This is a genomic window from Cryobacterium luteum, assembly GCF_900110125.1.
In the GTDB taxonomy this organism is placed as follows: Bacteria; Actinomycetota; Actinomycetes; order Actinomycetales; family Microbacteriaceae; genus Cryobacterium; species Cryobacterium luteum.
The window spans coordinates 1-57671 of sequence record NZ_FOCN01000017.1; the positions used below are offsets into that span (position 1 = coordinate 1).

The window sequence follows — 57671 nt, forward strand, 5'->3', positions numbered from 1 at the left end:
GACTTGCATGTGTTAAGCACGCCGCCAGCGTTCGTCCTGAGCCAGGATCAAACTCTCCGTAAATGTTTGAATAGCTACCCAGCAAGCTGAGCGCCCATCTAGTGCACCCACCAACCGGAATAGGCTGGACAGATGCAAGTTTGAAACTGACAAGAACAAATCATTACTGACTTGCTTTGTTTAGTTGCCTAACCGAAGCTAGGACTTGTTCAATATTATTTCCAAAGGAATCTCTTAGCTGCACCCCGCTAGAAACGGGCCACAACCACGAGGTTTTTGGCATTTGACATTGTGCACGCTGTTGAGTTCTCAAGGATCGGACACACCCAGCCGCCGGCCACGAAGGCCATTGCACTGGAGTACTTCTCTTATTTCTTGTCGCTCAGCCGAAAAACAGTTTCTTGTTCTTCAGGTGAACTTCATCAAGTCACTGTCACGCGGAAGATTCCGGGATATTTTGACTTGGGATTGGTCCCGCTTGAGGCCGGAAGCACTTGGCTTTTTCCGAACCTGTGGGGTGACTTAGATGACATTACGGTGAATCCTGATACCCCGCAACTCACGGTTACATCCCGGGCGTGTCGGGGGCGGACATCCGCTCGAAACCTGCCGGAAACACCGATCAAGCCTCGGGGGCGAACGCCACGAAGAGTTCGCTCACGGAGTTGTAGTACTGATCGGTTCGGCCCTGGTGCGTCATGCCGATGCGCAGACACACCCGTTGCGACGGTCGGTTGCTGGGGGTGGTGACGGCGACGACCCGGTCGAGTCCGGTCTTCCAGCCTTCGGCCAGCACGGCGGCGGCCGCTTCGGTCGCGTAGCCCTGGTGCCACGCATTCGGGTGAAAGTGCCAGCCGATCTCGGTGTCCCCCGACGGCTCGAGCGGGGTGAGCGCACTCGACGCGGGGATCGACTTGAGCAGCAGGTTACCGAAGATCTCGCCAGTGTCGGCATCCGTCACCGCGCGGATGGCGTGAATGGGATGCTCCATTCCCTGCCAGCGCTTGATCACTGCAATCGCCTCGGCGCGGTCGGTCATGACCCGCGGGTGCAGCCCGATGTGCTGCTGCACGGACCACAGGGAGTACAGCCCGAAGACGAAGTCGGTGTCATCGAGGGTCCAGGGGCGAAGCAGCAGGCGTTCGGTTCGGAGAGTTTCCACGTCGACATCTTGCCACCCGCACCTGCCGACCCCCTGCAACCACCCCGCCGATTCGATGACGCCTCACGAACACCCAGGCCCGTGGCGGCGGCAGGGTTATTCGCGGAGTTGCGAGTTTTGGGGGTTTGCCGGGGCGCCGCATGCCTTTCGCGGTGTCCCGGCAAATCCCCAATGTCTGAGCGGGGAGCGGATGACCCTGTCGCCGACGCGCCGACCAAATGACTCTGTCGCCGACGCGCCCCAGCAATCTATTCGACGAAGATACCCGCGAGCGTCTTCTTGCCACGGCGCAGCACCGCTACTCCCCCGGGCAGCACGGATCCTTCGATGGTCAGGTCGACACTCGTGACCTTCTCGTTGTTCAGGTAGACCCCACCCTGCTGCACGGCACGTCGGGCATCACCGAGACTCTTCGACAGTTCCGTGTCGACCAGCAACTGCAGCACGGTCGCGTGCGGCGCCGTCGTGGTGTGGGGTAGTTCGCGCAACGCGGCCTCGAGGGTATCAGGGTCGAGTTCGGCGAGGTCGCCCTGCCCGAACAGGGCCTCGGCGGCGTGGATGGCAGCATCCGTTGCCGCCTGCCCGTGCACGAGGCTGGTCACTTCGAGGGCGAGCCGGCGCTGTGCTTCGCGACGGAAGGGTTCGTTCTCGACCAGCTCGGCGAATGCGTCAATCTCAGCGCGGGTAAGAAACGTGAAGACCTTGAGCCGAAAGATCACATCGGCATCGTCGGTGTTGAGCCAGAACTGGTAGAAGGCATACGGACTCGTGAGGTTCGGGTCGAGCCACACCGCGTTGCCCTCGCTCTTGCCGAACTTGGTTCCGTCGCTGTTGGTGATGAGCGGGGTGCCGATGGCATGCACCGTACCGCTCTCGGCGCGACGGATGAGATCGGTGCCGCTCGTGAGGTTGCCCCACTGGTCGCTGCCGCCGGTTTGCAGCACGCAGCCGTAGCTGCGGAACAACTCGAGGTAGTCCAGGCCCTGAAGAATCTGGTAACTGAATTCGGTGTAGCTGATGCCGGCGTCGGAATTCAGGCGGGCGCTGACGGCATCCTTTTTGAGCATGGTGCCCACGCGGTAGTACTTGCCGATTTCGCGCAGAAAGTCGATGGCGCTCAAGGGCGCCGTCCAGTCCAGGTTGTTTACGAGCGTGACGGCGTTGTCACCCTCGGAACTGAGAAAGCGCGAAACCTGGGCCTGCAGGTAGCCGACCCATTCCGCCACGGTGTCGGTGGGGGTCAGCGTGCGCTCGGCGGTTGGGCGCGGGTCGCCGATGAGTCCGGTGGAGCCGCCGACCAAGCCGAGCGGATGATGTCCAGCCAGTTGCAGGCGCCGCATCAGCAGCAGCTGCACCAGGTTGCCGAGGTGCAGGCTCGGCGCTGTCGGGTCGAATCCGCAGTAGTAGGTGATCGGGTCACCATCGAGCAGCGCTTTGAGCTCGGTCTCGTCGGTGGAGACGTGCACGAGGCCGCGCCAGTTGATCTCCTCCCAGACGGAATCGAAGGAGGGATCATTGGTCTGCTGGGCGAGGATGGCGGGGTCTGACACGGGTTCAGATTACCAGCCGGGGGCGTCTCGCCGAATTGCCGGCGGCATCCGCTCGGCCACGTCCGTGATTCAGGCTAAAGACTCAATTTGTTTTGATTTAGGCTGTGGACTCAATTACACTGAATGCAGGACGGAGCCTCAGATCATGTTTGTCATCACCGCCGACCAGATCGACAGCCGCAATGATCGTGATCGTGCGCGCGAGATGATCGCTCACCTCGTGGCGCAGAGCCCGCGGGCGTTCAGCCTGCCGCCGGACCAGACCGCCGGCGATGAGATTCAGCTGCTGGTGTCGGCTGCCGGGCCTGCGCTGGAGGCGATTCTGGCCCTGCACCGTTCCGGCCACTGGAGCGTCGGGCTCGGCGTGGGGAGCGTGCGCACCCCCCTGCCGGCTTCGACCCGGCAAGCCACCGGCGACGCCTTCATCGCCGCACGCGACGCCGTGCTGCGGGCGAAAAAGACCGAGGCCCATTTTGCGCTCGAGCCGGGCCGAACGGATGCTGCCGCCCCCGGCATCGAGGCGCTCCTCACTATGCTCTTGCTGTTGCGTCAACGACGCACCCCCCAGGGCTGGCAGGCCGGCGACCTGTTGGAACGCGGACTGGCCCAGACTGACATCGCCGAACAGCTCGGCATCACCACCGGAGCGGTGAGCCAGCGGCTCAAGGCGGCGCAGTACCGCGTCGAGCAGGCGGCGCGGCCGGCGTTGGTTAGGCTGCTGGAGCAGCTCGATGTTGCCCCGAACGAAACGGCCGATAACGAAACGGACAGCACACTATGACCCTCACCGTTCTCACGTTCCTGTACTGGGTCGCGCTGCTGCTGGTCACGCTCGCCTCGCTCACCTTCGCAGCGATCGCCTTCAAACTGCACCGCCAGCTTTACGCGATCGCCGCCACGACAGGCCTGGCCGTTGCCCTCGTGCTCGCCGCCGTTCCGGTTGCGCCCGGTCCGAGCGCCTTCGGCATTGTGCTCGGCATGCTGGCCCTCGCTCTTGCTGTGATCGGCGGCGGCCCGGCAGCGGTGCTCGCCCTTGATCTCGCGACCAACAATTCGGTGCCACCTGGTCAGCACGGCGGAATCATGGTGCTCAACGCCGGAAAACCGGCCCCCTCCCCGGCCGGGGTCGGCCTCCCTGAAACTCACGAGGTGCTGCGCGGCGGGGTGACCATCGGTATCCTGGAACGTCTCGCCGTGGCCGGGGCCATCCTGGCCGGATTTCCCGAGGCCATCGCCGTGGTCGTCGCCATCAAGGGCGTTGGCCGGTTCACGGAGCTTGCCGCGGCCGAGTCCCGCGAACGGTTCATCATCGGCACGCTGTCGAGCCTTACCTGGGCGTGCGCCTGCGCTGCACTCGTGCCGATGGCCCTGGTCTAGGCCCGTGATTTCAGCAGGCTCGGAATAACCAAGAGTCCGACGATCGTGATCCCCGCGCCCATCAGGGTGGGGATGAGTGTCGTCGTGGCGGGTGTGGTCGTCGCGATGTCAAAGACGGCGTGAAAGACCGCGACCACGATGAATCCGGCCGCGGGCATGGTCCGGTAAGTCGGGGTTATGCCGAACAGCGGCGGGTGCCATGCCGCCCGCGCTGCGGCGACCAGCACGGCTGCTCTCAGCGTCGAATGCCGGAATTGCAGGGTTGGTTGGGCGAAACCGCGCCAGCCGATCTCCTCACCGAAACCATAGAAGATCAGGTTGGCGGTCCAGAAAACGAGTACCGGCAAGAATGCGTACTCGACGCTCGCACCGAACCGCGAGGTGTCGGGCCATACCCCGTCGACGAGCCGGGCGACAAAGACCGCTATGGCGAACAGCACGAGCGGTCCGAGCGCGGCCAGGGCCCGCCAGCGCAGGCGACCACGCACCGCGACCATCCGCCGCAGCAGATCGAGGATGCGCACGCGGCCGGCAATCAGAGCGGTCACGATCACCGCGGAGATGGCCGGGCCGAGTCCGCCGGCCAGGTGCAGGTACGGCGACGCCGTCCAGTCGACCCGGTCCTGCCGGCCAGCGAGCAGCGGCAGCGAGCAGCGGCAGCGGCAGCGGCAGCCAGATCGTCCAGGAGATCGCGTACGCGAGAACCACAAACGTCATCACCGGATGACGCACGACGACAATCGTGGTCAGAGCTTACGACGGGGTCCGCTCCACGACCCGGAAGGTGACTTTCGGCACTACACGGCGCAGCCCGATGCGACTTCAATGAGGGTGGCAGAAGAGTCCGGCCGCGCCGCTCGGCGTTCGAGGGCATCCGCTGTACCGCCAGTCGGCGGTACGCCACGAGACGAAAGCTGGCACCATGCGCACGCTACAGGACACCAAACCGATCTGGCATGCTCTCATCTGGATTGCGGGGTACATCGCTATTGTCAACGTCGGCGATGCCGTCTCTGAAGCGATCGGCATCGCCAGCGCCGGCACCGCGCTGCTGCTCGTGGTCTATTCGCTCGCGCTGCTCGGGTATCTGCGGGGCGCCAATCGCATGCGCTTCTACGGACTGCGCCGGGCCGAGCCGGGAACGATGCGACTCACCGCGTTCTACCTGCCGCTGTTCGCGCTGACCCTCTTTCAATACGCCAAGGGCCTCAATTCCGACCTCGACGCTCAGACGGTTGTGATCGCCTGCATCCTCATGATCGGTGTCGGATTCGTTGAAGAGTTAATCTTCCGCGGCTTTCTGTTCCGGGCGGTTCTAGCGAAGAAGACCGTTCTCCGGGCCATCTACCTCAGTGGTGTCGCGTTCGGCTTCGGCCACATCGTCAACCTGCTGCGCGGCTATACCGGCTCTGACCAGCTTATTCAGCTCGTCGCTGCCATCGTGATCGGGATCGCGCTCGGGTACGTGGTCGCCATCACTCAAAGCATCCTGCCCGGCGTGCTGTTTCACATTCTCTTCAATATCAGCGGCGCGCTCACCACCCACGATGTGGTTTGGGACACGGTTCTCGTGGGCGCGATGGCCGTCGTGCTAGTGCCGTATATCGTGTATCTGCATCGGGTGCTCACCCGATCGACCGGCCAGCCCGCTACTTGCGCCGACACAATCGCGCCCGCCGCAGCAACAAAGTAGCCTCGGGTTCAGCCTGCGCGTTTGGCCACGTGTCGCCGATACGGCGAAACGGATGCCTCCCCCGGCACCCAGAACCGCCACGGGTAGTCGACTCCCCCGCCGAGACCGCTCACCCCGGTGCGCGGTCCGGTCGCCCAGGCGGCAAGGCGCGCCGGAAGCTCCAGGTCGAACGGGGCACGATTCAGATCGGCGCCGTCATCGCCGAGCTCGATACCGAGGGCTTTGGTCAGCCGCGCGGGGCCGCGCGCGAGGTCGGCATCCGTTTTCGACGTCAAGCGGCGGCTTCGCGCCTCATCGAGTCCCGCGACGATTTCACCGGCCCGCAACAGCACCGCCGAGGCCGTGCCTTCCGGTGAGCAGACGATGTTGGCGCAGACGTGCATGCCGTAGCTGAAATAGGCGTACAGGTGCCCGGGAGGCCCGTACATGGTCACGGTGCGCGGCGTGCGCCCACGGAAGGCGTGGGAGCCCGGGTCGGTTTCACCGAGGTAGGCCTCAACCTCGGTGATGCGCACCGAGATGACCCCGCGGGTGAGCACCGCGCCGAGCAGCAGTGGGGCGACCTCGAGTGCGGGTCGCTCCAGCACGCCCGGCGCGAACGGCACTACCGGCTGAGCGCGGCCGTCAGGTCGCGCACGCGAGCCACGAGGTGCGCGCGCTGCTCGGCGACCCGCACCGGGGCGGTGCCGCCACTGCCGTCGCGGCTGTCGACCGATCCGCGAATGGTGAGCACCTCGCGCACCTCGGGAATGAGGTGCGGCGACAGGGCCCGGAGGTCGTCGTCGCTGACCTCGTGCAGGTCGAGATTGTTCGTCTCGGCGAACTTCACCAGGGACCCGGTGATTTCGTGGGCATCACGGAACGAGACGTGGCGTTTGACGAGCCACTCCGCGACATCGGTGGCGAGGGAGAATCCCTGCGGCGCGAGTTCCGCCATGCGCTCGGTGTGAAACGTGAGGGTGGCGACCATTCCGGTGAAGGCGGGCAGCAGCACTTCGAGGGTCTTGATCGAGTCGAGGACCGGCTCTTTGTCTTCCTGCAGGTCGCGGTTGTAGGCCAGCGGCAGGCCCTTGAGCGTGGTGAGCAGCCCGGTGAGGTTGCCGATCAGGCGGCCTGATTTGCCGCGCGCGAGCTCGGCGATGTCGGGGTTCTTCTTCTGCGGCATGATCGAGGAACCGGTGGAATAGGCGTCATCGAGGGTGACGAAACCGAATTCCCTGGTGTTCCAGAGAATGATCTCCTCGGCCAGCCGGGACATATCGATGCCGATTTGCGCGGTGATATAGGCGAATTCGGCCACCAGGTCGCGGCTCGCAGTGCCGTCGATGGAGTTCTCGACCACGGCGGCGAAGCCCAGGTCGGTGGCCACCAGGCGCGCGTCGAGGCCGAGGGTGTTGCCGGCGAGGGCGCCGGATCCATAGGGGGAGGCATCCGCTCGTCGGCCCCAGTCCGCGAAGCGGTCGAGGTCGCGCACGAGCGGCCAGCAGTGCGCGAGCAGGTGGTGGGCGAGCAGCACCGGCTGGGCGTGCTGCAGGTGGGTGCGGCCGGGCATGATGGCGTCTTCGTGCGCTTCGGCCTGCGCGGCGAGGGCATCGATCAGTTCGATGACGAGCGACGCGAGAATAGCGGCGTGGTCGCGCAGCCACATGCGCACGAGCGTTGCGACCTGGTCGTTCCGGCTGCGGCCGGCGCGGAGTTTGCCGCCCACCTCGACGCCGATCATGTCGATGAGGCCACGCTCGAGGGCGGAGTGCACGTCTTCGTCGGCGTCGGCCGGCAGAAATTCGCCGGCGACGACGGCGCGCTCGAGTTCTTCGAGCGCGCCGACCATCTGGGTCAGTTCGGTGTCGGTGAGATATCCGGCGGCGGCGAGGGCCCTGGCATGCGCGCGGCTGCCCTGCAGGTCGTATTCGGCCAGCATCCAGTCGAACTGGGTCGACTTGCTCAGCCGCGCCAGTTCCGGCGACGGTCCCCCGGCAAAACGGCCGCCCCAGAGAGCGCCCGCTTTACCGGCACGGTTCGCGTTCTTCTCACCCGACACGGATGCCCTACTTCGCGGCGGCGTCGCGTCGTGCGGCCACCTTGCTCGGCAGCGACCACAGTTCGATGAAGCCCTTGGCCATGGTCTGGTCGAAGGAGTCACCGGTGTCGTAGGTGGCGAGGTTGAAGTCGTACAGGCTGGTCGTGCTGGAGCGGCCGGTGACAACGGCACTGCCGGCGTGCATCTTCAAGCGGATGTCGCCGGTCACGTACTTCTGCGTGTCCTCGATGAACACGTCGAGGCTCTTCTTCAAGCCGGAGAACCACAGGCCGTCGTAGACCAGTTCGGCCCACTTGCTCTCGACGCCGCGCTTGTAGCGGGCGACGTCGCGTTCCAGGGTCATGTTCTCGAGTTCTTCGTGCGCGGCGATCAATGCGATGCCGGCCGGAGCCTCGTAGATCTCGCGGCTCTTGATGCCGACCAGACGGTCCTCGACGATGTCGACGCGGCCGACACCCTGATCGCCAGCAAGACGGTTCATCAGCTGGATCATCTGCAGCGGGGAAACCTTCTTGCCGTCGATCGCGACGGGCACGCCCTGCTCGAACGAGATGACAACCTCGGTCGGGGCGCGGGTGACCGACGGGTCCTGGGTGTAGGTGTAGAGGTCTTCGATCGGCGCGTTCCACGGGTCTTCGAGGAATCCGGTCTCGACGGCACGACCCCAGACATTCTGGTCGATGGAGTACGGGCTCTTCTTCGACTGGGCGATGGGCAGGTCGTGCTTGGCGGCGTACTCGATCGCCTTGTCACGGGTGAGTTCGAAGTCTCGCACCGGGGCGAGTGAGGTCAGCTCGGGGGCAAGGGCCGCGACGGCCGCTTCGAACCGAACCTGATCGTTGCCCTTGCCTGTGCAGCCGTGGGCGACGCTGTCGGCGCCGAGTTCCTTGGCGGTCGAGGCGAGGTATTTGGCGATCAGCGGACGGCTGATGGCCGAGACGAGCGGGTAGCGCTTCTGGTACAGGGCATTCGCCTTGAGCGTCGGCACGATGTAGTCATTGGCGAACTCGTCCTTGGCGTCGATGACGATGGATTCGACGGCGCCGCAGTCGAGGGCACGCTGACGGATCACGTCCATGTCTTCGCCCTCCTGTCCGACGTCGACGGCGAGGGCTACGACCTCTTTGCCGGTGGCATCCTTGAGCCAGCCGATGCCGACCGAGGTATCCAGTCCACCCGAGTATGCGAGTACAACGCGTTCCGCCATGGTTCTCCCTAAATCTTGATCTGTCTAAAGTTTACGTGTTGCGCCGCTGCTCCCCGGTCGCCCGCCGGTTCTCTCACCCTTTCCGGGCCCGGGCCCGGTCAGAAATATGAGAACGGATGGCCGCGCGGGGCGGTCAGGCCGCGTTCTGTGCGAGCAGCCAGACCAGCAGTGCCTTCTGGGCGTGCAGGCGGTTCTCTGCCTCGTCCCAGATGATGCTCTGCGGGCCGTCGATGACGTCGGCGGTCACCTCGTAGCCGCGGTCGGCGGGCAGGCAGTGCATGAAGTGCGCGCCCGGCTTGGCCAGCCCCATCAGCTCAGCGTCAACCCGGTACTGGCCGAGGTCGCCGAGCCGGGTGGCCTTCTCCTCTTCCTTGCCCATCGACACCCACGTGTCGGTGATGACCACGTCAACGCCGGTGACGGCCTCGCGGGGGTCGGTGAACAGCGCGACGGAGCCGCCGGTGCGCGCGGCGATAGCCGTCGCATCCGCTACCACCTGGTCGGTCGGCGTGTAACCGGCCGGGGACGCGATGCGCACGTGCATGCCGGCGGTGGCACCGGCGAGCAGGTAGGACTGACCCATGTTGCAGGCCCCGTCGCCGAGGAAGGCGAGGGTTTGGCCGGCAAGGTCGCCGCGGTGTTCGCGGATGGTGAGCAGGTCGGCGAGCAGCTGGCAGGGATGAAAGTCGTCGCTGAGTGCGTTGACGACGGGAACGGTCGTGCCCAGCGCCATTTCTTCGAGTCCGGCCTGGCCGTAGGTGCGCCAGACGATCGCGGCGACCTGGCGTTCGAGCACACGCGCGGTGTCGGAGGCGGTTTCCTTGCCGCCGAGCTGGCTGTTCGCGGTGCTGATGATGAGCGGGCTGCCGCCGAGGTCGGCGATGCCGACCGCGAAGGACACGCGGGTGCGGGTCGAGGACTTGTCGAAAATAACCGCGACGGTCTGCGGGCCTGTGAGCGGACGCACCGCGAATCGGTCTCGCTTCAGCTCCAGGGCCAGATCGAGAATCTCGGCCTGTTCGGCCGGGGAGATGTCGTCGTCGCGCAGGAAATGGCGGGTCACGGTGTCACTTTCGGTTATCGATTTGTCAGCAGGCGAGCGGATGCCGCTCCCCCGGTTTAAGCGTGCAGCGCCGGTGGGGAACCCGCGCAAAGTGGGATTCGTCCAGCCTAGAGGCTGCCGAGGGCGCGCCCGAACCGCTCCGTAAAGTCGGCGAGTTCGGCATCTCCGACGATCAGCGGCGGCGCGATGCGAATGCTGGTCTCGTTCGCGGCGTTCACGATGAGGCCGTTGGCGAGGGCCGCAGCGCCGAGTTTCAGCGCGACCGGTTCGGTCAGGCCGACACCGAGCAACAAGCCGCGCCCGCGCACCTCGTCGATCAGCGGCGAGTTGAAAGCGAGAATGATCTCCCGCAGCTGCTGGCCGCGGCGGGCGGCGTTGGCGGCAAGGTCGTCACGTTCGATCACGCCGAGGACGGCGTTCGCCGTCGCGGTCACGAGCGGGTTGCCGGCGAAGGTCGAGCCGTGCTGGCCGCGGCGGAACAGCTCAGAGGCCCAGCCGAAGGTGACGAGCGCACCGATGGGAACGCCGCCACCCATCCCCTTGGCGATGGTGACGGCATCCGGAAGAATGTCGGCGTGGTTGTAAGCGAACCAGGCGCCGGTGCGGGCGACGCCGGTCTGAATCTCATCGATGATCAGCAGTACGCCGTGCTCGGTGCACAGTTCGCGGGCACGCTTGAGAAAACCGGCTGGCAGGTCGATGACGCCAGCCTCGCCCTTGACCGGTTCGAGGACCAGGGCGGCCACGGTGTTGTCGATGGTCGCCTCGAGGGCTTTGATGGTGCTGTCGATGTGTTCGACCCCGCCAGGCACCGGTTCGAACGCCTCACGCATGTGCGGTTTGCCGGAGAGGGCGAGTGCGCCCATCGTGCGGCCATGAAAGGAATCGTGCAGCGAGATGATGCGGCTGCGGTGGCCCTTGTTGTTGAGCCTGGCCAGCTTGAACGCGGCCTCATTCGCCTCGGCGCCCGAGTTGCAGAAATACACGCGGCCTTCGTCGCCGGCGCCGGTGATGCGTTTGAGCCGTTCAGCCAGTTCGATTTGCGGCGGGGTGGCGAAATAGTTGGACACGTGGCTGAGCGTGCCGATCTGCTGCGTGACCGCCGCGACGACCTCTGGATGGGCGTGTCCGAGTGAGTTCACGGCGATGCCGGCCAGAAAGTCGAGGTACTGCGTGCCCTGGTCATCCCACACGTAGCACCCCTCGCCGCGCACGAGCATGGCCAGCGGCGGGCTGAACGTGCGCATCATCGAATCGGCGAACCGGTTCTGCCAGGAAACGTCAGTCATGCGGGTATTACCTCCGTGCCAATGCCGCTTCCAGTGAAAATTTCGAGCAGGATCGAGTGCGGCACTCGCCCGTCGATGATCGCGGCCTTGGCTACGCCGCCGTCGACAGCGTCGAGGCAGGCCGTCATCTTGGGAATCATGCCCGATTCCAGCTCGGGCAGCAGGGCGCGCAACTCGAGCACGTCGATGATCGAGACGAGCGAATCCCGGTTCGGCCAGTCGCGATACAGACCGGCAACGTCGGTGAGAATCACGAGTTTGGCCGCGCCGAGCGCGATTGCGAGTGCGGCAGCAGCAGCGTCAGCGTTGACGTTGAGGGATTGGCCGGGGACATCCGTATCGGGGGCGATCGACGAGACCACCGGGATGCGGCCGGCTGCGAGCTGCGCGAGCACCGCTTCGGGGTCGACGCCGATGACGTCGCCGACCAGGCCCAGGTCGACTTCTTCGCCGTCGATGACCACCCCACGGCGGCGCCCACGGAAAAGTCCGGCGTCCTCACCGCTGAGTCCGGCGGCGAGCGGTCCGTGCTGGTTGATGTGGCTGACCAGGTCGCGGTTGATCTGACCGGTCAGCACCATGCGCACCACGTCCATCGCTTCCGGCGTGGTCACCCGGTAGCCGCCACGAAACTCGCTCTCGATGCCGAGGCGTTTCAGCATGGCCGAGATCTGCGGGCCACCGCCGTGCACGACGACCGGGCGGATGCCGGCATAGCGCAGGTAGACCATGTCTTCGGCGAAGGCACGCTGCAGCTCTTCGCTGACCATGGCGTTGCCGCCGAACTTCACGACGATTATCTGGTCGTGAAAGCGTTTGAGCCACGGCAACGCTTCGATCAGTGTCGCCGCTTTAACGGATGCTTCGGCCTGGCTGGTCTCGTCGGTGGTGGACGAGTCGGCGTGGGTTCGCGGTGTTTCGGTCATGATCAGCTCGAGTACGCGCTGTTCTCTTCGACGTAGTCGTGAGTGAGGTCGTTGGTCCACAGGGTGGCGGTTTCGCTGCCGGCATGCAGGTCGATGAGCACAGTCACGCCGCGGCCCGTGAGGTCGACGAGGTCGCGCGGCTGGTCCGGCTCACCCGCGGTGCACACCTGCACACCGTTGATGGCGACATCGATGCCGTAGGGGTCGAAGGCAGCGTCCTTCACCGGTACGGTTCCGGCGGCGGCGAGCACACGGCCCCAGTTCGGGTCGTTGCCGAAGATGGCGGACTTGAACAGGTTGCTGCGCGAGACCGCGCGGGCCACGGCGACGGCTTCATCGTCGGAGACCGCGTTGGTGACGGTGATCGCCACGTCGTGCGCGGCGCCCTCGGCGTCGCCCTGCAGTTGCAGCGTGAGGTCGCGGCAGATGTCGATGAGCGCCGCCGTGAACTCGGTCAGGTCGGCGGTCACACCGCTCGCGCCGGAGCAGAGCAGGCTCACGGTGTCGTTGGTCGACATGCAGCCGTCGGAGTCGAGGCGGTCGAAGGTTACCCGGGTGGCCGCGTGCAGGGCCGTGTCGAGCTCGGCCGACTCGAGCACGGCGTCGGTGGTGATGACGACGAGCATGGTGGCGAGCCCGGGCGCGAGCATGCCGGCGCCCTTGGCCATGGCGCCGATGCTCCAGCCGGCCGCCGACTCGTGCGCGGCCTGTTTCGGGCGGGTGTCGGTGGTCATGATGGCCTGCGCGGCCAGGAGGCCGGCTTCGGGCGTGGTGGCAGCATCCGTTTTAATGGCCGTGGTGGCGTCCAGGACGCCGGCGGTGACGAGGTCGAGGTTGAGCTGTTCCCCGATCAGGCCGGTGGAGCAGACCAGAACGTCGCCCGAGGAGATATCGAGGCGGGCCGCGACGGCTTCGGCGGTGGCATGCGTGGTCTGAAAGCCGATGCTGCCGGTGTAGCAGTTGGCGCCGCCGGAGTTGAGCACAATGGCGCTGACCCGGCCGTCGCTCATGACCTGGGTACTCCAGATGACCGGGTTTGCCTGGCAGCGGTTGCTGGTGAACACGGTGGCGGCGTTTTGCAGCGGGCCGAGGTTCTGCACGAGGGCGAGGTCGAGCCCGCCGGACTTCTTCAAGCCGGCGGTGACCCCGGCAGCAGCAAAACCGGCAGGAAGGGTGACACTCACGGAGCAACTCCATTCATGGTCAGACCGAGCGTTTCGGTCAGGCCGAGGGCGATATTGGCGGATTGGATGGCAGCGCCGGCGGTGCCCTTGACGAGATTATCGATGGCCGTGATCGTGACGACGCGGCCGGCCGCTTCATCGACGGCCAGTCCGATCAACGCGGTATTGGCACCGAGCACGTCGGCGGTGCGCGGAAAGTGCCCCTCGGGCAGCAGGTGCACGAAGGGCTCGTCGGCGTAGGCACTCTCCCACGCTTCTCGCACGGCGGCGGCGCTCGTTCCCGGCACGAGCCGGGCGGTGGCCGTGGCGAGGATGCCCCGCGACATCGGCACGATCACCGGGGTGAACGAAATGGTGGCGTCGGTGGTGCTGCCGGCCCAGCGCAGCGACTGCACAATTTCGGGGATGTGCCGGTGGGTGCCGCCGACAGCGTAGGGGTTGGCGGAGCCGAGGATCTCGGCGGCGAGGTTGGGCAGTTTGAGGCTCTTGCCGGCGCCGCTCGGGCCGACGGCGAGCACGGCCACGAGGTCCTGCGCGTCGATCACGCCGGCGTGGATGCCGGGGGCCAGGGCGAGCGCGACGGTGCTGGCGTTGCAGCCGGGAGCGGCGATGCGCCGAGCGCCGACGAGACGTTTGCGCTGCTTGCCGTGCTGGGTGGGCAGTTCGGGCACCCCGTAGGTCCAGGCACCAAAGTAGTCGCCGCCGTAGAACGCGGCCCAATCGTCGGAATTCTCGAGGCGGTGGTCGGCGCCGCAGTCCACCACGAGGGTCTCGGCGGGCAGATGCGTGGTGAGCTCGCCGGATTTGCCGTGCGGCAGGGCCACGAAGACCACGTCATGGCCGCTGAGATTCTCCGGTGTCGTGTCGACCAGGGTCAGGTGAGCGAGGGAACGCAGCGATGGTTGCACATTGATCAGACGCTGCCCGGCGTTGCTGTGTGCGGTGACCGTGCGCACCTCGAATTCGGGGTGACCGGCGAGCAGCCGCAGCAGTTCGCCGCCCGCATACCCGCTCGCGCCCGCCACTGCTACCGAAAACACCATGGGTTAAACCTTAGCGCGGCCCCGGCGGCCGCGTTTCCGCGCCGGGGGGCGGCACCATGCGGATGCCGCGGCCGGCCCCACAGGGTCGGGCCGCGGCATCCGGTTCAGGTGCTACTCGCGCAGAGTCGCCCCGAAGCGCTCAGCGGCGACCGCGACGCCGGCCAGGCGGGCGGCGCTCGCCTCCGCGGCGGTCAACGTGCGCTCCTCGCCGCGAAAACGCAGCGCGAAGGTGAGTGACTTCTGGCCGGGTTCGACACCGGCACCGCGATAGTCATCGACCAGATCGATGTTCTCGAGCAGGTCGCCCGCGCCCTCGGCGACGGCCGCCAGCAGGGTTGCAGCCGGCACAGTCACGGCCACGACGAGCGAGAGGTCCTGGGTGGCGGCGGGCATCGTGCGAATCGGCGTCACCGTTCGCGTGCCGTCGGCCTGCGCGAAAACCAGCCCGAGGTTGATCTCGGCGACGGCGACAACGGCGGGCAGGTCGTAATCATCGGCGACAGTGGGAAGCAGTTCGCCGGCGAATCCGACCGAAACCGTCGACGCGGCACTGGTCGCGGCCGGAACCGTGACGAACAGCTCGGCGGTGCGGCCCGGGTGCAGCGCCGGGTGCCGGCCCTGGCGCACCTCGATGCGCACGCCGGTGGCCAGCGCCACCTGCTGCACGGCAGCCAGCGCCGACTGCCAGCCGGCGGCGACTGCGGGCAGGCCGGGTTGGTGCCGCACGTCGTTGCCGACGAGAACGACACCCACCAGGAGCGGCTGGGGAACGATTCCGGCGATCAATGCCGCCTCGGCCTCGGCGCTCGGGCGCGCTCCTCCGGCGGGCAGCACGGCTGTACCGTAGGTCACTCCGGCTTCGGGACGAAAGACCAGTCCCTGCTCGTAGATGGCGAGATCGACCAGTCCACGGGAGCGGTTGCGATGCGCGATCTGCAGCAGACCGGGCAGCATCGAGGTACGCAGGAACGGCGCCTCCCCGTCGAGCGGGTTGGCGACCTTCATCTGCGCAACCAAAACCGGGGCAGCGGATGCCGCGCCAGCGTCGGCCGCGCTCGCGCCGGCATCCGTTTGAGCTGGTGAGACCGGCACACCGAACAGATTGTTCGCCCGCTCGGAGACGAAGGGGTAGGTCAGCACCTCGGTGTGACCGGTGGCGGCGAGGGTCTGCGCAACCGTGCGGCGCAGCGTCTGCGTGCGGGTCAGGCCACGACCGGGCGGTGCGACGGGCAACACCGAAGGGATGCGGTCGTAGCCGACGATGCGGGCGACTTCCTCGGCCAGGGTCCACTTGTCGGTGAGGTCAGGGCGCCAGGTGGGCGGCGTGACGTGCAGCACACCACCGACATCATGCAGGGATGCACCGACCTCCACGAGAGCGTCGCGCACCTCATCGCCGGTGTAGTTCAGGCCGATGAGACCCGACACGAATCCGGTCGGCAACACAATCGGCAGGGGCGCGGTCGTTGTGTCGTACACCGAGCCGAGGTCGTCGGCGACTCCCCCGGCGAGGTCCACGAGCAGCTGCACGACACGGGCGGCAGCCACAGCGGCAACGCGCGGGTCGACGCCGCGTTCAAACCGCTTGCTGGCCTCGCTCGGCAGCTTGTGGCGGCGAGCAGAACGGGCAATAGATACCGGGTCGAAGTTGGCGGCCTCGACGAGTACGTTGACCGTCTTCGAGTTGATCTCGGTGCTCGCGCCGCCCATCACGCCGGCCAGTCCGATCGGTCCGGATTCGTCGGTGATCAGCAGATCTTCGACACTGAGCGTGCGGGTGACCGCGTCGAGCGTCGTGAATTTCTCGCCCTCGACGGCACGCCGCACGATGATGCCGCCGGTGAGTTTATCGAGGTCGTAGCCGTGCAACGGCTGGCCAAGCTCGAACATGACGTAGTTCGTGATGTCGACCACGAGGGAGATGGACCGCACGCCGACCAGCCCGAGGCGCGCGATCATCCAGGCCGGGGTCGGCCGCGTCGGGTCGACGCCGCGCACGACCCGGGTCACGAACACGCTCGACCCGGAGCGATCCCGAATCGGAGCCTGGTCGTCAATTGTGACCGGGAACCGGGTGACCGGGGCCACCACGGTGAGCGCGAGCGCGGGGTCGCGGAACGGCACACCGGTCGCGTGCGAGTATTCGCGGGCGACGCCGCGAATGGAGAAAGCGTAGCCGCGGTCGGGGGTGACGTTGATCTCAACGGCGCTGTCGTCCAGGCCGAGCAGGGCGATCGCATCCGTTCCGACCGGGGCGTCGATTCCAAGGTTTTTCAGCAGCAGAATGCCGTCGTGCTCGTCGCCGAGACCGAGCTCACGGGCCGAGGCAATCATGCCGTCGGAGACATGGCCATAGGTCTTGCGGGCCGCGATCGGAAACGGACCGGGCAGCGAAGCGCCGGGCAGGGTCACGACGACCTTGTCTCCGACGGCAAAGTTGTGCGCGCCGCAGATGATGCCGTGTACGGCCGGGCCGCCGTCAGCGGCGAGTTCATCGCCCGGCGCAACCCGCACCTGGCACCAGTTGATGGTCTTGCCGTTGGTCTGCTCTTCGCCGACGAATTCGAGCACCTCGCCGACCACGATCGGGCCGGACACCTCGAACCGGTGGATGTCTTCTTCTTCGAGGCCGACGCTCACGAGCGCGGCGTGCACGTCTTCCGGCGTGGTGCCGGGCGCGAGGTCGACGTATTCGCCGAGCCAGCTCAGTGGAACCCGCATCAGACCGTCATCCCATACTGCTGGCTGAACCGAATATCGCCCTCGACCATGTCGTGCATGTCCTTTACGTCATTTCTAAACATCACTGCTCGTTCCACACCCACTCCGAACGCAAACCCGGAGTACACGTCGGGGTCGATTCCGGCCGACCGCAGCACATTGGCATGCACCATGCCGCAGCCGCCCCACTCGATCCAGCGGGCGCCGTCCTTGAAGGTCGGGTGCCACACATCGAGCTCGGCGCTGGGCTCGGTGAACGGAAAGTAGTTGGGGCGCAGGCGCACCTTGGCCTCGGGGCCGAACAGTGCTTGCACGAAATGGTCGAGCGTGCCGCGCAGGTTCGCCATGGTGAGGCCTTTGTCGATGGCGATGCCCTCGATCTGGTGGAACACCGGGGTGTGGGTGGCGTCGAGTTCGTCGGTGCGAAAGACCCGCCCCGGCGCGACGACGTAGACCGGCAGCTCGCGGCTGAGCAACGCGCGCAGCTGCACGGGCGACGTCTGCGTGCGCAAAACGAGGTGGGCATCCGTCGGTTCGACGAAGAAGGTGTCCTGCATGGCGCGGGCCGGGTGGTCTTCGTCGAAGTTGAGGCCGTCGAAGTTGAACCATTCGCTCTCGAGTTCAGGTCCTTCGGCAACTTCCCAGCCCATCGCGACGAACACGTCGGCGGCTCGTTCGCTGAGCAGCGAGATCGGATGCCGCGCCCCGGCCTTCCAAGCGGATGCTGCGGCGGTCACGTCCACCGTCTCGGCGAGCAGACGGGCTGCCGCTTCAGCGGTGCCGATCTCGTCTTCGCGGGCGGTCAGCGCTTTGGTGACGGTGCCGCGGGCCTGGCCCACGAGCTTGCCGGCGGCAGCCTTCTCTTTGCCGGGAACGCTGCGCATGAGCGCGTTGAGCTTGGACAGCGGCGACGACTCCCCCGCATGCTCGCTGCGCACGAGTTTGAGCGCTACGGTCGTGCCGGCGGCGGCGATAGCGGCCAGCGCGGCGACGACGGCAGCATTTACGGCCGACTCCGAGATCAACGGCTCTGCAGCGGATGCGCCGGCAGCAACCGGATCGGATGGTGTGGTGGGCTCTGGGGGAAGGCTGGGAACAGACACAAGGCCCAAGTTTAGTGCGCTTAGTACTGGCCTTTACTCTGAGCCCCCAGGGCGTTGGAGTAGACGAGATTCGGGTCGACAGGATTAGCAGGCCCCTTGGTGGCATCCGTTGGCGTGACCCCACCGCTCTGTGAGCCGGTGCGACGGGCAATGATGCGGGCAAGCCACGACAGGGACAGGTTCATGGCGAGATAGATAACCAGCACGACGAAGAAGAACGAGAACTGGTACCGGTTGCCGAAGAACTGGGAGAGGTTGTAGTTGCCGCTGCGCAGCAACTCGTTGTACCCGACCACGAAGGCCAGCGAGGTGTCCTTGAGCAGTACAACCAGTTGGGCGATGATGATCGGAAGCATCTGGCGGAAAGCCTGCGGAAATTCGATCCGAAAGCGAGTGGCGACCGGGGTGAGGCCGATGGCCAGGCCAGCTTCGCGTTGCCCGCTCGGGAGTGCTTTGATTCCGGCCCGGAGCGCTTCACCGATGATCGCACCGTTGTAGACCGCGAGCGCGCTGACACCGGCCCAAAACGATCCGGTAGAGAACACCAGCAGAATGAACAGCATCATGAGCAGCACGGGCATGCCACGGAAGAATTCGAGCACGACCGTCGTCGGGATGCGTACCCAGGCGCTGTCGGCGGCTCGGCCAAACGAAAAAAGAACTCCGACGATAAGGGCCAACACGGCGGCGACGGCTGCCATCCGCAGGGTGTTCAAGGCACCGATACCGAGAGTGCGCCAGACCTGGACATCGTTGAAGACGTCCCACCGGGAGGCGTCCCACAGGCCAGGCTGCACGGCACCGTTGGCGCTCGCCTTGGGTAGGCCGAGCACCACGACCAGGGCAACAAGACCGCCGACGATGAGCACGATCCCCAAAACGGAGATGACTCGTGATCGTGCGCGGGCCTTGGGCCCGGGAACGTCGTAGAGTACGGAAGTCATCGGAGTACCGCCACCTTCTTTTCGATCCGGCCGGCGACCAGGCCGAGCGGAATGGTGATGATGAGGTAGAACACGGCCACGGCGAGCAAAATGGCGATGACCGCGTCACCGCGATCATTGGTGATCTGGCGGGCTGCGCCGAAGAGTTCGAACACGAAAAATGCTCCGGCGACCGAAGTGTTCTTGGCGAGGGCGATGAACACATTAATCAGCGGGGGAATAACCATGCGCACTGCCTGCGGCATCACGATGAAGGACAGGGTCTGCCCGAAGGTCAGGCCGATGCTGCGGGCGGCTTCAGCCTGACCGACATGCACCCCGTTGACACCGGAGCGCAGCGCCTCGGCGACGAATGGCGAGGTGTAGACCGTCAGCCCGATAGCGGCCAGCTGAAAGTAGCCGGGAGAGAACTGCAGGTACGGCAGCAGATAGGCGCAGAAGAACAGCACGAGGGTGAGCGGTGTGTTCCGCACGATTTCGGTGTAAACGGTCGCGAAGGCACGGAACGATCCCACGGGTGAGATCCGCATCGCGGCGACGACGATGCCGAGAATGAAAGCGCCGATGCCGGCGAGGGCGAGGAGGCCCAGGGTGTTCCGGAAGCCTTCCAGGAACGTTGGCAGGTTGTCGATGACTGCGTCCACAACTCACCTCCTCTTCTGATGTCCGTGGTGGAGCGTTGGGTTTGGCGGGAAGACTCACGGATGGCCCGTCCGACTACGAACGGGCCATCCGTGCTGACTACGGGTAGTACAGGGGTGCTGTTGGCCTAGTAGCGGTCAACGGCCGGCGGCTCTGGGGTGTCAAGAACCTTTCCGGCGGTGGACTCCCAGGCGTCAACCCAGGTGCCGTCGTCATATGCTTCTTCGAGCACATCGTTGATGAAGTTACGGAACTCGGTGTCGTCCAGTGCCAGGCCGATGCCGTAGGGCTCTTCCGTGAACGGGTTGTTGACAACCTCGAACTCGCCCTCGTTCTGATCGGCGATGCCGGCCAGAATAACGTTGTCCGTGGTGACGGCGACAACTTCACCGCTACGCAGCGGGCCGAGGCAGTTGGAGTACGTGTCCGTGGCGATGATGTTCGTGGTGAATTCCGCGATGTTCTTCTCCGACGTGGAGCCGCTCACCGTGCAGACGGGCTGGTCGGTGAGGTCTTCGGGGCCGGCGATGTCGGTGTTACCGGCAAGAACGAGCAGGTCCTGACCAGCGGAGTAGTAAGGCCCGGCGAAGGACACGACCTCTTTGCGGGTGTCGTTGATCGTGTAGGTGGCGACGACCAGATCAACCTGGCCATTCTGGATGAAGGGTTCGCGGTTGGCCGAGACGGTCTCTGTCCACTTGATTTTGTCCGGGGCGATGCCGAGCTTGGCTGCGATCAGCTTGCCGATCTCGACGTCGAAGCCGACCGGGTCACCATCCGCGCCACGAAGGCCGAAGAGCGGCTGGTCGAACTTCGTGCCGATCGTGATCTCTCCGGCTTCGGCGAGGGCCGCCATGGTGGTGCCTGCTTCGAATTCAGGGGCTTCTTCGACGGGCACGGCGTCATTGGATGCACCAGAATCGGTGCAGCCACTAAGCACGAGGGCTCCTGCGAGGGCGAGGGCCGAAATGGCTAGGCCTTTTTTGAGTCTCATTTGTCTACTCCTGGGTGCTGTGTGGTGGTAGGGACGGTTTAGTGGTCGAGGATTTTGGAGAGGAAGTCCTGCGCACGGGTGCTCTGCGGGTTGGTGAAGAATTCCTCCGGGGAGGTTTCCTCCACGATCTCACCCTCAGCCATGAAGATGACGCGGTCCGCAGCTTTGCGGGCGAAGCCCATCTCGTGGGTGACGACGATCATGGTCATGCCTTCGTTGGCGAGGTCAACCATGACCTCAAGAACCTCGTTGATCATTTCAGGGTCGAGCGCGCTGGTCGGCTCGTCAAGCAGAATGAGCTTGGGCTCCATGGCCAGGGCACGAGCGATAGCGACCCGCTGTTGCTGACCGCCGGAGAGCTGCGCCGGCATCTTCTTTGCCTGGTTGGCCACACCAACTCGCTCAAGCAAGGCCATGGCCTTTTTCTCAGCTTCGGCCTTGGAGAGCCCTCGCACCTTCATCGGGCCGAGAGTCACGTTTTCTAAGACGGTCTTGTGCGCAAAGAGGTTGAACGCCTGAAAAACCATGCCGACATCTGCGCGCAGGTGCGCCAGCGCCTTTCCCTCAGCCGGCAGCTTCACACCGTCAATGGTGATCACACCGTCGTCGATGGTCTCAAGGCGGTTGATCGCCCGACAGAGAGTGGATTTTCCCGACCCACTCGGTCCGATGACTACGACCACCTCGCCGCGGTTGACCACGGCATTGATGTTCTTGAGAACGTGCAGTTCCCCGTAGTGCTTGTTGATGTCCTTGACGACGACTAGCGGTTCCCCCCGACGAACGGTGATGTTCGACGTAGCCGGGGACGAATCTGTTGGCTCCATATCCCCCAACTTAGGACAGAACTGAGGTCTGGGCATGCCAAATGCCCGGACAGTAACGCATTTGTAACAGTCCGGGCATCGAGTGTTTGTGCTATGAGGCGGGTCAGGCGCGCTGGGCAAACGCACTCTCATACAAGCAAACGGACGCCGCGGTAGCCAGGTTCATCGACTCGGCCTCGCCGTAGATCGGAACGCTGACGCTGCGGTCCACCCGGGCGAGGTCTTCGTCGGTGAGGCCACGAGCTTCGTTCCCGAACAGCCACACGGTCGGAGCGGCAAGCAGCCCCTCGTTGCGGGCGGTCAGCAGGTCGGAACCCTTGATGTCGGCCGCGAACAGCTGCAGGCCGGCAGAGCGGGCACGGTCGAGTACGTCGGACAGGTCAGCCGCGATCGCGACGGGCAGGTGAAAGATGGAACCGGTCGAGGAGCGGATGACCTTGGGGTTGTACAGATCGACGCTGCGACCGGTGAGGATGACGGCGTCGGCGCCGGCGGCATCCGCTGCCCGGATTATGGTGCCGGCGTTCCCCGGGTCACGCACCTCTTCGAGGATGGCGACGAGCTTGGGCTCGGCGTTGAAGATCTTCTTCACCGAGGTGGGGAACTGGTGGCAGACAGCCACGAAGCCCTGCGGGGTGACCGTGTCGGCCATGGCCTCGAGCACCTCTTCGGAAACGAATTCCACCTCAACCTGGGCGTCGACGGCTTTCTGGGCCAGATCGGCGTAGCGGTCGAGCGCTGTGGGCGTGGCAAAGAGTTCCACGACAAGCTCAGGGCGAAAGGTGAGGGCTTCGGAAACGGCCTGCGGGCCTTCGAGCAGAAAGAGACCGGACTCGAGGCGCGCGTCGCGCTTGGCAAGTTTTGCGACGGCACGGACGCGCGGTGAACGTGGATTATCAAGCATGACGTTAATTCTAGGTGCGCAGAGTTTAGCTCCACGACGCATGGGTACAGAAAAGGAGCGGGCGACCAGGTCGCCCGCTCCTCATTTGTGAACTTTGATCCGCTTACCACATTCACGCCCAGGAGGCAGCCGGTGGTGAACCGATCGGTGAACCCTTACGCCGTGACGGCGACCTTCGGTGCCGAGGTGTCGGAGGGAAGGGCTGCCTTGGCGCTCTCGACGAGGGCGGCGAACGTCGCTGCCTCGTTGACGGCGAGGTCGGCGAGGATACGACGGTCAACCTCGATGCCGGCCAGGCCGAGGCCCTGGATCAGACGGTTGTAGGTGAGACCGTTCGCGCGCGACGCAGCGTTAATCCGCTGGATCCACAGGCGACGGAAGTCACCCTTGCGTGCACGACGGTCACGGTAGCTGTAGGTGAAGGAGTGAGTGAGCTGCTCCTTGGCCTTGGTGACCAGGCGTGAACGCTGACCGCGGTAGCCCTTGGCGCGTTCGAGAATAACGCGGCGACTCTTGTGGGCGTTTACGGCCCTCTTTACTCTTGCCATTTTTTACAAATCCTTATTCGTTGACGAGGCCTGGTTTATGGGCCAAAAAATTACAGACCGAGAAGCTTCTTGATGGTCTTCTGATCCGACTTGGCCAGCACCTGGTCCTGGTTCAAACGGGACTTGCGCTGCGTGCTCTTGACTTCGAGGTTGTGTCGAAGTCCGGCCTGCTGCTTCATGATCTTTCCGCTGCCGGTGACCTTGAAACGCTTCTTGGTTCCGGAGTGGGTCTTCATCTTAGGCATTCGGTTCCTCCTGTTTCGCTGCCTTGTCGGCAACCTTGTCTGCCTTATCGGCTACCTTGTCTGCCTTCTCGGCAGCCTTGTGGGCGTTGATCTCAGCCTTGGCTTCTGACTTGTTCTTCAACGGGCCAATCACCATGACCATGTTTCGACCGTCGATCATCGGAGTAGATTCCACGGAACCGTACTCGGCGACATCCTCGGCAAATTTTTGGAGCAGACGTACGCCCTGGTCGGGTCGGGACTGTTCGCGGCCACGAAAAAGAATCATGGCCTTGACCTTGTCACCGCTCTTCAGGAAGCCTTCGGCGCGTTTGCGCTTGGTCTCGTAGTCGTGCGTGTCAATCTTGAGACGAAAACGAACCTCCTTGAGGATCGTGTTCGCCTGGTTGCGCCGGGCCTCCTTGGCCTTTTGCGCAGCCTCGTACTTGAACTTGCCGTAGTCCATGATCTTGGCCACGGGCGGCTTGGCTTCGGGTGCAACTTCGACGAGGTCGAGGTCGGCATCCTGTGCCAGGCGCAGGGCAACATCAATCGCCACGACCCCGACCTGCTCGCCGTTGGGACCAACGAGACGAACTTCGGGGACGCGTATACGGTCATTTGTACGGGGATCGCTGATGCGTCTCTCCTCTTGGTTAACTTCGTGGTCACAACCAGCCAGCGGATGCCGACGGGGGACGAAGAGAGGAAAATCACGCGTTTTCCAGACCGATTCTGTCATCGGACTGCATCACACGACACCCTGTCTACCCTCGCCCTGTCACCGTCCCGAAGGAGGTGATAACGCGACGGCGGAGTGCAATCTACCCGGTAACCTTGATGAAGCGGTATGCGCGGGTGGGAGATTCTCCACTTTCGTACCGAGACTATTGTCCCGGAACCAAAGACGATCCTAGCAGAGGAATGCAGTGAGCAATACTTTTGAGCAAGATGAGAGTTTCGAGCAGGATGCGGCACAGGCAACGCGCGACATCGCCGATGTGGCCGCTGTGGAGATCATCACCACGGCCGCGGTGCACCTGATGAGTGCCGCCGCCGTGAAGTGTGGACTCGCCGAAGATCCTGACGCCCAGATTGACCTCGACGAAGCGCGCAAGCTCATCACCGCCCTCGCCGGCCTGGTGACAGCCGCCGCTCCCGACATTGCCGACATGCACGCGCGCAGCTTGCGTGACGGCCTGCGTTCCCTGCAGCTCGCGTTCCGCGAGGCATCTTTCGTGCAGGACCCGATCGGCGAGGGCCCCGGCGAGAAGTACACCGGCCCGGTCAACTAACCCACTTTGCTGCGAGCGGATGCCGCCGGTCACCCGACCGACGGCATCCGTTTTGCGTTCCCCGGCAGCAATTCGAGTCAGGTCTGGCAGCGCGGGCACCAGAAGGTGTTGCGCTGCTCCACGTCGCTGCGGCCCAGGGTGCCACGAAGAATGGGGGTGCCGCAGCGCCGGCACGGCTGGCCGCCTCTTCCGTAAACCCACACCTGCGCTCCGCGGCGCAGGTTACCGGTGGTCGTGCGTTCGTCGCGGTCTTTGTTGGCCAGGAGCAGCCGCCGGGCCAGGCTGACGAGTCCTGGCACGTCAGGGACCTCGACCATGGGCCGGGTCGGTAACAGACCGCGCAGAAAGCACAGCTCGTTGACGTAGACATTGCCGAGGCCGGCCAGGTTTTGCTGGTCGGCGAGGGCCAGAATGACCGGTTGTTCAGCCCGGGCAGCGAGGCGCTGAGCGGCCTCAGCACTGTCGGCGGTGTTCCAGGCTGGGTCGAGCAGATCGGGCCCGAGATAGCCGACCACCTCGGCCTCCGCCCGGGTCGGTACCAGCTCAAGCACCCCGAGTTCGAACCCGACGGCGACCCAGTCAGCCGTCTGCAGCACGATCCGTGCCTGAAAGGCGGGCCGCTGCCACCGGGTGCCCGGCCGGTAGAGGTGCCAGGCTCCCTCCATCTTGAGGTGGGAGTGGATGCTCGTCTCGCCGACCCGGTGCAGCAGGTGCTTGCCGCGACTGAAGACCTCGTGCACGGTCTGACCGGTCAGGTCGACGGTCGCGAAAGCGGGTACCCGGATGTCGCAGCCGGTCAGGATGCTGCCGTGCAGCGCCTGGTCGAGGGTACGCGCGGTGCGGTAGACGGTATCGCCCTCAGGCACGCAGTCTCAGTCCCTTCGGAGTTTCGGTGAAGCCGGCGGCGCGCAGGGCCGCTCCCACGTCGCTGCCGATCACGAACACACCATTGGCCGTTTCCACCGCGATCTTCTGCACGCGACCGGTGGTGACAAGGGCGGCCAGGCTCACGGTGGCCGCGGCGAGCACTGCCTCATCCGTTTCGAAGGCGACGACGGTTTTTCCGCCGCGCTCGACGTACAGCACGAGGGCTCCGTCGACGAGCACGACGAGGGCGCCCGATTTGCGGCCAGGGCGATGGGTGGTGTCGCCGGGCAGTGTCGGCCACGGCAGCGCGGCACCGTAGGGGTTTGCCGGGTCGGTTGCGGCGAGGGAGATCGCGGCCAGCGCGGCCTTCCGATCTGCACCAGACGGGACCGTTGACCCGACAGCGAAGGTGCGCAGCCGGTCGATGGTGCCGCCGGTGGCGAACTGGGCCGCGCCGAGCCCCTCAATGAAATATCCGCGTCGACACCGTGCCATTTCTTCGAACCCGGTGAGCGTTCGATAGACGAGCGAGAATCCGCCAATGACGCTCTCAGCCATCACCGCCCCCCGGGTGACCACGCCGTAGCGTTCCAGCAGGGTCTCCCCCAGCGCATGCGCGCGACGGGTCGGTGACTCGTCGGCCACCGGCAGGATCGACCAGCGACCCGACACGGTGGGCGGACCGCTGCGGCTCGGCAAACTTGGCCGCGGCATCGACCGCCCACGATGCAGGCGGGCGCGGGGTGCGGCTCGGCTCTGCCGGTGGGCGGTATGGCCGCCGGCCAGAAGCGATCGCACCGGGGCGAAGGTGTCGTTGTTGACCAGACCGGCCCAGACCAGGTCCCAGAGCGCCTGCACCAGTGCGGCATCGTCCTGACTGCCGACGGCATCGGCCAGCTGCCGAAAGAAGTAGGCACCGCCACTGCCCAGGGTCGCAAGGATTTCCTGTTGCAGGGGCGTCGTCGGGGCATCGATGGGCAGTGGCAGGGTGAGCTGGGCGGTTTCGGCGAGGTGCAGGCTGACCCAGCCGTCGTTGCCGGCGAGGGTGCCCGCGCCGGCCCAGAGCACCTCCCCGGCGTTGGTGAGTTCGTCGAGCATGCCCGGCTGGTAGTCACTCACCCGGGCGGGCAGAATGAGCGTCTCCCAGGCGGACGCCGGAATGCGCGCACCCTCCAGCTGCTCCACAACGGATGCGACACCGTCGATTCCGCGCAGCTTGCCGCCCACGTGTTGCCACGCCGGCAGGAACCGGCCGATGGCCTGCTGATCAACGGGTTCGACCTCGTGGCGCAGCGCCGCGAGGGAACGACGGCGGAGACGCCGCAACACCTCGGCGTCGCACCATTCCAGACCGGTGCCGTTCGGTCGGAATTCACCGGCTAGGATACGTCGGGCGTCGGCGAGGCGGCCGAGGGCGATCTGCACGACGGCGGTGCCGAGGCCGAACCGGTCGGCTACGGCGCCGGTCGTGAACGGTCCGTGCGAACGCGCGTAGCGGCTCACCAGGTCGCCGAGCGGGTCGGCCACGGATTCGGTGAACGCGGCGGACACCCCGATCGGCAGCGGAACGCCGAGAGCGTCGCGCAACCGGCTGGCGTCTTCGACCGCCGCCCAGCGCTCCTCGCCGCCGATGCTCGCACGCATGACGCGGCGCGCGGCGACCAGGCCGAGCAGAGCCTCCTCGGCGAGCACGAAACCTGACGGGTCGGGCGCCGGCAGCGACCCGAACACCGGCGGCGGAGCGTCGGGCGCAGACGGTGATTCGGGGGCGGGCAGGAGCATCCGCTCGGCGACCTCGCCGGTGCTGAGCGGGCCGAGCGTTCGTAGAAGGTCGGCGACGCCTTCCCTGCCCTTGGCCAGGTAGTCGGGCGCGAGCCGTTGCAGCTCCCGGTCGGTCTGGTCGATGACGGCGGGGTCGAGCAGCTCCCGCAGTTCGACCCGCCCGAGTAGTTCGGCCAGCAGGCTCGAGTCGATCGCGAGGGCTGTGGCGCGCCGCTCGGCTAGCGGGGTATCGCCCTCATACATGAAGGCGGCGACGTAACCGAACAGCAGGGTGCTCGCGAAGGGGCTGGCGGTGTCGGTCGTGACCTCCACCAGGCGCAGTTCCCGCGAGGCGATCCGCCTGGCCAGCGCACCGAGCGCCGGCAGGTCGTAAACATCTTGCAGGCATTCCCGCAGGGTTTCGAGAATGATCGGAAAGGTGGGGAAGGTGCGGGCAACGTCGAGCAGCTGCGCGGCCTTCTGCCGTTGCTGCCAGAGCGGCGAGCGCGAACCGGGCTTGTACCGGGGCAGGAGCAGGGCCCGGGCGGCACACTCCCGAAACCGGGAGGCGAACAGCGCGGAGCCGCCGACCTCGTCGGTGACCAGCTGCTCGAGTTCGTCGGGGTCGAAGACGAATAGTTCAGCGCCGGGCGGTTCGGTTTCGGTATCGGGGATGCGCACGACGATGCCGTCGTCGCTCGCAACACAGGAACCGTCGATTCCGTAGCGTTCCCGCACCCGGGCACCGACGGCCAGCGCCCACGGTGCGTGTACCGGGGTGCCGAACGGGGAGTGCAAGACGACCCGCCAGTCCCCGAGTTCGTCGTGGAACCGTTCGACCACGAGGGTACGGTCGGTCGGCAGCTGGCCGGTCACGGCGCGCTGCTCGTCGAGGAAGGCCAGCAGGTTACTGATCGCGCGTTCGTCGAGGCCGCCCCCAGCGCAGCGCATTCGGGCGTCGCCGGGTGGCAAGCTCCCGACCTCCCGCACGAAGGCTCCAATGGCCTGGCCCAGTTCGGCCGGGCGGCCGAGGCCGTCACCCTTCCAGAACGGCAGCCGCCCTGGCTGTCCGAATGCCGGCACGACGAGTACCCGGTCATGGGTGATTTCTTGGATGCGCCAGCTCGTGGTGCCGAGCGCGAACACATCGTTCACGCGTGACTCGTAGACCATCTCTTCGTCGAGTTCGCCGACGCGTTTGCCGGTGACCTGGTCGCCACCCACCATGAAGACACCGAACAAACCACGATCGGGAATGGTGCCGCCGCTCGTGACGGCGAGCCGTTGCGCCCCTGGGCGGCCGGTAAGGGTGCCGGCGTCGCGATCCCAGACGATGCGTGGACGTAACTCGGCGAACTGGTCAGAGGGGTACCGACCGGCGAGCAGGTCGAGGGTGGCCTCATAGGCGGAGCGGGGCAGGGTCGCGAACGGCGCGCTGCGCCGCAGGGTGTCAAACCAGGCCTCGAGGTCGATCGGTTCCAGCGCGCAGGCCGCCACGGTCTGCTGGGCCAGGATGTCGAGCGGGTTGGTGGGCACCCGCAGCGATTCGATCGCACCGGCCACCATGCGCTCGGCGGCGACGGCAGCATGGATGAGGTCGGCCCGATGCTTGGGGTAGATCACCCCGCGCGAGATCTCACCGACCTGGTGTCCGGCCCGACCGAGCCGCTGCAGCCCGCTCGACACCGACGGCGGTGATTCCACCTGCACGACCAGGTCGACGGCACCCATGTCGATGCCGAGCTCGAGGCTGGACGTGGCGACAACACAGCGCAGCCGTCCCGATTTTAAATCGTCTTCGATAAGAGAGCGTTGTTCCTTGCTGACCGAGCCGTGGTGCGCGCGAGCGAGCAGCGGTTCACTGCCCGCGCTCTGACCGCTCGCGCCCATCAGCTCAGCCGGTGGACGGACCGTTGGCGTGACCCCCACCGTGCCGAGCCCTCCCGGCAGATCAGCCACCAGGACAGGCGCCCCCACCAGAGCGGATGCCTCCGCCCCGGCCAGCCGTTCAGCATAAATTTCGTTGAAGCGTGCCGTGAGTCGTTCGGTGAGCCGCCGGGAATTCGCGAAGACGATGCTCGAGGAATGCGCGAGCACCTCATCGACGATGGCTTCCTCGACGTGCGGCCAGATCGACCCGGTCTGGGGAGCCGCAGCCGAGGTGACGCCCTCGCGTTGCGGGACCGGCCCGAGATCACTCATATCGTCGACCGGAACCACCACCCGCAGGTCGAACCGCTTCAACGCGGGCGGTGCCACGATCTGCACGGGGGCTGCTCCACCGAGAAACCGAGCCACCTCGCTCTGCGGCCGTACGGTGGCCGACAACCCGATGCGCTGGGCCGGGTGGCTGAGCAGGGCGTCGAGTCGTTCCAGCGAGACGGCAAGGTGGGCGCCGCGCTTGCTCGCCGCCACCGCGTGCACCTCATCGATGATGACGGTCTGTACCCCGCGCAGCGAATCGCGGGCCGCCGAGGTCAGCATGAGAAACAGGGACTCCGGAGTGGTGATGAGGATATCCGGCGGCGACGTGATCAGCTTGCGCCGGTCGGCAGCGGGAGTGTCTCCTGAGCGCACGCCGACGGAGACGTGCGGCGGCTCCAGGCCCAGGCGTTGGGCAGAGCGGCTGATGCCCACCAGGGGCGCGGTGAGGTTGCGTTCAACATCAACGCCGAGCGCCTTGAGCGGGGAGATATACAGCACGCGAGTGATGGGCGAATGAGCACCGGGCACGCGAGTGATGGGCGAATGAGCACCGGGCACGCGAGTGATGGGCGAATGAGCACCGGGCACGCGAGTGATGGGCGAATAAGCACCGGGCACGCGAGTGATGGGCGAATAAGCACCGGGCACGCGAGTGCCGGCTATGGCGGCGGGCTCGGCCTCGGTGTACAGCCGGTCAATCGCCCACAGAAACGCAGCGAGGGTTTTGCCTGATCCGGTCGGTGCCACGACGAGGGCGTGCGAGCCCTGCGAAATGGCGTTCCACGCGCCTAGTTGCGCGGCGGTCGGCGCGGCGAACGCCTCGGTGAACCAGGCCCGAGTGGCCGGGGAGAAGCGATCGAGAACGTCGGTCATACCGTCATTCTCACCCGAACCACCGACAGAGAGCTCAACACGGCAGAATCTCGAGTCACGCCGACGCGACGAGCTTGACGCGCAGCGAGTCGACACCGGTCGTGATGGTCTCGTTCTCCGACCAGCGCATGCCGAGCCGACTCAGAATCGCGTCGAGATCGGCTTGGGTAAGGCCGTCGACCAGCTCGAGCTGCACGACGAGTTCGGGGCCGTCGAGCCGTGCCAGTGGATCACCGGCCGAGAGTGCGACGGTCAGCACCGACAGTTCCGTCGCGATCGATGTTCTGAACGCGTCGGCGACGTGGCGGCTGGCGTAACTCGGTGTCCAGGGCAAGGATTGCGCGATCGCCCACAGGGCCGGGCGCCGAATGACGAATTCACTGGGCGAGGTGGGATCGAGCACCACGAGGTCGGTGTTTTCCTGCGCGGCCGCCAGGGCGACACGCACGGCATCCGCGGGAACAGGCCGGGCAAGGGGGTTCCACGCCGTCATGGCGGCGGTGGAGGAGAAGGCGGGCAGCACGGTGCGGCCGTCGGGACCGGCCACGGTGATGATCGACAGTTCCTGCGTCTTGTCGATCGTCTGGCCGCGCGCGTTCAGCGCCGCCTCCCCGAGCTTGGTGACCAGCGGAATCAGCAGGCGGGAACCGCGGATGGCGTCGATGACGCTTTCTTCGCCGACCTCACGGGCGTGAAAGCGGGCGAGGGCCGCTGCGAGGGCCGCTGGAGCGGACCCGTCATCGCCGGCGTCCAGGTTCGCCTCGAATTCTCGGCCGGTCCAGGGCTGCCCGGCCGAATCGGCTAACACGTTCGGCTCACCGGGCTGTCCCGGCGAGCTCAGAGAACCGGGCTGTCCCAAAGAAGCGGGCCGACCAGAAGGATCGCCCGTGGAGCCGAGGTTACGCGCCTTGCCCATTACGATCCCGAGACGTCCAGGGCCTCGGCCAGGGTGAACGCGCCCGCGTAGAGCGCTTTGCCAACGATGGCGCCTTCGAGGCCCAGCGGCACGAGTTTGCGCAACTCTTCGATGTCGTCGAGGCTGGAAATTCCGCCGGAGGCGATGACCGGCTTGCGCGTGCGGTCCAATACCTGACGCAACAGCTCGATGTTCGGTCCCTGCAGGGTGCCGTCCTTGGTGACGTCGGTCACCACGTAGCGGGCACAGCCAGCCGCTTCGAGGCGTTCGAGCACCTGCCACAGGTCGCCACCGTCCTTGGTCCAGCCTCGCGCAGCGAGCGTCGTGCCGCGCACGTCGAGGCCGACCGCAACGGCTTCGCCGTATTGCGCGATCACGCTGGCTGCCCATTCCGGGTTTTCGAGTGCCGCCGTACCGAGGTTGATGCGTTTCACGCCCGTGGTCAGTGCCGCTTCGAGTGATGCGTCATCGCGAATGCCGCCGGAGAGCTCGATGTTGACACCCTTGACCTGACGAATGACCTTTTTGATCACGCCGGTGTTGGTGCCTCGACCAAAGGCGGCGTCGAGGTCAACGAGGTGGATCCATTCGGCGCCCTGCCGGGCCCAGTCGGCCGCAGCGTCGACCGGGTCTCCGTAGTTCGTTTCCGTGCCGGCCTCGCCCTGCGTCAGGCGAACAGCCTTGCCGCCGGCCACATCGACGGCGGGCAGGAGGACGAGCCTCGGTGTTTTGTTGAACTCGCTCATTGGTGTCCTTGATTGGTGCGGCCGCGTGCTGCGGCCAATTTCATGGCAGGTGCCGGTGCGGATGATGCGGGTTGTGAAGTCTAGGCGCGCCGGGCTATTGGCGCAGCGTTCCGATCCAGTTCTTCAGCAAGCGGATGCCCGCCTCCCCCGATTTTTCCGGGTGGAACTGGGTGGCGCACAACGGTCCGTTTTCGATCGCGGCCAGGAACGGCGCGCCGTGCTCTGCCCAGGTCAGCCGGGGTTCGGGAAACGGCGGCATGACCTCGAGCGCCCAGGACTGGGCGGCGTAGGAGTGCACGAAATAGAAGCGTTCCTCTTCGATTCCGCGAAAGAGCTCAGAACCCGCCGCGCTTGTGACCGTGTTCCAGCCCATGTGCGGCAGGATCGTCGCCGGAAGCTCGGTGACCGTTCCGGGCCATTCGCCGAGTCCCTCGGTGTCGACGCCACGCTCAACACCGTGTTCAAACATCACCTGCATCCCCACGCAGATGCCCAGCACCGGGCGGTCACCGGCCAGGCGCCGATCGACGATCTCGTCACCCCGCACCGCTGTGAGGGCCTGCATCACGGCGCTGAAGGCACCGACACCGGGTACGACGAGGCCGTCGGCTTCCAGGGCGATGGTGCGGTCGCTCGTCAGGGTCACGTCAGCGCCGGCCAGTTCGAGTGCCTTCACCGCGGAGTGCACATTGCCGGTTCCGTAGTCGAAGACGACGACCCTGGTCACAGGGCACCCTTGGTTGACGGGATGCCCTGCACGAGCGGGTCGAGGGCCTTCGCGAGGCGGAACGCACGGGCGAAGGCTTTGAACTCGGCTTCAGCGATGTGGTGCGGGTCGCGGCCGCCCAGCAGGGTGACGTGCACGGTCAATCCGGCGTGAAAGGTGATGGCTTCGAAGACGTGACGAACCATGGAGCCGGTGAAGTGTCCGCCGATGAGGTGGAATTCGAAGCCGGCCGGCTCGCCCGTGTGCACGAGATACGGTCGGCCGGAGATATCAACGACGGCCTGCGCGAGAGCTTCGTCGAGCGGAACGAGGGCGTCACCGTAGCGGGAGATGCCCGACTTGTCGCCAAGGGCCTGGCGGATAGCCTGGCCGAGCACGATTCCCACATCTTCGACCGTGTGGTGGACGTCGATCTCGATGTCACCGGAAGCGCGCACGGTGAGGTCGGTCAGCGAGTGTTTGGCAAAAGCCGTCAGCAGGTGGTCGTAGAACGGCACCGAGGTGTGGATATCGCTGACGCCGGTGCCATCCAGGTTCAACGAGAGGTCAATGCTGGATTCACTCGTCTCCCGTTGCAGGTGTGCGACGCGGGGCGCGGAGATACCGTCAGTTGAACTCATACCGCTAGCTTATTCGGCTCGGGCCGTCTCGGTTTGACCGGAACGATCCGGGCGTCCCAGGCGAGCCAGGGCGTCCAGGAACAGGGAGGTCTCCTTCTCGGTGCCGGCCGTCACCCGCAAGTGGCCGGGAATGCCGACGTCGCGAATGAGGATTCCCTCGGCGAGCAGAGCAGTGAACGTCTCCTGGGGGTCGGCGACTCCTCCGAACAAGACGAAGTTGCTCCAGCTTTGGTGTGGGGCGTAGCCCAACCGGGCCAGTTCAACCACCAGTCGGTCGCGTTGGGCACGAATGTCGTCGACCATCGCCAGCATCTCGGCGCTGTGCGCGAGGGCTGCGTTGGCCGCGGCCTGGGTCAGGGCGGAGAGGTGGTAGGGCAGACGCACCAGTCGCAGGGCATCCGTCACCGCCGGGTCGGCCGCCAGATAACCCACGCGGGCACCGGCGAAGGCGAAGGCCTTACTCATCGTGCGCGAAACGAGCAGGCGTTCCCGACCCGGCAGCAGGGTGAGTGCACTGGGCGTGCCGACGGGTGCGAATTCGGCGTAGGCCTCGTCGACGACGACGATGCCATCGGTTGCGTCGTAGACGGCGGCGATGGTCTCGAGCGAGAGCGGGGTGCCGGTGGGGTTGTTCGGGGAGCACAGAAAAACGATGTCGGGGCTGGTGCGGGCGATTTCACGCACGGCGGTGGCGGGCGACAGCTCGTAGTCAGCATCACGGGCACCCGGAATCCAGGTGGTGTCGGTTCCCGACGCGAGGATGGAATACATCGAATAGGTGGGTGCGAAGCCGAGCAGGCTCCGTCCGGGGCCGCCGAAAGCCTGGAGTACCTGCTGGAGCACTTCATTGGAGCCGTTGGCGGCCCAGATGTTCTCCGCCGCCAGTCCGTGGCCAAGATACTGGGCGAGCGCCTCGCGCAGGGCGGTGAACTCGCGGTCGGGGTACCGGTTCACCGAGCGGATGGCGTCGGCCAGGCCGGCGAGGATATCGCGGACGACCGCGTCTGGAATAGCGTGCGTGTTCTCGTTGACGTTCAGAGCCACCGGCACGTGTAGCTGCGGAGCACCGTACGGGGTCAGGCCTTGCAGGTTGGTGCGGAGCGGAAGATCATCGAGGCTGGTCACACCCTCCATGCTACGACCCTGTGTTGCTGCCCAGCGCTCCTCTGTTCCTGGCAGCTCAAGTACTGTTCAGCTCACGTACTGGACTACTCAAGTACTGGACTGCTCAAGTACTGATCGATTCAGGAGTCGGCGGGGATCTCCAGGCGCTGGCCGGGCTGCAGGGTTTCCACGGAGAGGGCGTTCAGACGTTTGATATCGGCGACCACGTCGCGCGGGTCCTCCGACGGTGAGATCTCTTCGGCGAGGTCCCACAGGGTCTGGCCGGGATCGACCGTGATGAATCGGGCGGAACCGACGTCGGTCGGCGAATAGGCCAGGGTGGCAACGATTCCCGAGTCGGTCGTGTACGACATGACGTCGATACCCGTGGCCGAGTCCGATGCGCCGGCCGCTCCCCCATTGACGGCGAAGGCGAGGGCACCGAGCACGAGCGGGACGGCAGCGAGGGTCGTGAGCACCGCTCGCCCACGACGAGTGAGGCGAAGTCGGGTGACGGGGGCGTCGTCGGATGATACTGCGGGTACACATGCTGTGGTCATGTCAAACCTCCGGGGTTGGCGGGCTGCGAGTCTCGTATCCGGCCCTCGGCCGGGAGGACCGGATACGAAACTATGTTCCGAATATAACTTCGAACAATCGAACATGCAAGCTTTTTCTGGTCTTCGCCCGAAATTTCACACAACACACTCGAATAAGTGTTTGTTTCAGGGCGAAGAACTGGATAAACTTTCGATAGAACAATTGCTTGATTTACACTCAACCAGACACCACCGACATTCCCGTGAAGCACGACTTCAGGCCAGGCGGGACCGACTCCAGAAGGGCAGATCGTGACACAAAACACCGGCGCTACCCGCGACAAGGGCGGCACAAGGCGCCGCAAGAGTTTGAGCCAACGCCAGCTCGCTATCCTCGACGTAATTCAGCGTTCGGTGAGCTCGCGCGGCTACCCGCCGAGCATGCGAGAGATCGGCGATGCGGTCGGACTCGCTTCGCTGTCGAGCGTGACCCACCAACTCAATCAGCTCGAGCTCAGCGGTTATCTGCGCCGCGACCCGAATCGCCCGCGGGCACTTGAAGTGCTCATCGAGATCCAGCGCGCCCCCGAAGACGCCGGCACCGGCGACCAGGACAGCTTTCACCCGGGCGTGCAGGTCGGCGATGCGGCGATGGTCCCCCTGGTCGGCCGCATCGCTGCCGGCATCCCGATCACGGCCGACCAGCAAATCGACGAGATCTTTCCGCTGCCCCGCCAGCTTGTGGGCCAGGGCGAGCTGTTCATGCTCAAGGTCGTCGGGGAGTCCATGATCGACGCTGCGATTTGTGACGGTGACTGGGTCGTCGTGCGGCAACAGAAGACCGCGGAAAACGGCGAGATCGTTGCGGCCATGCTCGACAACGAGGCCACCGTCAAGGTCTTGCGCAAGCGCGACGGCCACACCTGGCTCCTTCCGCGCAACAGCAACTTCGAACCGATTGTCGGCGACTTTGCCGACATCCTCGGCAAAGTCGTCGCGGTGTTGCGCTCGGTGTAATCCTGATTGCACGCCCCGGTGTCGTACGACAGAGGCTCGATCGCCAACGGGTGATCGGGCCTCTGTCGTCCCTGCGACCGCGTCAGGCGCTGGCGCTAGGCATTGACCCTGATACCGCGGCGTTCGCGCACCCGCCGCGTCGCCGCGAGCATGTTATGCAGCGACTGCACGGTCTCGTCGTAGCCGCGCGTCTTCAGCCCGCAGTCCGGGTTTACCCAGACCTGGCGCTCAGGAATGGATTTCAAGGCGGTGTCGAGCAGCGTCGTCAGCTCGTCGATGCTCGGCACCCGGGGCGAGTGGATGTCATAGATGCCGGCGCCGATACCGTGGTCGAACCTACCGGCCTCGATCTCCTGCACCACCTCCATCCGTGACCGGGCCGCTTCGATGCTCGTCACGTCGGCGTCGAGGTTGCGAATGGCTTCGATGACGACGCCGAATTCGGAATAGCAGAGGTGCGTGTGAATTTGGGTCGCATCCGCTACCCCGGCCGTGGCGAGCCGAAAAGCACCGACCGACCAGTCCAGATAACCGGCGTGGTCTTTCTGCTTGAGGGGCAGCAGCTCGCGCAGAGCTGGCTCGTCGACCTGAACGATTTGGATGCCGGCGGCCTCGAGGTCGCCGATCTCATCCCGCAGGGCGAGGGCCACCTGGCGGGCGGTTTCGCCGAGCGGTTGGTCGTCGCGCACGAAGGACCAGGCCAGGATGGTCACCGGCCCGGTGAGCATGCCCTTGACCGGCTTCGCGGTGAGGCTTTGCGTGTACACGGACCAGTCCACCGTGATCGGCGCCGGTCGCGACACATCACCCCACAGAATGGATGGCCGAGTACAGCGACTGCCGTAGGACTGAACCCAGCCATTTTCGGTCACGGCGAACCCGTCAAGGTTTTCCGCGAAGTACTGCACCATGTCGTTGCGTTCCGGTTCGCCGTGCACGAACACGTCGAGTCCGATCTCTTCCTGCAGTGCAACGACACGGCCAATCTCGGCGCGCATCAGATCGCGGTAGTCGCCGGCGCTCAGCGCGCCCGTGAGATACCGGGCGCGTGCGCGGCGAATGTCGGCGGTCTGCGGGAACGATCCGATCGTCGTCGTCGGTAGCGACGGCAGCTGCAACGCCGCCTCCTGCGCCTCCAGGCGATCGGCGTAGGCGCCACGGGTGAAGTCAACGTCGGTCAGGGCTGCGGCACGGGTGCGCACAGCGCCGTCGCGTACGCCCGGAGCGCTGCGTCGCGCCGACAGGGCGGCCTCGGTCTCGGCCAGCGGCACCGCAATGGCGTCACGCCCGGCAGTGAGACCGAACGCGAGGGCGGCGACCTGGCCCACTTTCTGGTCGGCGAAGGCCAGCCAGCTGGTCAGCTCGCCCGGTAGCGAGGTCTCATCGAAGACGTCGTGCGGCACGTGCAGCAGCGAGGTGGAGGTGGAGACGGTGACCGAGTCTGACAACGCGCGTACGCTCTCGGCGGTCTCGAAAGCAGCGGCGAGGTCGCCGCGCCACACGTTATGGCCGTCGATCACGCCGGCGACGAGGGTCTTGCCGGCCAGTCCGGGTACTGCCGGAGGCAGGGTGCCCCGCACCAGGTCGAGGCCGATCGCTTCGACTGCGGTCGCGGCGAGAACCGGCAGCGCGTCGTCGAGGCTGCCGTACGGCGCCGCGACGAACAGAGCCGGTCGTTCGGTGAGCTGGCCGAGCACCCCATAAGCGGATGCGACGGCCGCCAGCGTGTCAGCGCGCCCCACATCGATGGACTCGCTGACCAGGCCGGGTTCGTCGAGTTGCACCCACTCGGCACCGGCATCCGCTAGCCGCGTCAGCAACGCCGCGTAGACGGGAAGGAGATCGTCGAGTCGGGAGAGCGGTGAGAACCCGGCCGGTGCGTCGTCGCTCGCCTTGCTGAGCAGCAGGAAGGTGACGGGGCCCACGAGCACCGGGCGGGTGAGGAACCCGGCCGCTTTCGCCTCGATGAACTCGCGCACGATGCGGTCGCCGGCGAGCGAGAACACCGTCTCCGGACCGATCTCCGGCACAAGGTAGTGGTAATTGGAGTCGAACCACTTGGTCATTTCCAGCGGCAGGTTCTCGCCCGCGCCGCGGGCCAGGGTGAAGTATCCGGCAAGGTCGAGGGTTCCATCGGCCGCGATGAGAGCAGCGAACCGGGCTGGAATCGCCCCGACCGCGACGATGATGTCGAGCATCTGGTCGTAGTACGAGAACGACTCGGGAATCGACGAGTCGGTGCGCCCCAGACCGAGTTCAACGAGCCGATCACGAGTTCCGGCGCGAAGCTCCGCGGCGACCCGTTCGAGTTCGGCGGCGTCGATCGTGCCCGACCAGAAGGCCTCAACCGCCTTCTTCAGTTCCCGCCGTCGCCCGATCCGTGGGTAACCGAGGATGGTGCCGGTGGGAAAGGTGGGAGATGCAGAAATGGGCATGGTGATTCCTTCACTGGAGCAATAGTGGCTTGAACGGTCGGAGAAGACGAACGTGATGAGGGTGGGCCTGCGCGGTGGAGCGCGCGCGAGGCCTAGGGCATGGTTGCGGGCACCGGAAGCGCCCCACACCCCTCAAGAACCGACAGCACGGTCTCGTGCTGGTTGAAGGCGTAGAGGTGCAGGCCGGGGGCGCCGCCGGCAAGAACGTCCTGGCCGAGGCGCACGGCGTAGTCGATGCCGATCTGCCGCTGGCCTTCCTCGGTCGGTTCGACCTCGAGCGCGATGGACAGTGCGGCCGGCAGTTTCTCCCCGGAAAGCTGCAGAATGCGTCGCAAACGGTTCGGACTGGTGACCGGCATGATGCCGGGAAGAATGGGAAAGAGCACTCCCGCGGAGCGGGCCTTCTGGATGAAGCTCAGGTAGTCGTCGGCGTGGAAGAACAGCTGGGTGATCGCAAGGTTGGCGCCCGCGGCCTGCTTGGCGAGCAGGGTGTCGATGTCCTGCGCGACCGACCTGGAGTTGGGGTGGCCGTTTGGAAACGCCGCGACACCGATGCGCACCCGGCTTCGTTCCGTTTTCAACCCGCGGGCGGCGGGGAGGCCGGGGATCACGGTCTCGATGTAGGGCACCCGTTCGGCCTGCACCCGGTGGATGAGCTGCACCAGCTCCCCGGCGCTGTGCAGGTCACCGAGGAAGGTGGTGTCCCCTTCGGCCGCGCCCTGCGGTGCGTCGCCGCGAATCGCGAGAAAGCTGCGGATACCGGCGTCGAGGAACTCCCGAATTAGCCGGCTGGCCTCAGCATGCGAGGAGCCGACACAGGTGAGGTGCGCCATCGCATCCGCTGTGGTGTGGTCCTTGATGTACCGCAGCACGTCGAGTGAGGAGGTGCGCGACGAGCCGTTGGCACCGTAGGTGACGGAAATGAACTCGGGACCGGCTGCGGCCAGATGATCGATGGTGCGCGTCAGAGCGGATGCTGCCGCCACCGATTTCGGCGGATACACCTCAAATGAGAATGCCGGGCGGTCGTTACACGCGGAAATCCCTGTCGCGGTCATGGTTCCTCATTCGGCAGAAGCGGTACAACGGTGGTGGCCAGGCGGCCGCGGACACCACCAGCAGGCTGATGGGTTTTCGCGGGCGGATGCCGGGCTCGGCTGTCGCTCCATGCCGGGGAATGAATTCCGTCGGCAACGATTGATTAGACACTAACAACACCGACGCCGTGGCGCACGAATGTGACACTTCATGTCATCCGGGCGGGCACCAGTGCCTGAGCCCCTAGGCGGAGGCCGCGGGGAGGATGACGAACGGGGCGAACTGGGGCTCGATCTCGGGAGTGACAAACGCGGTCACGCGCGTGCCGGCTTCCTCGTAGTCGGTGGCTTCGATGCGACCCTGATCGTGCAGCACCGCGATGAGGTCACCGCGGTCGTAGGGAATGAGCAGATCGAGTTCGATCTGCGGCGTCGGCAGCAGCAACGCCACCGCGGCCAGCACGGTCTCGATGCCTTCACCGCTGCGGGCCGACACGAACGTCGCTTTCGGTTCGAGGCCGCGAAGCACGAGCCGGTCGTCGTCGCTGATCAGATCACTCTTGTTGAAGACGACCAGTTCGGGAATGTCGCGGGCGCCGACCTCGGAGATGACGTCGCGCACGGTGGCGAGTTGGGCGACCGGGTCGGGGTGGGAGCCGTCGACGACGTGAATGATGACGTCGGCGTCGGCCACTTCTTCGAGGGTCGAGCGAAAAGCTTCGACCAGCTGGTGCGGCAGGTTGCGTACGAACCCGACCGTGTCGGTGAGGGTGTACAGGCGCCCGTCGGCGGTCGTGGATTTGCGCACGGTGGCGTCGAGGGTCGCGAACAGGGAGTTCTCGACGAGCACTCCGGCCTTGGTGATGCGGTTGAGCAAGCTGGACTTGCCGGCGTTGGTGTACCCGACGATGGCCACGGACGGCACGGCGTTGCGTTTGCGGTTGGCGCGTTTCGCCTCGCGGGCCGGCTTCATCTCAACCATCTGCTTGCGCAGTTTGGACATGCGGGTGTGGATGCGACGACGGTCGAGTTCGATTTTGGTTTCGCCGGGGCCGCGGGAGCCCATTCCGGCTCCGGTGCCACCGACCTGGCCACCGGCCTGTCGGGACATCGAGTCGCCCCAGCCGCGCAGGCGGGGAAGCATGTAGGCCATCTGGGCGAGTTCGACCTGCGCCTTGCCCTCTCGGCTCTTGGCATGCTGGCTGAAGATGTCGAGGATCACGGCGGTACGGTCGATGACCTTGACCTTGACCACGTCTTCGAGGGCCCGCCGCTGGCTGGGCGCCAGTTCGGTGTCGGCAATGACCGTGTCGGCGCCGAGGGCCTTCACGATGTCGGCGACTTCCTGGGCTTTGCCCTTGCCCAGGTAGGTGCTCGGGTCGGGGGTGGCCCGACGCTGCAGCAACCCGTCGAGCACGGTGGCCCCTGCGGTTTCGGCGAGGGCGGCCAGTTCGCGCATGGAGTTCTCGGCGTCATCGACCGTGCCGTGCGTGTAGACGCCCACCAGCACGACGTTTTCCAGACGCAGCTGGCGATATTCGACCTCGGTGACATCTTCAAGTTCGGTGGACAGCCCGCCAACTCGGCGCAGGGCGTTGCGGTCGGCACGCTCGGACTGGTCGCCGTCGTGCTCGCTGCCGTCATACCCGCCGGAGGCCTGAGCCTGCAGGGCCTGAGCCGTGCCGCTGCGAAAGAGGGAGTAACCGGCAGCCTTACTGTCGGCGCTGGCCAGCACTCGCGCGACGACATCGTCTGCGTCGAAGGCTTCCACGTGTGTAATTTCTACCGCGTCGTTTTGTGCCGCGTCGTTGCCCGAGGGCGCCGTTGGATCATTCATCCCGTTAACCTTAGTTCATCGAAGTTGAAAGGTTCCTCTTATGTCGTCCGACCACTATTTTTCTCCGGCGCCCGGCACCGTACTGAAAACGCGCCAGATCACGGTGCAGCTGCACGGGCAGGATCATGAGCTCACGACCGCAAATTCGGTGTTCAGCCCCGCTCACATTGACGGTGGCACGGAGGTTCTGCTCAAGTACGCCCCCGAACCGCCCTTGAGCGGCCATTTTCTCGATCTCGGCTGCGGCTGGGGCCCGATCGCGCTGCACCTCGCCCTGGCCTCACCTGAAGCCACCATCTGGGCCGTCGACGTCAATGAGCGGGCGCTCGACCTCGTGCGCACCAACGCTGCCACCCTCGGTGTGACCAACATCAAGGCGGTACTCGCCGCCGACGTGCCCGCTGACATCTTGTTCCGCACCATCTGGTCGAACCCGCCGATTCGCGTGGGCAAAGACGAGTTGCACGGCCTCATGCAGACCTGGCTCCCCCGCCTCGAACCCGAAGCGGATGCCTGGCTCGTCGTGCAGCGCAACCTCGGCTCTGACTCACTCCAGCGTTGGCTCGCCGCCGAACTCCCGGCCAACTTCGAAACCACCCGCGAGGCCATCAGCAAGGGCTTCCGGGTGCTGGCCGTGCATCGTAACTAACCCAGGTTCAAAACACCGTCGAAGACCAGCTCGGCCGGCCCCGACAGTGACACGTGCTCGCCGTCCTCGGCCGGGAACATCCGCACCCCGAGTACACCGCCGGGAAGCTCCACCCGCCACTGGTGCGGCGCCGATTTTCCGGCCCAGTGCCGGGTGGCCAGGGCCGCTGCCGCAGCACCGGTGCCGCACGACAGGGTTTCTCCGCTGCCGCGTTCGTGCACCCGCATGCGGAACCGGCCGACGCCGTTGACGACGAGCGGTTCGTTCGGCACGACGAATTCAATGTTCACGCCGTCGGCCGGTTCGGGGTCGAGCTGCGGAATGAATGTCAGGTCGGCGGCGTCGAGTTCGTCATCGTCGGCGAGGGCCACGACGGTGTGCGGGTTGCCCACGTTGATGCCGAGGCCGGGACGCGCTACGGGCAGGTTCCTGGTGCGCACGAGCGGTTCGATGCCGTCGAGCTTCCACCGGCCGAGGTCAACCTGAAAGCCCGAGGCGTTGCGCTGCACGTCGCGCACGCCGCCGCGGGTGCCGATGGTGAGGGTGTCGCCGGGCAGCAGTTCGGCGAGGTCGTTCTCAATAAGAAATTTGGCATAGACCCGGATGCCGTTCCCGCACATTTCCGAGACGGTTCCGTCCGCGTTCCAGTAGTCCATGAACCACTCGGCCGCGTCGTCTTCGGCGAGGGCCGCCGCGCCGTCCGGCAGTTTCTTGCTGCGCACCGCGCGGATGATGCCGTCGGCTCCGACGCCGAATCTGCGGTCGCAGACGGCGCGAATCTGCGCCGGGGTGAGCTCTATCGTCCCGTCCGGATCAGCGAACAGCACGAAGTCGTTGCCGGTGCCGTGGCCCTTGGTGAAGTTCAAAGTGATGCCCATGTGGCCAGTTTACGGGGCTGCCACCGGCGGGTTTTGCGGCGCGAAGTCGGGCGCACCACCCCGGTCCACCTGCGCGAGGGCATCCTCGCCGCGGTCCGGTGCCTCCGATTCGATCCAGTGTGTGTGGGCGTAGCGTTTGAACCAGCTCACCTGCCGGCGAGCATAGCGGCGGGTGAGCTGCTGGGTTGCTTCGATAGCCTCCGCCTGACTGAGCGTGCCGTGCACCTGCCCGAGCGCCTGGGCGTAGCCGATCGCGCGGCACGCGGTCACACCATTCTCGATACCCGCCTCGAGCAGGTCCCGGGCTTCATGAACGATGCCGGCCGCCCACATCCGTTCGACGCGCGCGTCGAGCCGGGGGGTGAGCCGCTCGCGCGGGGTGCGGAGGCCGAGGAGCACGCTGGGTTGCCAGTACACCGGTTCGTCGGGAAGGGCGGCGAGGTGCGGGGCGCCGGTGAGCTCGACGATCTCCAGTGCCCGAACAAGGCGGCGCCCGTTGCTCGGGCCGATCCGCAGCGCGGCCTGGGGGTCGACGGCCTGCAGCCGGGAATACATCAGGCCCGGTCCGATGTGCAGGAGTTCGGCTTCGAGCCTGGCCCGCAACTGTGGATCGGTGCCCGGAAACTGAAAGTCGAAGACGACCGACGACACGTAGAGACCGGAGCCGCCGACCAGGATGGGGACGGCCCCGCGCGCGCGGATCTCGGTGATCGCCGTGCGGGCATCCGTTTGATACTTGCTGACGGTGGCCTCGTCGGTCACGTCAATCACGTCGAGCAGGTGGTGCGGAATGCCGCGGCGTTCACGCATGGTGAGCTTGGCCGTGCCGATGTCCATGCCGCGGTACTGCTGCATGGCGTCGGCGTTGACGATCTCGGCCGGCTGTCCACGCGCGATGAGCCGTTCGGCCAGGTCGAGGGACAGTTCGGACTTGCCGGTGCCGGTCGACCCGACAATGACGATCAGCACCGCCGCGCCAGGCGCTACCGCTGTTTCAGACGACAAGCTCCTAGCGCTCGTCGTCGTTCACGTTGTAGATGGGAATGGTGGTCGCGCCACTCTCGAGCCGCAGGCCGATCGTCGGCAGCCCGAGTGAAACGGGGCCGGGACCGCTTGTGGCGCCGCCGTGTGCCGGAACTCCACAGGATTCAGCTTCCATGCGATCCCAGGCGTCGCCGGCCCGGGTTGAGCGGATGCGCAGGGGCGCGTCGGTGGTCGAGTCCGCGATGAGGTGGAACGGTGCCGCCTGAGTGACGACGACGGTGACCATATCGCCGGGCCGGGGGCGAGGCGAACCGGCCGGAACATCGAAGTGCACGAGTCGGCTGTCGGGGGCCCGCCCACTGAGGCGGTGGGTGTCGTTGTCTTTACGGCCGCCGTTGGCGACGAGCAGTTCGACCTCACGGCCGATCATCGCCTGGTTCTCCTCGAGGGAGATGCGCTCCTGCAGAGCGGCAAGACGCTCGTAGCGGTCCTGCACGACGGCCTTGGGAACCTGGTCGGGCATCGTCGCGGCCGGGGTACCCGGGCGAATGGAGTATTGGAAGGTGAACGCGGTCGCGAACCGGGCCTGTTCGACGACCCGCAGGGTCTCCTGAAAGTCTTCCTCGGTTTCGCCGGGGAAGCCCACGATAATGTCGGTGCTGATGGCAGCGTTCGGCATCTGAGCACGCACGCGGTCGAGAATGCCGAGGAACTTCGCGCCGCGGTAGGACCGGCGCATCGCCTTGAGCACGCGGTCGGACCCGGACTGCAGCGGCATGTGCAGCTGCGGCATGACGGCGGGGGTTTCGGCCATAGCGTCGATGACGTCGTCGGTGAACGCGGCGGGGTGCGGGCTGGTGAAGCGGATACGCTCCAGCCCGTCGATCTTTCCGGCCGCGCGCAGCAGTTTGCCGAAGGCGAGGCGGTCGCCGAACTCGACCCCGTAGGAGTTGACGTTCTGGCCGAGCAGGGTGACCTCGATGGCGCCGTCGTCGACGAGCGCCTGGATCTCGGCGAGGATCTCCCCGGGGCGGCGATCCTTCTCCTTGCCCCGCAGCGCTGGCACGATACAGAAGGTGCAGGTGTTGTTGCAGCCGACCGAGATGGAGACCCAGCCGCTGTAGCTGGAATCGCGCTTGGTGGGCAAGGTGGACGGGAATGTCTCGAGGGATTCGAGAATCTCGAGCTGGGCCTCACCGTTATGCCTGGCCCGTTCGAGCAGACTGGGCAGGGAACCCATGTTGTGGGTGCCGAAGACCACGTCGACCCACGGCGCCTTCTCGAGGATGGTGGTCTTGTCTTTCTGGGCGAGGCAGCCGCCGACGGCGATCTGCATACCGGCATGCTTGCGCTTGACCGAGGCGAGGTAGCCGAGGTTGCCGTAGAGCTTGTTGTCGGCGTTCTCCCGCACCGCGCAGGTGTTGATCACGACGATGTCGGCCTCGTCACCGTTGGCCGAGACATAGCCAGCTGCTTCGAGTGAACCGCTCAGGCGTTCGGAGTCGTGCACGTTCATCTGGCAGCCGAAGGTGCGCACCTCATAGGTGCGGGCTCGCCCCGACTCGTCGATCGCGGCTACCGAGGGGGTGATCACGGTTCGGCGGGCTTGTTCGGGGGCGACGATACTCATAGTGACTGTAGTTTACGCGAGCAATTCGGTGTGCGGGCCGTGTGCCCTGGCCCACTCGCACGCATCAACGGAATCGAACGCGGGAGGTAGCACCGCCACCGCGGCTGTCCATGGCCGCCTTGACAGCCACTCGTACAGCTGCCGAGCTATAACCCTTGCGCATGAGAAAGCCGGTGAGACGACGGTCGATGGTCTGGTCGTCGAAGCGTTCCATCTGCCCGATCCGTTTGGTGGCCAGGTCGATGGCGCGTTCCGCCTCATCGTCGGGAAGTTCCTCGAGCTTGTCGAGCATGACGCTCGGGTCGAGCCTGCGTCGACGCATTTCAGCTTCGACGCCGGTGCGGCCGAGACCCTTGCGCACGTTGTGGCTGTGGATGATCTGATCGGCGAGCTTGCCCTCATCGAGATACTCCAGCTCGATGAACTTCTCGATGATCTCACTCGCTTCGCCCGAGTCGACACCGGTGGCATTCAGCACCAACAGGGCCTCGACCGTGGAGAGGGAGCGGCCGCGCAGCCGGTGCAGCAGCACCTTCTCCGCCCGCTCCCGCTGATCGAGCGCATCGGCCGCGGCGTCAGCCTCATCGCTGCCTTCCTGCTGCATCTCGGCCTCGTTAGCAGCGGCAGCAGCCGCAGAAAACCGGTCGACCTGGGCCGGAGGGGCTTCGGCTTTGATCGCGGCAGCGTCGGGCGCGGCGGCTTCAAGCGGCGAGCGACGTTTCATCCCCGGTGTCGCACCGTGCAGGTAGGTCACGGGAGCCAAATCGGCGTCTGCTGGTGTAGTTGCATCATCCTGGGGTGTGAAGTGAACCATTCCCGTGACCTGCCTTTCAGTGCGTTTCTGGCTGAACTGTGCGATGCGGGGCTGAACGGAGCTGCGTGTCCCGGTTAGGCGGTCTTGCGGGCGGCCTGACCCTTGATACCCACCGGGCCGCCGGCGAGAAGAGCGGCGGCATCCGCTTCGGCCTTGGCCTTCGTTTCGGCCTCCAACGCGACAGCGGCGGCGGCCTTTTCGGCAGCCTTGGCCGCGATGCCTTCGGGGCCGACGCCGAGCTTGATCAAGATTTTGCGTTCGATCTCGTTGGCCATGTCGGGGTTCTTCATGAGGAAGTTGCGCGAGTTCTCTTTGCCCTGGCCGAGCTGGTCGCCGTCGTAGGTGTACCAGGCACCCGACTTCTTGACAATGCCCTGATCGACACCGAAGTCGATCAGACTGCCCTCGCGGGAGATACCGATGCCATACATGATGTCGAACTCGGCCTGCTTGAAGGGCGGTGCCATCTTATTCTTGACGACCTTGACCCGCGTGCGGTTACCGATGGCATCCGTGCCGTCTTTCAGGGTTTCGATGCGGCGGATGTCGAGGCGCACCGAGGCGTAGAATTTGAGGGCCTTACCGCCGGAGGTGGTTTCGGGGCTACCGAAGAACACACCGATCTTCTCGCGCAGCTGGTTGATGAAGATCATGGTCGTGTTGGTCTGGCTCAGGCCACCGGTGAGCTTGCGCAGGGCCTGGGACATGAGGCGCGCCTGCAGGCCGACGTGGGAGTCACCCATCTCGCCTTCGATCTCGGCGCGGGGCACGAGTGCGGCCACAGAGTCGACAACGATGAGGTCGATGGACCCGCTTCGCACGAGCATGTCGGCGATTTCGAGGGCCTGTTCACCCGTATCGGGCTGGGAAACGAGGAGAGCATCGATGTCGACGCCGAGCTTCTTGGCGTATTCCGGGTCGAGGGCATGCTCGGCGTCAATGAAGGCGGCAATGCCGCCGTTCTTCTGCGCGTTGGCGATGGCGTGCAGGGTGAGGGTGGTCTTTCCCGAGGATTCCGGACCGTAGATCTCCACGATGCGGCCACGCGGCAACCCGCCTATGCCGAGAGCGACGTCGAGCGCGACCGAGCCGGTTGAGATGGTCTCAACGGGGGCGCGTTCGTCGCTGCCGAGGCGCATGACCGATCCCTTGCCGAACTGACGGTCGATTTGCGCGAGGGCGGTTTCGAGGGCTTTCTCGCGGTTCGCTTGTGATGCCATGGTCGTGATCTCCTAGGTTCTGCACGGTCGGTATAGCGAGGTGTGCATGGTGGCGCCTATAGGCTGTCGGCCCAGCAATCGGGAAGACCCCGATACCTGTTTCGACAAGGCAATTGCTGACTTTCTCTGATAACTGCGACTGTACGCCGCACCTCCGACACTGATCGGGGGCACGATCGAGCGGTGCGCAGTCTGTCAGATTGTCTGCTGTGGAGGAGCCTATCAAGACCGAACAGGTATTCGAGCATTATCGGGATAATCCTGCGGCGTGTCGAAATATCAGCCGAACCCGTCGGGGTCAGTCTTATTACAGGCGAGGAGCGGGAATGCCGGCGCCGTACCAGCGGCTGCGCGGAACGTCGACCTCGGCGCAGAGGGCCAGCCACACATCACGGGCGGGAGTACCGGCGGCGAGGGCCTGATCGGCGGTTCGACCATCGAGCGGCGTGAGCACGAGGTCACGGGTGAGCACTCGTCCGTAGGCCTCGCCGAACTCGTCCCTCATCGCGGTGCGAAATTCACTCAGGCGCACAACACTCCTTCAAATTTTGTGTGGCGAATCGTCACTCCCGAAAGACAACCACCGCCGACACTCAGTGTCGACGGTGGTTGATAATGATATAAATCCTGAGGATGCTGCCGAGGGTGGCTAACGCACCATGAAGTCGGCATCGAAGGTGGTGACGAAGTCGTCCGGTACCGTGTCGGGAAACTGATCGATTCCCTCTATAACGGCGAGACGGTCACCAACTTCACGCATGATGACCGAAATCGGGGTATCCAGTGCGTCGGCGACCGAGGCGAGGATCTCTGAGGACGCCTCTTTCTGGCCCCGTTCTACCTCGCTGAGATAGCCGAGCGCGACACTTGCCTTGCTTGCGACCTGACGCAGGGTACGCCCCTTTTGCAGGCGGAAGTCCCTGAGCACATCGCCGATTTCCTGACGAACAAGAATCATCGGAACCTCCTTCTTATGGCTGATAATCAAGCCTGTGACTACCGGTGTGCGGTGCTGGATGCTTACAATACTGCATTCATCTGACACTTTGACACTACCGAGATTCATTGGGCTTTTCTTGTGAATGTCTTCGATGTAACCAGCCCGTAACAGGAACTATTCCGCGTCACCCTGGGCTATCAGCGCACGCACAGCATCGATCGCACGGCGCACCGATTCGGCGCGAATCTCGGCCCGGTCGCCACTGAGCTGAAGCGACACGGCCCAGGAACCGCTGCCCTTGGACAGGCCGATGAACACGGTTCCCGCCGGGTGCCCCCCCTCCGGTCCAGGCCCGGCCACTCCCGTGGTCGACACCCCAATATCGGCGCGCACATCATTCACCGCGAGCAGGGTGCGTACGCCGCCCGCCATCTGCTTGGCGACATCGGCGTGTACGGGCCCGTGCACGTTGAGCACACTGCTGTCCACGTGGAGCAGGCTGCGCTTGAGGGCGGTGTCATAGGCGACCACTCCCCCGCGAACGACAGCGGATGCGCCGGGGATGCGCACGAGTTCAGCCACCAGCAGCCCGCCGGTCAGCGACTCGGCGACGGCGATGGTGAGGTGGCGAATGGTGAGTTCCGCGATGAGTTCGGCCGTCGCATCCGCTGCGGGTGTCGGTATCGTGCTTGCCGACACCGGGTCAGGCAACGTCGGGCTTTCGGAGGCGCCAAGCCGAAACCAGATAGTCAAGGCCGGAAACCACGGTCAGTACGAGGGTAATGGTCATGGTGGCGGTATTGACCCAGTGCACCCACTCGCCGAAGACCAGCCAGAACGGGAGCAGGGCGAGCGAGATCGACACGGACTGGGACACGGTCTTAAGCTTGCCGCCGCGGCTGGCTGGAATCACTCGATCACGCAGCATGACGAACCGGAACACGGTGATGCCGATCTCGCGCACGAGGATAACGATGGTAACCCACCACGGCAGTTCCCCCAGGATGGACAGACAAACCAGGGCGCCGCCGGTGAGGATCTTGTCGGCGATCGGGTCGAGAATCTTGCCGAGATCGGTCACGAGGTTGTGGCGGCGGGCAATCATGCCGTCGATGCCGTCGGTGGCGATCGCGATAATGAACAGCACCGCCGCAGCCCAGCGCAGGGCCTCATGGGCACCATTGTCGGCGAGCAGCATCCAGATGAACACGGGAGCGAGCAGAATGCGCACGACCGTGATCAGGTTGGGCACGTTCCAGTTGCTGGGGCGGGTGACGGATGCTTGCGGTGTTGCCATGGTTCAGTCCCTGCCGGTTAGTTTCCAGGCATCCTCGTCGTCTTCGGTGCCGTCCACCTCAGGATACCCCTGCGACATTTTCTCAACCGGGTCGTCGGCGTAGCGCGGGTCGGGCGCAGACTCGGCCCGCGAGGAATCGGACTGGGCCTTCAGCGCATGCTGCTCGTCGTCGGAGCCGCGCAGGCGGGCGAGCACGCTCGGCAGCTGCTCGGCGTTGACGAGCACATCGCGCGCCTTGGAACCTTCAGACGGGCCGACGATCTCCCGGGATTCGAGCAGGTCCATCAGGCGGCCGGCCTTGGCGAAACCGACGCGCAGCTTGCGCTGCAGCATCGACGTCGACCCGAACTGGGTCGACACGACGAGTTCGGCGGCGGCGAGCAAAACCTCGAGGTCGTCACCGATGTCAGAGTCGATCTCCTTGCGCGGGGCGACCATGGAGACGTCGGGCCGATAGTCGGGCCTGGCCTGCATGGTGACGTGCTTGACGACCTTCTCGATCTCGTCTTCGGTGACCCAGGCGCCCTGCACGCGCACGGCCTTGGAGGCTCCCATCGGCAGGAACAGGGCATCGCCCTGTCCGATGAGCTTGTCAGCGCCTGGCTGGTCGAGAATGACCCGGGAGTCGGTGACGCTCGTGACGGCGAAGGCGAGCCGCGAGGGCACGTTGGCCTTGATCAGCCCGGTGACGACGTCAACGCTCGGCCGCTGGGTGGCCAGAACGAGGTGAATTCCGGAGGCACGAGCGAGCTGGGTGATGCGCACGATGGAGTCTTCAACGTCGCGCGGGGCGACCATCATAAGGTCGGCCAGCTCGTCGACGACGACCAACAGGTACGGGTAGGGCTTGAGTTTGCGTTCGCTGCCGGCGGGCAGCACGATTTCGCCGTTGACAACGGCCTTGTTGAAGTCGTCGATGTGGCGAAAGCCGAAGCTCGCGAGGTCGTCGTAGCGCATGTCCATCTCTTTCACGACCCACTGCAGCGCTTCGGCCGCTTTCTTCGGGTTCGTGATGATGGGAGTGATCAGGTGCGGAACGCCGGCGTAGGCGGCGAGCTCGACCCGTTTCGGGTCGATCAGCACCATGCGCACGTCGCTCGGCTTGGCGCGCATGAGCAGGCTCGTGATCATGGAGTTGACGAAGCTTGACTTGCCGGAACCGGTGGAGCCGGCCACGAGCAAGTGGGGCATTTTCGCGAGGTTGGCGATGACGAAGCCGCCGCCAACGTCTTTGCCGACACCGATGGTCATCGGGTGGGTGGCGTTGGTGGCGGTGCTCGAGCGCAGCACGTCACCGAGAGTGACGATTTCGCGGTCGGTGTTGGGAATCTCGATGCCGATGGCGCTCTTTCCAGGGATGGGCGAGAGGATGCGCACCTCGTTTGAGGCGACCGCGTACGAGAGGTTCTTGCTGAGCGCTGTGACCCGCTCGACCTTGACGCCGGGGCCGAGTTCGATTTCGTACTGGGTGACCGTCGGGCCACGGGAGAATCCGGTGACCTTCGCATCGACCTGGAACTGGCGCAGCACCTCGGTGATGGACTTGACGACGTCATCGTTCGCGGCTGAGCGGGCCTTGGCCGGCGGTCCGGCGGTGAGAGTGGATGCCGCGGGCACGAGATAAGGAATGGCCGGGTGCGGGTCTGTGGAGGCGAGCGGCGGCAGGGCTGCGCCGTCGGCATCCACTGCCTGGCTCAATTCGGGGAAGACGTCGTCGAAGCCGGGCAGTACCTCGGTGTGGCCGGCCGGGTCGTCGGAGTGCAGGCCGGTGGACGCGGCGCTGGATGGGCCGCGCCCGAGGTCGACCTCGCCGGTGAAGCGTTTGACGGCGAGTTCGGCCTTGCGCAGGTCTTCGAGCACTTCAGTGCCGTAGTGGTCTTGTTCGGGCGGTGCGGTGTGGTCGGTGACCTCGGATTCGATGGCGCTGTCGAAACCGCCGCGGGACTGGCTGCCACCGAGCAGCACGCTGAGCGGGTCGGGGGCCACATCAGCCGGGCCAGCCTTGGACTCGGTCGACAGGGCGCTACCGAAGTCGGGGTCTTCCTCACGCTTGCTGTTGTTGCGGCGCCACCAGGGCAGCGCCCCCTCTGGCTCATCGTCGTCGACGCCGTCGAGCTCGACCTGCGCGGTCTTGCCCGGCTTGGAGTTCTTGGCTTCTTTCGCCGACGCGCGTTCTTCAGCGTCGGTGAGTTGCGCGCCAAACAGCCACTCATAGAGCTCACGGGAGCGCTGCCCGATGCGGTTCGGCGGTGTCTTGGTGATGATGAACAGGCTGAGCAGGAGCAACAGAATGACTAGGATCGTGGCACCGATCGACGTGGTGAGCAGGATCAGCGGGGCGGCGATCATCCACCCGATCACTCCGCCGGCCAGCGCGAGGGCCGGCATACCGTCTTGCGGCTGCGGCTGCACGCCGAAAATGTGGCAAAGCCCGGAAATTGTCACGAGCAGCAGGCTGAGCCCGATGCCGATGCGGCCATTGTCGTGCACGGAACTGGGCTGACGAAACAGCCAGACGGAGAACAGCAGCAGAATGACGGGCAGGGCGAAGGCTACCCGTCCGAACAGGCCGCCAAAGGTGTAAGCGTCGAGCTGCTGGGCGACAGCGTTGTTGATCAGGAACCATTCGACGATGGCGCCCGAGACAGCGAGCAGTACGAGAAAGAAGGGCAGGCCGTCGCGGCGTTCGTCTTTGGAGAGTTTTTCGGGGCCCAGGGCGCGGGCGGCACCGCCCGCGAGGTGGGCGAGGCCCATCCAGGCGCGGGCTCCGACGCTCGGCTTCACGTCGACGGCGGTGAATTTGACGGTCTTCTGCGCGGCGGTGCCGCCGCCGCGGGTTGCCGGTTTGCGCGCCGGAGCGCCCTTCGGTGCCGGAGTGCGGGCACGCCCGGTCGACTTAGTGCTCGTAGCCATGAAATAACGCTACCAAGCGCCGGTGACATTCCCCCGCCCCCACGCCCAATGCCTGCCCGAGCGGCCGGCGAATGCCGCGGTGTGCATCCGCTGGTCTTCGCTTGTCGTGTCACCTAATAGCGGATGGCGTCGATCACCTTCACCCGCACCGCGACCAGTGCCGGGATGAGCCCGGCCAGGGCACCGACAACGGTCGCACAGATCAGGCCGAGTACGGCCGCTTCGACCGGGAACGGCGGAAAGTCGGTGACCTGACCCTGGCTGATGAAGTCCTCAACGATGGGGCTCTTCACGATGAGTACGGCGGCAATCACGCCGACGATGCCGGCGACGACGGTTGCGACGACGCTTTCCATCATGACGGCGAAGAACACCCGGGCGGCGGTCGCCCCGAAGCTGCGGCGGATGCCGATCTCCCGAATGCGCTGCTTGAGGGTGACTAGGGCGATGTTCACCAGGCCGAGCGCTCCAAGCAACAGCACCAGGCCGGCGATGGCACCGACCGTGAGCTTGAGGGAGAGGTAGGGGTCACCGTCCTGAAATGCCGCGTAGTCCTGCCGGTTCACCTGAACGACGGCGTCGCTGCCCAGCGCACCCTGCACGTCGCGTTGCAGCGCGGGCACGAGCTGCTCGGATAGCTCGACCGGCACCCACAGTTCGTACGAGGGAGGTCCGAATTGCTGCAGGTTCGGGTCGGTGACGACCGGGGTGATGGCGGTCAGAGCATCGGCGAGCATGTACATCGCCGGTTCGGTCTCGTAGGACAGCGCCGGGTAGACACCGGTGACAACGGCCGTCGTACTGCGTTCGCCCACCAGGGTGGTCGTCGGATGCGTGCGCAGGTCCGGGCGGCCGAGGCGGTCCCAGAAGATGGAGTTGATGAGCACGGCGGGGGCCAGCCGGGCCTGGTCCGCGTCGGTGAACCAGGTTCCTTCCTCGAGGGTGATGCGGTGCATCGTTCCATACGGCGGGTCGACGCCGATGGTCTGCACCGGCACGGCGCCGTCGGCGAATTGCACGGTCTGGCTGGTGTTGATGACCCGGCTGGCGTAGTCGACCTGGTATCGCTCGAGTGCCGTGCGCCAGATTTCGGGCATTGCGGTCGGGTTGGAGCCGTCGTTCATCGTCGCCGACAGGTAGAGGCTCGCGGCGCGTCCTCCCGATCGTTCGTTCTGCTCGATGGTGGCTTGCTGGGCCACCCCGCCGAGCCCGACCACGGTCGTGATCGCGCAGACGGCCACGGCCACACCGATCAGCGACAGCATGACGCGGGTCTTGTGGATGCGCACTTCCTGCCACGCCTCGATGACCGCGCCCACGAGGTTGCTAACGACACGTTTCATGCCGGCACCGCGCTGGCGACCTGGAGAACGCCGTGATCGAGCCGCAGGTGCCGGGTGGCGCGGGCGGCGATCGCCGGATCGTGGGTGATAGTGACGAGGGCTGCTCCCGATTCGGTGGCGACCTCGTCGATGAGGTCCATCACCGTCTCGCCGGTCTCAAGGTCCAGGGCGCCCGTGGGTTCGTCAGCGAGGATCAGTCGCGGGCCGCGCACCAGCGAGCGGGCGATCGCCACGCGCTGCTGCTCACCACCGCTCAACCGGTCGGGCAGCGAGCTGAGACGGTCGCCGAGGCCGACCCGTTCCAGCATCTCGGTCGCGATGCGGGCCCGCTGCCAGAACTGACGGCCCTCGGCATAGAGCAGCGGCGTCATCACGTTTTCGAGGGCGGTGCGACCCTGCAGCAGGTTGAACTGCTGAAAGATGAACCCGACCTCGCGGCCGCGGAGCCGGTCCCGAGCGCCGGACGACAACGACCGCACCGGGCGGTCCTCGAACAGCATCGTGCCGCTCGTCGGGTTGTCGAGCAGCCCGAGCAGGTTCAGCAGGGTGGTTTTGCCCGAACCCGACCGGCCGACGATCGACACCCGGTCGCCGACGTCGACGTCGAGGTCGACGCCGGAGAGAATCGTCAGCGGCGGTGCATCGATGAGCTGCACAGTGCGGGTCACGCCCTCCAGATGCAGGAGGGTCATCCGGAGATCCCGGTGCTCGAGATGCTGGGGCCGAAGCAGACTTCGCTGCCGTCGGGCTGAAGTTCGCAGCCCGGCCCGCCGCCGGCGACGGCGCCCGGCACGAATTGGTTGATCAGGTCGCCCTCCACGAGGCCGTCGACGACCTGCACGTTGACGCCGTCGGTCATGCCGAGCGTGACCGGGCGCTCTTCGGTGCTCCCATCGGGCAGCACAAACCAGACGACCCCGGTTTCGGCGGAACCCTCGACCGCGGTGGTGGGCACAACGAGCACGTTCTCGGCAAGCCCGGCCGCGATGGTGATCTGCGCGGCCAAGCCGGAGAAGACGGTCACCTCGGCCGGAATCGCGCAGGTCACGGTGGTGCCGCTCGTACCGGTCGCGTCTCCGGCGCCGTCACCGCCGGCCGGGGCACCAGCCAGCGGGGTGGTGATGGTCAGGCCGGTGCAGGTGAACGGCGCCGGCCCGTTCGTGATCGCAACGGATGCCTCGGTCGGCCGAGTCAGCAGCCGGTACTGCTGCTCGGGGCTGAGCGCTCCGCTCACCGAAAAGCTCGGTGGGGCCACCTGGCCCGTCGCATCCCCAACGGCCACGCTCTGGCCGTGGATCACCGGGAGCGAACTGAGGATTCCGGTGATCGGGGCGAGCACCTTGACGAAGGTGACCACCGGTTTCGGTTGGGTGACGGAGACGTTGCCATCGGCATCCGTTGTTTCGACCGGGTCCTTGATCGTTTCGACTCGGATGTCGTAGATCTTGTCGTCTTTGTTCACGGCCTGGCCGGCCGCCACGAAAATCTCGTCGACCGTGCCGATGGCGGTCGCCTTGACGGCGACGGCCGGGTCGGCGCTAACGGTGCCCGGCAGGGTCACGTCATTGCTGATGGTGCCGAGGGCCACCGGAATCTGGGGTTCGACGATGACACCGGTCGGTTCGGCTGGATTGCTGTCGGCGGTTGCGTTTGGGTAGAACGCGAGTTTCACCAGGGCTACCGCGATGGCCGCAATCACGATGAGTCGAAGGATGGGAAAGACCCATTTGCGTGCAACGTTCACGAGACTCCCCACCCGGCTGACCGGACCTGGTCAAGCTCGATGGGCTGATCCTAGCGTTAGGCGGGCCTGCCTGTCGCTGTCCGCCCGCCGGCTCGCGGCACCTGCTGCATCTCGTGGCGCCCCTCGAAACGAGTGCCGCGAACGCCCAGGAGTGCCGTGAGCACCGAGCCGGCCGGCACGAGTGCCTTAGCGGGTGGTACCGGCGACCTTGGGCAGCGAACCGCCGGCGGCCGCATTGCGGTCCGGGCGGAAGTTGGAGAAATCCACACCGGGGATGTCTCTGACCAGCGACAATTCGTCTTCGATCTGGGCTGCTTCGGAGTCCTCGGGGCCGACCAGCGGCAGACGAACGCGCGGGCTGCCGATGCGACCGAGGCCGTGCAAAATATACTTCACGGCGACGGTGCCGGGAACGTGGGTCATCACGGCACGCACGAGCGGCTCGAGCTGCTGGTGCGCGGCGGTGGCGACCTTGAGGTCGCCACGGTTGACCGCGTCGACCATGTGTCGGTACGGGGTGGCCGTGATGTTTCCGGTGACGCCGATCAGGCCGGTCGCACCGATGGACAGGTGGGCCAGCACATTGGGGTCGTCGCCGGAGAAGTACATGAGGTCGGTTTGGTTGAGCACCCGGCTGACCTGGGCGAAGTCGCCCTTGGCGTCTTTGATGGCGAGGATGTTGGGGTGCTTGGCCGCGCGCAGGATGGTCTCGTAGGCGATCGCGACGCCAGTGCGACCGGGGATGTCGTAGAGGATGACGGGGAGGTCAGTGGCATCCGCGATCATACGGAAGTGCGTGAGTATTCCGGCTTGGGTCGGCTTGTTGTAGTACGGAGTGACGATCATATTGCCGTCGGCGCCGGCCTTTTCGCTCTGGCGGGCGAGCTGCATGGCGTGGGCGGTCTCGTTCGAGCCGCCGCCGGTGATGATCTTGGCCCGGCCGTTCGCGACCGACTTGCCAACCTCAACCAGACGGATCTTCTCCGGGTCGGTCAGGGTGCTCGTCTCCCCGGTCGTGCCCGTGACGACGATGCCATCGGCACCGGCGTTGATGACGTCGTCGATGTGCTTCTCCACCCCGGCCCAGTCCACTTCGCCATCAAAAGTAAACGGGGTGACCAGCGCGACCAGCACCTGGCCAAAGGGATTCGTAGAGGTAGACACGAAGTACAGGCTATCGCTTCCCCGTCCCGCGCCCCGCATAACCGGTGACGGTGCGACTCGGCCGTTCACGTTGAACTCGGCGGGGGTGCGCGCCACGTCATCTCTCGTCATACTCCCCCGACCGGGTGCGCGCCCCCGTAACGTCGACACCATGAACCCACTCGAAGCGATCGGACTGTTGCTCGCCCTGTTGGCGGCCACGACCGTTCTGGGCCTGATCTGGCGGGCGCGCCAGGGTCTGGTGGCCTCGGGGAGCGGCGACGTCATCATGCCAGCGGATGTCGCCTCGTCGATCGCGTTCGGCCCTGCCGCGACCCTGGTGCAATTCTCGACCGAATTGTGCGCCCGCTGCCCGGGCACCCGCCGTCTGCTGATTGCCGTGGCCGAGCAGCGGCCCGGGGTGGTGCACGTGGACGTGGATCTCACCCACCGCGCCGACCTCGCCAACCGCTACTCCGTACTGCAAACACCGACGACCCTGATCCTGGACGGGTCGGGGCGGGTTCGGGCTCGCGTGGGCGGAGCACCGAATCGGGCCGACATCAGTGCGACGCTCGATGCCATCGCCCAGAACACGTCTCGCCCACTCACCACGACTCCCGGGAGCTGACATGGCTACGACGCCTCGCCCACGACTCGATCCGCGCGGCCCCCGCTTCGGAGCCGCCATCACT

Annotated in this window: 54 protein-coding genes and 1 rRNA gene (1 of these 55 running past the window's edge); 8 read left to right on the forward strand and 47 right to left on the reverse strand. The window is 65.7% G+C overall.

The window, feature by feature from the left end:
* The 3 genes from BMW72_RS14215 to tyrS all read right to left on the reverse strand — a co-directional run.
* Window positions 1–63 (reverse strand): 16S ribosomal RNA (locus BMW72_RS14215); the annotation flags it as partial.
* A 559-nt stretch (window positions 64–622) separates the two neighbouring features.
* The gene (locus BMW72_RS14220) at window positions 623–1162 is read right to left on the reverse strand and encodes a GNAT family N-acetyltransferase (protein ID WP_092111666.1); all 540 of its coding nucleotides are present in this window, start codon (window positions 1160–1162) and stop codon (window positions 623–625) included.
* A 248-nt stretch (window positions 1163–1410) separates the two neighbouring features.
* Window positions 1411–2712, reverse strand: coding sequence for a tyrosine--tRNA ligase (tyrS, locus tag BMW72_RS14225; RefSeq protein WP_092111668.1), 1302 nt, complete (start codon window positions 2710–2712; stop codon window positions 1411–1413).
* A 145-nt stretch (window positions 2713–2857) separates the two neighbouring features.
* Between tyrS and BMW72_RS14230 the strand changes: the two genes are divergently transcribed.
* Entirely contained in the window at window positions 2858–3493 is a 636-nt protein-coding gene (locus BMW72_RS14230) for a hypothetical protein (RefSeq protein WP_092111670.1), read from the forward strand.
* Window positions 3490–4089 carry a hypothetical protein gene (locus BMW72_RS14235; protein ID WP_092111672.1) on the forward strand — a complete coding sequence of 200 codons (600 nt, stop codon included), beginning with the start codon at window positions 3490–3492 and terminating at the stop codon, window positions 4087–4089. Before BMW72_RS14230 ends, BMW72_RS14235 begins: the two co-directional genes overlap by 4 nt.
* Here the strand turns inward: BMW72_RS14235 and BMW72_RS14240 are convergent.
* A complete protein-coding gene (locus BMW72_RS14240) occupies window positions 4086–4637 on the reverse strand; it encodes a CPBP family glutamic-type intramembrane protease (protein WP_134450285.1) in 552 nt (183 codons plus the stop codon). The genes BMW72_RS14235 and BMW72_RS14240 overlap by 4 nt on opposite strands.
* 374 nt (window positions 4638–5011) lie before the next feature.
* Here BMW72_RS14240 and BMW72_RS14245 point away from each other — a divergent pair, with 374 nt between their 5' ends.
* Window positions 5012–5782 (forward strand): CPBP family intramembrane glutamic endopeptidase, encoded by a 771-nt coding sequence (locus BMW72_RS14245; protein ID WP_092111676.1) that lies wholly within the window; start codon window positions 5012–5014, stop codon window positions 5780–5782.
* Between the two features lie 8 nt (window positions 5783–5790).
* Here the strand turns inward: BMW72_RS14245 and BMW72_RS14250 are convergent, their stop codons facing one another.
* The 18 genes from BMW72_RS14250 to infC all read right to left on the reverse strand — a co-directional run bounded on the left by BMW72_RS14250 (window position 5791) and on the right by infC (window position 24184).
* Window positions 5791–6387, reverse strand: a complete 597-nt coding sequence (locus BMW72_RS14250; RefSeq protein WP_092111678.1) for a DNA-3-methyladenine glycosylase — start codon at window positions 6385–6387, stop codon at window positions 5791–5793.
* Window positions 6387–7823, reverse strand: coding sequence for an argininosuccinate lyase (gene argH, locus BMW72_RS14255; RefSeq protein WP_092111680.1), 1437 nt, complete (start codon window positions 7821–7823; stop codon window positions 6387–6389). The genes BMW72_RS14250 and argH overlap by 1 nt, the downstream gene beginning before the upstream one ends.
* Window positions 7824–7830: 7 nt before the next feature.
* Window positions 7831–9030: an argininosuccinate synthase gene (locus tag BMW72_RS14260; RefSeq protein WP_092111682.1), complete on the reverse strand. Its 1200-nt coding sequence runs from the start codon at window positions 9028–9030 to the stop codon at window positions 7831–7833.
* Window positions 9031–9163: 133 nt separating this feature from the next.
* Window positions 9164–10093: an ornithine carbamoyltransferase gene (gene argF, locus BMW72_RS14265; RefSeq protein ID WP_092111684.1), complete on the reverse strand. Its 930-nt coding sequence runs from the start codon at window positions 10091–10093 to the stop codon at window positions 9164–9166.
* A 107-nt stretch (window positions 10094–10200) separates the two neighbouring features.
* Complete coding sequence (locus tag BMW72_RS14270; protein WP_092111686.1) at window positions 10201–11382, reverse strand: acetylornithine transaminase; 1182 nt, start codon at window positions 11380–11382, stop codon at window positions 10201–10203.
* Window positions 11379–12308 carry an acetylglutamate kinase gene (gene argB / locus BMW72_RS14275; RefSeq protein ID WP_092111688.1) on the reverse strand — a complete coding sequence of 310 codons (930 nt, stop codon included), beginning with the start codon at window positions 12306–12308 and terminating at the stop codon, window positions 11379–11381. Before argB ends, BMW72_RS14270 begins: the two co-directional genes overlap by 4 nt.
* A 2-nt stretch (window positions 12309–12310) precedes the next feature.
* Window positions 12311–13492, reverse strand: a complete 1182-nt coding sequence (argJ, locus tag BMW72_RS14280; protein ID WP_092111690.1) for a bifunctional glutamate N-acetyltransferase/amino-acid acetyltransferase ArgJ — start codon at window positions 13490–13492, stop codon at window positions 12311–12313.
* A complete protein-coding gene (gene argC / locus BMW72_RS14285) occupies window positions 13489–14535 on the reverse strand; it encodes an N-acetyl-gamma-glutamyl-phosphate reductase (RefSeq protein WP_092111692.1) in 1047 nt (348 codons plus the stop codon). Before argC ends, argJ begins: the two co-directional genes overlap by 4 nt.
* Window positions 14536–14646: 111 nt before the next feature.
* The gene (gene pheT, locus BMW72_RS14290) at window positions 14647–17256 is read right to left on the reverse strand and encodes a phenylalanine--tRNA ligase subunit beta (protein WP_092111694.1); all 2610 of its coding nucleotides are present in this window, start codon (window positions 17254–17256) and stop codon (window positions 14647–14649) included.
* Window positions 17256–18281, reverse strand: a complete 1026-nt coding sequence (pheS, locus tag BMW72_RS14295) for a phenylalanine--tRNA ligase subunit alpha (protein ID WP_241983763.1) — start codon at window positions 18279–18281, stop codon at window positions 17256–17258. The genes pheT and pheS overlap by 1 nt, the downstream gene beginning before the upstream one ends.
* A 98-nt stretch (window positions 18282–18379) precedes the next feature.
* Entirely contained in the window at window positions 18380–19303 is a 924-nt protein-coding gene (locus BMW72_RS14300) for an amino acid ABC transporter permease (RefSeq protein WP_092111698.1), read from the reverse strand.
* A complete protein-coding gene (locus BMW72_RS14305; protein ID WP_092111701.1) occupies window positions 19300–19947 on the reverse strand; it encodes an amino acid ABC transporter permease in 648 nt (215 codons plus the stop codon). The genes BMW72_RS14300 and BMW72_RS14305 overlap by 4 nt, the downstream gene beginning before the upstream one ends.
* A gap of 125 nt (window positions 19948–20072) precedes the next feature.
* The gene (locus tag BMW72_RS14310) at window positions 20073–20939 is read right to left on the reverse strand and encodes a glutamate ABC transporter substrate-binding protein (RefSeq protein ID WP_092111703.1); all 867 of its coding nucleotides are present in this window, start codon (window positions 20937–20939) and stop codon (window positions 20073–20075) included.
* A gap of 38 nt (window positions 20940–20977) precedes the next feature.
* A complete protein-coding gene (locus BMW72_RS14315; protein ID WP_092111705.1) occupies window positions 20978–21766 on the reverse strand; it encodes an amino acid ABC transporter ATP-binding protein in 789 nt (262 codons plus the stop codon).
* 103 nt (window positions 21767–21869) lie between these two features.
* On the reverse strand, window positions 21870–22670 hold the full coding sequence (locus BMW72_RS14320; RefSeq protein ID WP_092111707.1) for a TrmH family RNA methyltransferase: 801 nt from the start codon (window positions 22668–22670) through the stop codon (window positions 21870–21872).
* A gap of 155 nt (window positions 22671–22825) precedes the next feature.
* Window positions 22826–23218, reverse strand: coding sequence for a 50S ribosomal protein L20 (rplT, locus tag BMW72_RS14325; RefSeq protein ID WP_092111708.1), 393 nt, complete (start codon window positions 23216–23218; stop codon window positions 22826–22828).
* Window positions 23219–23268: 50 nt separating this feature from the next.
* Window positions 23269–23463 carry a 50S ribosomal protein L35 gene (rpmI, locus tag BMW72_RS14330; RefSeq protein WP_092111710.1) on the reverse strand — a complete coding sequence of 65 codons (195 nt, stop codon included), beginning with the start codon at window positions 23461–23463 and terminating at the stop codon, window positions 23269–23271.
* On the reverse strand, window positions 23456–24184 hold the full coding sequence (gene infC, locus BMW72_RS14335; protein ID WP_370448734.1) for a translation initiation factor IF-3: 729 nt from the start codon (window positions 24182–24184) through the stop codon (window positions 23456–23458). The genes rpmI and infC overlap by 8 nt, the downstream gene beginning before the upstream one ends.
* Window positions 24185–24371: 187 nt before the next feature.
* Between infC and BMW72_RS14340 the strand changes: the two genes are divergently transcribed.
* Entirely contained in the window at window positions 24372–24737 is a 366-nt protein-coding gene (locus tag BMW72_RS14340) for a DUF1844 domain-containing protein (protein WP_092111713.1), read from the forward strand.
* 77 nt (window positions 24738–24814) lie between these two features.
* On the opposite strand, the gene BMW72_RS14345 is transcribed toward BMW72_RS14340, so the two are convergent.
* The 8 genes from BMW72_RS14345 to BMW72_RS14380 form a co-directional block, all read right to left on the reverse strand.
* Window positions 24815–25603, reverse strand: a complete 789-nt coding sequence (locus tag BMW72_RS14345) for a DNA-formamidopyrimidine glycosylase family protein (protein ID WP_092111714.1) — start codon at window positions 25601–25603, stop codon at window positions 24815–24817.
* Complete coding sequence (locus BMW72_RS14350) at window positions 25596–30443, reverse strand: Lhr family ATP-dependent helicase (protein WP_092111716.1); 4848 nt, start codon at window positions 30441–30443, stop codon at window positions 25596–25598. Before BMW72_RS14350 ends, BMW72_RS14345 begins: the two co-directional genes overlap by 8 nt.
* Before the next feature lie 55 nt (window positions 30444–30498).
* Entirely contained in the window at window positions 30499–31251 is a 753-nt protein-coding gene (locus BMW72_RS14355) for an SseB family protein (RefSeq protein WP_241983761.1), read from the reverse strand.
* 107 nt (window positions 31252–31358) lie between these two features.
* Complete coding sequence (gene priA / locus BMW72_RS14360; protein ID WP_092111720.1) at window positions 31359–32105, reverse strand: bifunctional 1-(5-phosphoribosyl)-5-((5-phosphoribosylamino)methylideneamino)imidazole-4-carboxamide isomerase/phosphoribosylanthranilate isomerase PriA; 747 nt, start codon at window positions 32103–32105, stop codon at window positions 31359–31361.
* Between the two features lie 94 nt (window positions 32106–32199).
* Complete coding sequence (gene hisH, locus BMW72_RS14365) at window positions 32200–32832, reverse strand: imidazole glycerol phosphate synthase subunit HisH (protein ID WP_092111722.1); 633 nt, start codon at window positions 32830–32832, stop codon at window positions 32200–32202.
* The gene (gene hisB, locus BMW72_RS14370; protein ID WP_092111724.1) at window positions 32829–33452 is read right to left on the reverse strand and encodes an imidazoleglycerol-phosphate dehydratase HisB; all 624 of its coding nucleotides are present in this window, start codon (window positions 33450–33452) and stop codon (window positions 32829–32831) included. The genes hisH and hisB overlap by 4 nt, the downstream gene beginning before the upstream one ends.
* Before the next feature lie 9 nt (window positions 33453–33461).
* Window positions 33462–34577, reverse strand: a complete 1116-nt coding sequence (locus BMW72_RS14375) for a histidinol-phosphate transaminase (RefSeq protein ID WP_241983760.1) — start codon at window positions 34575–34577, stop codon at window positions 33462–33464.
* A 119-nt stretch (window positions 34578–34696) separates the two neighbouring features.
* Window positions 34697–35116 (reverse strand): LysM peptidoglycan-binding domain-containing protein, encoded by a 420-nt coding sequence (locus BMW72_RS14380; RefSeq protein WP_092111728.1) that lies wholly within the window; start codon window positions 35114–35116, stop codon window positions 34697–34699.
* A gap of 288 nt (window positions 35117–35404) precedes the next feature.
* Here BMW72_RS14380 and lexA point away from each other — a divergent pair, with 288 nt between their 5' ends.
* Window positions 35405–36112, forward strand: a complete 708-nt coding sequence (gene lexA / locus BMW72_RS14385; protein WP_370448736.1) for a transcriptional repressor LexA — start codon at window positions 35405–35407, stop codon at window positions 36110–36112.
* 95 nt (window positions 36113–36207) lie between these two features.
* Here the strand turns inward: lexA and metE are convergent, their stop codons facing one another.
* The 3 genes from metE to hflX all read right to left on the reverse strand — a co-directional run bounded on the left by metE (window position 36208) and on the right by hflX (window position 41421).
* Complete coding sequence (metE, locus tag BMW72_RS14390) at window positions 36208–38547, reverse strand: 5-methyltetrahydropteroyltriglutamate--homocysteine S-methyltransferase (RefSeq protein WP_092111732.1); 2340 nt, start codon at window positions 38545–38547, stop codon at window positions 36208–36210.
* A 92-nt stretch (window positions 38548–38639) separates the two neighbouring features.
* Complete coding sequence (locus BMW72_RS14395; RefSeq protein WP_092111734.1) at window positions 38640–39605, reverse strand: methylenetetrahydrofolate reductase; 966 nt, start codon at window positions 39603–39605, stop codon at window positions 38640–38642.
* Between the two features lie 223 nt (window positions 39606–39828).
* Window positions 39829–41421 carry a GTPase HflX gene (gene hflX / locus BMW72_RS14400; protein ID WP_092111736.1) on the reverse strand — a complete coding sequence of 531 codons (1593 nt, stop codon included), beginning with the start codon at window positions 41419–41421 and terminating at the stop codon, window positions 39829–39831.
* A 40-nt stretch (window positions 41422–41461) separates the two neighbouring features.
* On the opposite strand from hflX, the gene BMW72_RS14405 reads away from it, so the two are divergent.
* A complete protein-coding gene (locus tag BMW72_RS14405; RefSeq protein ID WP_092111738.1) occupies window positions 41462–42070 on the forward strand; it encodes a class I SAM-dependent methyltransferase in 609 nt (202 codons plus the stop codon).
* Here BMW72_RS14405 and dapF read toward each other — a convergent pair.
* The 14 genes from dapF to dapA all read right to left on the reverse strand — a co-directional run bounded on the left by dapF (window position 42067) and on the right by dapA (window position 56997).
* Window positions 42067–42948, reverse strand: a complete 882-nt coding sequence (gene dapF, locus BMW72_RS14410; protein WP_092111740.1) for a diaminopimelate epimerase — start codon at window positions 42946–42948, stop codon at window positions 42067–42069. The genes BMW72_RS14405 and dapF overlap by 4 nt on opposite strands.
* Before the next feature lie 9 nt (window positions 42949–42957).
* Window positions 42958–43953, reverse strand: a complete 996-nt coding sequence (gene miaA / locus BMW72_RS14415) for a tRNA (adenosine(37)-N6)-dimethylallyltransferase MiaA (RefSeq protein WP_241983759.1) — start codon at window positions 43951–43953, stop codon at window positions 42958–42960.
* A 4-nt stretch (window positions 43954–43957) separates the two neighbouring features.
* The gene (gene miaB / locus BMW72_RS14420) at window positions 43958–45562 is read right to left on the reverse strand and encodes a tRNA (N6-isopentenyl adenosine(37)-C2)-methylthiotransferase MiaB (RefSeq protein WP_092111744.1); all 1605 of its coding nucleotides are present in this window, start codon (window positions 45560–45562) and stop codon (window positions 43958–43960) included.
* A 64-nt stretch (window positions 45563–45626) separates the two neighbouring features.
* Window positions 45627–46316, reverse strand: a complete 690-nt coding sequence (locus BMW72_RS14425) for a regulatory protein RecX (protein WP_166805993.1) — start codon at window positions 46314–46316, stop codon at window positions 45627–45629.
* A 134-nt stretch (window positions 46317–46450) separates the two neighbouring features.
* The gene (gene recA / locus BMW72_RS14430; protein WP_092111748.1) at window positions 46451–47596 is read right to left on the reverse strand and encodes a recombinase RecA; all 1146 of its coding nucleotides are present in this window, start codon (window positions 47594–47596) and stop codon (window positions 46451–46453) included.
* Between the two features lie 307 nt (window positions 47597–47903).
* On the reverse strand, window positions 47904–48128 hold the full coding sequence (locus BMW72_RS14435; protein ID WP_092111750.1) for a DUF3046 domain-containing protein: 225 nt from the start codon (window positions 48126–48128) through the stop codon (window positions 47904–47906).
* Window positions 48129–48245: 117 nt separating this feature from the next.
* Window positions 48246–48554 (reverse strand): helix-turn-helix domain-containing protein, encoded by a 309-nt coding sequence (locus BMW72_RS14440; RefSeq protein ID WP_092111752.1) that lies wholly within the window; start codon window positions 48552–48554, stop codon window positions 48246–48248.
* 156 nt (window positions 48555–48710) lie between these two features.
* Entirely contained in the window at window positions 48711–49235 is a 525-nt protein-coding gene (locus BMW72_RS14445) for a CinA family protein (RefSeq protein WP_241983758.1), read from the reverse strand.
* Between the two features lie 4 nt (window positions 49236–49239).
* A complete protein-coding gene (pgsA, locus tag BMW72_RS14450; protein WP_092111754.1) occupies window positions 49240–49833 on the reverse strand; it encodes a CDP-diacylglycerol--glycerol-3-phosphate 3-phosphatidyltransferase in 594 nt (197 codons plus the stop codon).
* Between the two features lie 3 nt (window positions 49834–49836).
* Window positions 49837–52746: an FtsK/SpoIIIE family DNA translocase gene (locus BMW72_RS14455; protein ID WP_092111756.1), complete on the reverse strand. Its 2910-nt coding sequence runs from the start codon at window positions 52744–52746 to the stop codon at window positions 49837–49839.
* Window positions 52747–52859: 113 nt separating this feature from the next.
* Entirely contained in the window at window positions 52860–54089 is a 1230-nt protein-coding gene (locus tag BMW72_RS14460) for an ABC transporter permease (protein WP_092111758.1), read from the reverse strand.
* Complete coding sequence (locus BMW72_RS14465; RefSeq protein ID WP_092111760.1) at window positions 54086–54781, reverse strand: ABC transporter ATP-binding protein; 696 nt, start codon at window positions 54779–54781, stop codon at window positions 54086–54088. Before BMW72_RS14465 ends, BMW72_RS14460 begins: the two co-directional genes overlap by 4 nt.
* Window positions 54778–55833 (reverse strand): efflux RND transporter periplasmic adaptor subunit, encoded by a 1056-nt coding sequence (locus tag BMW72_RS14470; protein WP_174843155.1) that lies wholly within the window; start codon window positions 55831–55833, stop codon window positions 54778–54780. Before BMW72_RS14470 ends, BMW72_RS14465 begins: the two co-directional genes overlap by 4 nt.
* Before the next feature lie 186 nt (window positions 55834–56019).
* The gene (gene dapA / locus BMW72_RS14475; protein ID WP_092111788.1) at window positions 56020–56997 is read right to left on the reverse strand and encodes a 4-hydroxy-tetrahydrodipicolinate synthase; all 978 of its coding nucleotides are present in this window, start codon (window positions 56995–56997) and stop codon (window positions 56020–56022) included.
* Window positions 56998–57148: 151 nt separating this feature from the next.
* On the opposite strand from dapA, the gene BMW72_RS14480 reads away from it, so the two are divergent.
* On the forward strand, window positions 57149–57607 hold the full coding sequence (locus BMW72_RS14480; protein WP_092111762.1) for a TlpA family protein disulfide reductase: 459 nt from the start codon (window positions 57149–57151) through the stop codon (window positions 57605–57607).
* Window position 57608: 1 nt separating this feature from the next.
* Window positions 57609–57671, forward strand: partial view of a DUF4395 domain-containing protein gene (locus tag BMW72_RS14485; RefSeq protein ID WP_241983757.1) — the 5' end (the start) only. 417 nt of this gene lie beyond the right edge of the window; the window shows 63 of its 480 coding nt (coding positions 1–63); the start codon lies at window positions 57609–57611; its stop codon lies off the right edge, out of view.

What these genes read in the sequence shown, in the direction of transcription:
- priA (WP_092111720.1), bottom strand. Translation starts at nt 32,105, where the DNA reads ATGAGCGAGTTCAACAAAACACCGAGGCTCGTCCTCCTGCCCGCCGTC.
- BMW72_RS14270 (WP_092111686.1), bottom strand. Translation starts at nt 11,382, where the DNA reads ATGACTGACGTTTCCTGGCAGAACCGGTTCGCCGATTCGATGATGCGC.
- BMW72_RS14350 (WP_092111716.1), bottom strand. Translation starts at nt 30,443, where the DNA reads ATGACCGACGTTCTCGATCGCTTCTCCCCGGCCACTCGGGCCTGGTTC.
- hisB (WP_092111724.1), bottom strand. Translation starts at nt 33,452, where the DNA reads ATGAGTTCAACTGACGGTATCTCCGCGCCCCGCGTCGCACACCTGCAA.
- argC (WP_092111692.1), bottom strand. Translation starts at nt 14,535, where the DNA reads ATGGTGTTTTCGGTAGCAGTGGCGGGCGCGAGCGGGTATGCGGGCGGC.
- BMW72_RS14460 (WP_092111758.1), bottom strand. Translation starts at nt 54,089, where the DNA reads ATGAAACGTGTCGTTAGCAACCTCGTGGGCGCGGTCATCGAGGCGTGG.
- BMW72_RS14405 (WP_092111738.1), top strand. Translation starts at nt 41,462, where the DNA reads ATGTCGTCCGACCACTATTTTTCTCCGGCGCCCGGCACCGTACTGAAA.
- rplT (WP_092111708.1), bottom strand. Translation starts at nt 23,218, where the DNA reads ATGGCAAGAGTAAAGAGGGCCGTAAACGCCCACAAGAGTCGCCGCGTT.
- BMW72_RS14300 (WP_092111698.1), bottom strand. Translation starts at nt 19,303, where the DNA reads ATGACTTCCGTACTCTACGACGTTCCCGGGCCCAAGGCCCGCGCACGA.
- pheT (WP_092111694.1), bottom strand. Translation starts at nt 17,256, where the DNA reads ATGCGGGTTCCACTGAGCTGGCTCGGCGAATACGTCGACCTCGCGCCC.
- BMW72_RS14380 (WP_092111728.1), bottom strand. Translation starts at nt 35,116, where the DNA reads ATGACCACAGCATGTGTACCCGCAGTATCATCCGACGACGCCCCCGTC.
- argB (WP_092111688.1), bottom strand. Translation starts at nt 12,308, where the DNA reads ATGACCGAAACACCGCGAACCCACGCCGACTCGTCCACCACCGACGAG.
- BMW72_RS14235 (WP_092111672.1), top strand. Translation starts at nt 3,490, where the DNA reads ATGACCCTCACCGTTCTCACGTTCCTGTACTGGGTCGCGCTGCTGCTG.
- BMW72_RS14320 (WP_092111707.1), bottom strand. Translation starts at nt 22,670, where the DNA reads ATGCTTGATAATCCACGTTCACCGCGCGTCCGTGCCGTCGCAAAACTT.
- BMW72_RS14455 (WP_092111756.1), bottom strand. Translation starts at nt 52,746, where the DNA reads ATGGCTACGAGCACTAAGTCGACCGGGCGTGCCCGCACTCCGGCACCG.
- BMW72_RS14465 (WP_092111760.1), bottom strand. Translation starts at nt 54,781, where the DNA reads ATGACCCTCCTGCATCTGGAGGGCGTGACCCGCACTGTGCAGCTCATC.
- BMW72_RS14395 (WP_092111734.1), bottom strand. Translation starts at nt 39,605, where the DNA reads ATGACCGCGACAGGGATTTCCGCGTGTAACGACCGCCCGGCATTCTCA.
- hflX (WP_092111736.1), bottom strand. Translation starts at nt 41,421, where the DNA reads ATGAATGATCCAACGGCGCCCTCGGGCAACGACGCGGCACAAAACGAC.
- recA (WP_092111748.1), bottom strand. Translation starts at nt 47,596, where the DNA reads ATGGCATCACAAGCGAACCGCGAGAAAGCCCTCGAAACCGCCCTCGCG.
- rpmI (WP_092111710.1), bottom strand. Translation starts at nt 23,463, where the DNA reads ATGCCTAAGATGAAGACCCACTCCGGAACCAAGAAGCGTTTCAAGGTC.
- BMW72_RS14440 (WP_092111752.1), bottom strand. Translation starts at nt 48,554, where the DNA reads ATGATTCTTGTTCGTCAGGAAATCGGCGATGTGCTCAGGGACTTCCGC.
- BMW72_RS14480 (WP_092111762.1), top strand. Translation starts at nt 57,149, where the DNA reads ATGAACCCACTCGAAGCGATCGGACTGTTGCTCGCCCTGTTGGCGGCC.
- infC (WP_370448734.1), bottom strand. Translation starts at nt 24,184, where the DNA reads ATGACAGAATCGGTCTGGAAAACGCGTGATTTTCCTCTCTTCGTCCCC.
- pgsA (WP_092111754.1), bottom strand. Translation starts at nt 49,833, where the DNA reads ATGGCAACACCGCAAGCATCCGTCACCCGCCCCAGCAACTGGAACGTG.
- miaB (WP_092111744.1), bottom strand. Translation starts at nt 45,562, where the DNA reads ATGAGTATCGTCGCCCCCGAACAAGCCCGCCGAACCGTGATCACCCCC.
- BMW72_RS14315 (WP_092111705.1), bottom strand. Translation starts at nt 21,766, where the DNA reads ATGGAGCCAACAGATTCGTCCCCGGCTACGTCGAACATCACCGTTCGT.
- BMW72_RS14260 (WP_092111682.1), bottom strand. Translation starts at nt 9,030, where the DNA reads ATGGCGGAACGCGTTGTACTCGCATACTCGGGTGGACTGGATACCTCG.
- BMW72_RS14245 (WP_092111676.1), top strand. Translation starts at nt 5,012, where the DNA reads ATGCGCACGCTACAGGACACCAAACCGATCTGGCATGCTCTCATCTGG.
- metE (WP_092111732.1), bottom strand. Translation starts at nt 38,547, where the DNA reads ATGCCCATTTCTGCATCTCCCACCTTTCCCACCGGCACCATCCTCGGT.
- BMW72_RS14230 (WP_092111670.1), top strand. Translation starts at nt 2,858, where the DNA reads ATGTTTGTCATCACCGCCGACCAGATCGACAGCCGCAATGATCGTGAT.
- BMW72_RS14310 (WP_092111703.1), bottom strand. Translation starts at nt 20,939, where the DNA reads ATGAGACTCAAAAAAGGCCTAGCCATTTCGGCCCTCGCCCTCGCAGGA.
- dapF (WP_092111740.1), bottom strand. Translation starts at nt 42,948, where the DNA reads ATGGGCATCACTTTGAACTTCACCAAGGGCCACGGCACCGGCAACGAC.